Raw genomic sequence first — 57,671 nt, 5'->3', positions numbered from 1 at the left:
AGTCCCTGCGGCCCGTCGAAGGCCACGTCCACCGAGAAGCCCTCCGACTGGAGCCCCCGTTGCAGGGCAACGGCCAGTCGACGTTCGTCCTCCACCACCAGTACGCGCATCCCGACAGGGTCTCAGGCCCGGCGGCCGACTTGCTGAAGAGGTCTTCAGGCGCCTTCAGGTCAGCTTCAGGCGGTGCTCCGCAAGCTCTGGACCCAACGGGCGCGGTGCCCGGTCGTCATGAGGAGTCGCCGGTATGTCTCAGTCCTTCCCGCCGTCCGAGCAGCCCGAGAGCGCCCCGGAACCAGTCTCCGGCGCCCGCAAGGGACTGGTCCGCTTCGTGCCCCGGCGCACGGGTGCCCGCTGGGCGGCGCTCGGGGCCGCGGTGGTGGTCGTCGCCGCCGCAGCCGGCGCCGTCGGTGTTGCTGTGGCCGACAACGACCGGGACCGGGCCTTCGGCGGCCCGCGCGCCGCCCGGTTCGACCACGAGGGCGGTGAGCGCCGGGCCCTGAAGGGCCCGGGGGAGCCGCGCACCGGCGAGCGGCTCGCCGGGAAGGAGCGGACGGGCCCGCACCGCGAGGGACCCGCCGGCGGGGCCGCGCGCGGGATCGTCCCGAAGGGGGCCCCGGCGCCGCTGCCCTCGCTGGCGATCGCGGCGGCGGCCGAGAAGGCCGCGGGAGCCGTCAGCGGGGGCAAGGTGGAAAGCCTGCGGGTCGTCCCCCAGGACGGCGGGGGCAGCGCCTGGCTGGCCGTGGTCCTCGGACCCGACGGCGTCCGCCACGCGGTCACCGTCTCCGGCACGGACGGCGCGATCACCGGCAACACCACCGTCGGGGGCCGCTAGTGCTGTGACCCGTACCGCGGTGTCGCGCCCTGGCCGGGTGCCCGTACGCGGACACGCCCCGGGTGTCGGGGCACGGGCCCCGCGGCCCGGGCCCGTACCGTGCGGGAGCGCCGGTGGAACCCGGCTCCGCCGGGGAGGGAGGCCGGCCACGAGCGGGCGGCCGGGTGGCGGGGGCGGCCCCAGGGTGGGGCCCGGGCCGCCCCGCGGTCACGACTCAGCCGAGGCGGGTGATCCGCGAGCCGAACGACGGCTCGGCGAGGTCCCGCTGCACCGCGACCGGCACGCTCTTGGCGCCGGCCCCGTCGCCCACCGTCAGCACCCCGACCTCGGACCCCGCCTTCGCCGCGTGTGGCACGGTCTCGGCGGCGGCCGTGAGCGACAGGCGCAGCTGCTGCCCCGGGACGCCGATGACGTTCAGGTCCCTTGCGGCGACCAGCCGGGTGCGGCCGCCGAGCCCGTCGTCCACGTACCCCACCGGGTCGCCCTTGCGGACGGCCGGGACCGAGGCCAGTGCCGCCCGGACGGCCTCGATGATCTTCTTGCTGTTCGCCTTCACCAGGAGCAGGCTGTTCGCCCCGTCCGGGTCCGGCCCGCTCTCCACGTGCTGGTCCATCAGCGTGCCGAGGATCAGGGGGGTCTCGTCGCCCACCGACTTGTACGCCGCCCACATCAGGGCCCCGCCGGCAGCCGTGCTGGAGCCGGTCTTGATACCGCGGATGCTCAGACCGGCGGTGAGCAGACTGCCGTTGTTGTTGTAGATGGGTGTGGGGAGCCCCTTGATCTGAGCGTCGGGCAGGGCGACGACGGAGCGGAACGCCTCGTCCTTCATGATGGCCTCGGCCAGCTTCAGCTGGTCGGCGGCCGTGCTGACGGTGCTCGCCTCCAGGCCGCTGGGGTCGGTGTACGTGGTGTCGTTCATCCCCAGTTCCTTGGCGGCGGCGTTCATCTTGTCGACGAAGGCCGCCTCGGAATCGGTTCCGGTGTCCCAACGGGCCAGCAGCCGGGCGACGTTGTTGCCCGAGGGGATCATGAGCATCTTGAGCATGTCCAGCTGGCTGAACTTCGTACCGGCGGAGAGGCCCTCGATGCGGGACTCGCTCGTGGAGGTGCCGTCCGCCACGGTCTTCGCGTCGACGGTGATGTCGGGACCGGAATCGGCCTTGCGCAGCGGACGGTCCTTCAGGACGACGTACGCCGTCATCACCTTGGCGACGCTGGCGGTCGGCACGGGCTTCTGCTCGCCGAAGGTGCCGATGTCGCCGGAGCCGGAGACGCGGACGGCGCCCTGGCCCTTCGCGGGCCACGGGATCGTGAGCTGCCCGTCGAGTGTGTGCAGGGGGGCCGAGCCGACGAGCTTCGGCGCGGGCAGGGGGCGCAGGAGCTGGGCGCCGCAGACCGCGCCGGCCAGCAGGAGCAGGATCGGCGTCCAGATCTTGACGCGCCGCAGGGCGGTACGTCGGGGCGTCTCGGGCGGCGGAGCGGTGTTGGTGAGCTCGGCGAGCAGGTCGAGCGGAGCGGCCACGGCTTCGCGGGGCGCGTCGCCGACCGCGGTCGGCGGGGTGGGCGCGGCTGCGGGTGCGGGGTCGTCCAACGGCTCGAGCGCGACGAACCGGCTCGTCCGCTCGGCGTCGGACTCGGAACCCCGCGCCCAGGAGGGCCTTCTGGGCGCGGTGCGCGGGGACGAGCCGGGAGCCGGCTCCGGGGCCGCGACGTCCTCGTCCGCCGCGGTGGGTGGCGTACCGGCCTCGGGAGCTGGGTCGTTGTCGTCGTCGTGGGCGGGCTCGGTGGCCTCCGGGGCCTCCGGGTGGCCGGGTGCCGCGGTGCGGTCCGCGTCTGGCGGGCCGGCCGTTGCGGGGTCCGCCGCGGGCTGCTCGGCCCGGTCCGCGACCAGGGGACGGGCCGGGGCCGGGGTGGCGTCGTCCTCGTCCGCCGCGGCGGGTGGCGTACCGGCCTCGGGGGATTCGTCCTCGGCGTCCTCGGGCTCTGAGGCTGTCGAGGAGTCGGCTTCGCCGCCGGCGTCCTCGGCCTGCCCGATGCCGGATGGGGCGGCGGGAGAGGGAGCCGCGTCGGCTCCGTCCTCCCTATCGGTCCCGGCGGTCCCGGCGACGCCGGCGGACTCGTCGGCGCCGGCAGACTGGGGCGCGGGCTTCGCCTCCGTCTCGGCGGCGGCGTTCGGCGCGCGATCCTCCTCCGGCTCCCGGTCCGCGGGCTCGGCTGCCTCCGGGCCGTCAGGCTCGGCGGCCTCCGCCGTGGTTCCCGTCTCCGCCGTCGGGCTCGGGCCGGGCCCTCCGTCGGCGGACCGCACGGCGCCGTCCGGCTCCGCCGCGGAGCGCGCCCGCTCCCCGGTCGTCCCGATCTTCGGATCGTCCGAGGAGCCCGCCACCGATACCGCCTTCATCTCAGCCCCGCCCTGCCGTTCGCACCCCGGCGTCCCGCCGGTTCTCGCCGATGTCGCCCACATGGCGGGGCCCGGATCCGAGCCCCGCCGCATCCGTAGATGTCCCCGCCGCCGATCCCGTTCCCGCTGCAGCATCCTGTGACCGTTCGGTCATACTTCACCCCGCCCGACCAGCGGAAAGGGGCGCCCCGGACCTCACGGTCCGAGGAGCCCCACGCCCGCGTGCGACCGTCCCCGACTACGGGGCGTACACCTCCAGTTCGGACAGTTGTCCCGCCGGCCAGCCGCTGTTGGCGGTGAAGGACAGACGCAGGTAGTGCGTCCCCGTCGGGGTCAGCGGCACGGTGACGGTGTTGGCGCCCTCCACGAAGGCGTACCCGGCGGACGCCTTCAGCGTCGACCAGGTGGAGTTGTCCGCCGAGCCGAGCACCGAGAGCGTCTGCGTACGGGTCCCCCAGGCGGCGGGGAGCGTGAGCACCAGGCGCCCGACCGTCCGCTGCGCACCGAGGTCGACCGTCAGGGACTGGGGGAAGGCGTTGTCGGAGCTCTCCCAGTACGTGGCGGCGCTGCCGTCGGTCACGTGGCCGGCGACGTACCCCTGGCTGTGACCGGTGTCCGAGACGGGCCGTCCCTGCGCGAGGTTTCCGCCCGCGGGGGGAGTCGTGGGGGGAGCGGTCGTCGGCGGGGCCGTCGGGCCGGTGCCGGCGGCGTACACCTCGAACTCGGAGAGCTGCCCGGCGGGCCACCCGGTGTTGCCGGTGACGGCGACCCGGACGTAGCGCACCGGGGTGGTGTCGAAGGTCAGCGTCGCGCTGTTCCCGCTCGCCGGGTCGAAGGTGACCCCGGCGGAGGCCCTCAGGGTCGACCAGGCGGAGCTGTCGGCGGAGCCGAGCACCGAGAGCGTCTCGGTCCGGGTCGCCCAATCAGGGGAGGGCGGCAGCCTCAGGGTGACCTTGCCGACCGACCGGGCCTGGCCGAGGTCCACGGTCAGGGTCTGCGGGAAGGCGCCGTTGTTGCTCTCCCAGTACGTGGAGGCGTTGCCGTCGACCGCGTTCGAGGCGCTGTACGCCGGGGCCGCCGAGGAGGCGGTGGCGGGCCTGCCCTGCGCCAGGTTGCCGGTCGGCGGGGTAGTGGGCGGTTCGGTCGTCGGGGGAGTGGTGGGCGGTGTCGTGGGGGGTGTGGTGCCGCCACCCCCGCCCGGTACGCCGCCGTTCGTCCACACCGGGGCCGGCCATACGCCGGAGCAGGTCTGGCCGGTGTTCCAACCGGAGTTGCCGCCGCCGTCGGTGATCTGCAGCCCGGTCCCGATGCAGTTGTGCACGGGGGTCGCGGCCTGCGCGATGTTCTTCGCGGTCACACGGGTGAACCTCGCCGCGAGGTCGGCCTGTGCCTGGACGGCGTACGTGCCGGCTCCGTCGATGGTGACGTCGGTGAGGTTCACCCCGCTGACGGCGCCCTCGATCGAGTGGATCGCCGCGTACGAGGAGTCGAGGACATCGGTGTCGGAGATGTTGATCGTGGCGCCCCGCACCGGCTCGTTCAGCCCGGAGAACCAGATCGCTCCGACGCCGAAGTTCCAGTTGAAGTCGCTGTTCCCGGTCCGGATCAGGGTGTTGCGGGCCGCGGTGATGGTGCCGGCCACCGCAGTTCCCCTGCCGGAGCTGACTCCCGGATAGCGGTTGGCGATGTGCAGGCCGCCGCCGTTGCTGACGGTGTCGGACATGACGTTGTCCGAGATGGTGAAGTCCTTGCCGCCGTACGTGACGATGTTGTTCGCCAGGATGGGCAGCACCACCGTGTTGTGGTCGAAGCTGATGTTGACGTTCGGCTTGTCCTGCGGCCACGACGCGAGACCGTCGTCACCGGCGTTGCGCACGAACGTGTTGGTCACGCGGGAATTCGTGACACCCGTGTGGAAGTTCACGCCGTCGGCGGTCATGTCGAGGAAGCGGCTGTTCTTGATGGTGAAGCGGTCCATCGGACCGTCCATCCACGCGGCGACCTTGACGTGCTGGATCCACAGGTTGTCCACGGTGGAGTCCGACATCGCCCCGCCGATGGCGTTGACCTGGCCGTCGTCGATCCGCTCGCGGATGTCGCCGATGATCGCGAAGTCCTTCAGCGTGACGTTTCTGCTCGGCCCGTTCGCCTCGTGCGGCCGCACCGGCCCGGTGTAGCCGCCTCCGGGCACGTACTTGCCGTAGAACCCGGCGGCCCGGTTGCGGTACACGGGATCCCGCCCGCCGAAGACCGTGTGCCAGGGGCCGGCGCCCTGGACGGTGACTCCGTCCACCACGACGTGGTCGTAGAGCGTGTAGCTGCCCGGCGGGACGAAGACCGTCCTGCCCCGTGTGCGTCCCGCATCGACCGCGGCCTGCATCCTCGGGGTGGAGTCCGTCGCCCCCGTGGGGTCGGCGCCGAAGTCCGCCACGGCGTCGAGCGCACCGGCCGGCTTGGCGGTGGCCGGGCCGACCTGCTCGAAGTCGGCGAGGTCGATGGTGAAGGTCGGCGACTGGGCGGTCGAGGTCACCTGCACCCGGACCTTGGTGCCGCTCGGATAGGTGGTGCCCAGCAGGGTGCGGGACTCGTCGTAGAAGTGGTGCGGGTTGGTGTCCCCGGGGTTGTTGTTGAAGGGATAACCGCCGTAGTACCAGCTGAATTTGGAGGTGACGGCCAGCGTACGGACCGACTGGTCGGCGATCCGTACGTCCAGGGTGGCGTCCCGGCCCTTCCCGTCGGCGGTGTCCGGGAGGCTGTAGCGCAGGGACATCGCGTTCGCGGGCTTGGTGAGGGTGAATTCGATGTACTGGCCGGGGGCGTTCAGCGTTACGGCCTGGCGGCCGGAGGCCTCCGAGGGGAGGTGCCCGTAGTACCGGTCGGGGCCGATGAGCATGCCGTTCGTACCGGCGTACTCGGCCTCCAGCTCGGTGAACGGGACCGCCGCCCCGCGTCCCGGTATGCCGATCGGCGAGGGCGCGGGAACACCGGCGGCGTACGCGGGGGGCGCGCTGCCGAAGGTCAGGGCGGTCAGCGCCGCGGTGGCGCCCGCCAGGGCCGTGAAGACGGCGGCCCCCCGCTGTCTGATCCGGCGCAGGTGGTCAGGGCTCGGAGCACGGTCTTGCGGCATTCGGGGCACGGGCACGCACGTCCTTGCGGCTCGATCGGCGGGCAGGGGAGTCGGCTCAACGCAGGAGGCTACGACTCCGAAAGCAGGAAGTCTATGAATGCGTGCAAGAAAGCGACTCAGAGCTGCAATTAACGGTAATGCCGGGCCTGCGCCCTCGACGTCCGGCACGTCCTGCGCAATGCCCTCGAACCGACCGGGCCAGGCCCCCTGATGTGCGCGGCGGGCTCCCCGGGCCGACCCGCCCGGCGGGGCATGATGGGCCGTCGAGCGGGCGGGCGCACGTGCGCGCCCGCGAACGAACGAGGAGGCGGCCATGACGTCCGGGACGACGGCCACGGCGACCGTGCAGTACGAGGACGAACGGGTCCGGGTCACCCGCTGGGACTTCGAGCCGGGGACGAGCACGGGTCACCACGTGCACGCCCACGACTACCTGGTGGTGCCCGTGTCGGACGGTGACATCACCGCGATCGGAGCCGACGGTACGGCGGCCGGGTCGCGGCTGGCCGCGGGCGGGACGTACGCCCGCCGGGCGGGAGGCGCGCACGAGGTGGTCAACTCCGGCTCCGGCCCGCTGTCGTTCGTCGAGATCGAACTCAAGCAGCCGCCGGTGTCCTGACGGGGCTGACCGGGCGGGGGGCGCCACCCCGCCCCCCGCCACCCTGCCCCCCCGCCCGCTGCCCCGTCCGCCCCGGACCGCGCCCCCGCGCCCCGCCCGCCCCCGGCCGGCCCCGGGCAGCCGCCCCGGCCGCCCCCGCCGCCATGGTCGCGGTCGCGTCACCCGGGGCTTCCGGACGGCGTGCGGGGGCATCGCGGTGGCCCCCACGCCGGGTGAGTACGCCTACTCATGCCCCCGTCGACGAGCCGTCCGATCATGGTGGGACCAGCGCAGCGCACGCACAGCGCCACCCGATCGGGGCCGTCCATGCTCAGCCGATTCGCCGCCGCCGCCGTCCCCGTCTTCGGGCGGCTGACGGTCACCGCCGACCCCGCGGGGCCGCCCGCGGGGGGCGGGATCTTCGTCGCCAACCACACCTCGCTCGCCGACCCCGCCGTCGTGGTGGCCGCGCTCCGCCGGTACGGGATCGAGCCCGTGGTGCTGGCCACCGCGGGGCTGTGGCGCGTACCGCTGCTCGGCGCGGCACTCCGCCGCGAGGGCCACATCGCCGTGCGCCGGGGCACCTCCCGCGCCGCCGAGTCCCTGGAGGCCGCGGCCGCCGCCCTGTCCTGCGGGCGCAGCGTGCTGCTCTACGGGGAGGGGCGGCTGCCGGGCCGCAGGGACGCGGGGGAGTCCGCTCCGGGACCGTTCCGCAGCGGTGTGGCCCGGCTCGCCGGTGCGACCGGTGCCCCCGTCGTGCCGGTGGGCCAGGCCGGAGCCCGGCGCCTGTGCTCGGGCAGCGGCGCCAAGCAGCTCGCCGGTACCGTCACCGCCCCCGTGCGCCGGCCGGCCCTGCACGTCCACATCGGCGCCCCCGTGCGACTCCCCGCCGACGTGCCGGAGGCCACCGACCTGGCCCGCCGGGCCGTGACCGCGGCCTGGCGGACCGCGGTGCTGGCCCTCGGCGAGCACCCGGTGCGCGTGCGGGCGCAGGTGCGGGCCCAGGAGCAGGCGCATCTGCGGCCCCAGGCGCCGGCGCAGGTGCGCGCGCCGGATCACCGCCGGTGCGGTGTCTGCAGTGCCTCGACCAACACCGTGGGGTTGTGCTGCCCCTTGTAGACGGGCGGCGGCTGCCGGTCGAGTCCGAGCAGCGAGGCGACCGCCGTCCACGCGGTGCGCACGGAGTACTCGACGGTGAAGACCACGTCGTCGGGGACCTCCGCGTACTGCCCGATGGACGCGAGGTTGGTCGATCCCTCCGGCACCATCCGGGGTCTGTCACCCGCCGTCAGGCGAGCGGCTTCTCGAAGTTGAAGGCGGTCACGGCCATCCGCTCCCGGAAGTAGAAGCGGTGCGCGTCGGTCCGCTGGGTGCCGGAGTCAAGGGTGAGAGCGGTGCAGCCGGCGGTCCGGGCGTGCTCCTCCAGGTGGGCGAGGAGCGCGCGGCCCACGCCGGTGGAGCGCGCGGCGGCCTTGGTGACCAGGTCGTCGACGTACAACTTGCGCACCTGGTAGGTGTTGGCGACGACCCGCCAGCCCGCCGCGCCCACGCAGCGGCCGTCCGCGTCGTAGGCGCCGCTGAAGCGCAGCCCCTGGCCGTGGCCCTCGGCGAGGATCGAGCGGAACAGGTCCTCCGTCAGGTGGGTGCGCAGTTCGAGCAGCACGGGGAGCAGGTCCTCGGTGAGCCGCGGATCGCCCGGCTCGAAGTCGATGATCTTCATGAGGTCAGGGTATCGGGCCCCGTCCGACGGGCCGGAGCGCCCGGGGTCGCCCCTGCGCGCGGGCCGTTCGGGACCGCGGCCGCGGTACGGCCAATCGGTTGGCCCTCGCCCCGCTCCGGACGCGCCGCAGGACAGCGGATCGGCCCCTCTCTAGTTTGTGCTGTGCTGTTTGTCCCTTTCTGTCTCTCTCTGGAAGGTGGAACCATGCGTTCTGCGCGCACCCTGTTCTCCGTCCTTGCCGCCGGTGCCATCGTCCTCGGCGGTGCCTCCGCGGCCACGGCCGACGTGACGGTCGACGTCGCCCCGCAGAACTCCTACACGATCGTCTTCGGCGACTGGTTCCAGTTCGCCGCCGACGACGTCTTCAACGCGGGCCACGACAACACGGTCGGCTCCGACAACTGAGCACCCCGCTCCGGCGCTCCCCGGCCGCCGCGCCGTCGCGCGGCCGGCCGGGAGGTCGATCATCCGGGCCATCCGGATCACCTGGAGCCACCGGAAGCACCGGAATGGGCAGGATCAGCCAGCCGCATCCGGCGGACCGCGCCACCCCAGCGTCCGCATGACGGACACTCAGTACGGTTGTCGGACCCCCCGCCTACCCTTGATCAGGTGAGCCCGACCCCTGACCAGCCGGTCCCCGACCGCCCCCTCGCCGAGATCAACACCGACATCCGCGGCCTCTTCGCCCGCGCCGAGGGCCGCCTGTCCGACGCCGAACGCGTCCGGCACGCGGCGCTCCTGGAGGAGTGGGCCGCGGCCATAAAGGCCTCCGTCGTCACGGCCGCGTAGTCCGCCCCCCGCCCCTGTGGAACCTTTCCGGGGAGCCGGTCGTCTGACCCAAGGGAATGTGATGACCGGGCGAACGGGGGGAGCGGACATGGCGATCACGCTGGCCGAGGAGGTCATGCTGTTGTCCCTGGACGACGAGTCCGGTTCGGCAAAGCAGCGGCAGGCCGTCGGCTGGGCGGTGGCGGGCGGGGTCCTGCTCGAACTGGTGCTGGCCGGGAGGGTTTCCGTCACGGGTAAGGACCTCGAGCTGGTGGACACGACGTCGACCGGAGATGCACTGCTCGACAGTCGGTTGGCGCTGATGGAGACGTGGATGCGGGGTCGCGGCAAGCGCCGGGTGACGCAGTGGCTGACGAAGGACCAGTCCAAGGCCGTCGCCGCAGCGCTTGAGAGCCTGTGCACCCGCGGGGTGGTCGTGGAGGAGAAGCGCAAGGCACTCGGCGTGTTCCCCGTACGCCGCTTCCCCGAGGCAGACGGAGTGGTGGAACGGGAACTGCGGGAGCGGCTCCGGGCCGTGGTGCTGGACGGCGCCGAGCCGGACACACGGACAGCGGGCCTCATCGCACTGATCCACTCGGCCAGGCTGCACCGTCTGGCCTTCCCCGACGGCCACCGCAAGCAGGTTGTCTCGCGGATGGCGGAGGTCGCCACAGGACAATGGGCGGCCGAGAGCGTCCGCGCCGCCATCCGCGACATGCAGGCGGCGATGGTCGCAGCCACTGTGCTCACCGCGGCCGCGGCCGGCAGTTAGGCCCTTCCGTCGGTCAGCGCCCGACCCCCCGAGAACACGCGCGGGGTGGAGCGACCGGGGCACGCACCTCGGACTCGCCGCCCCGGGCCCCTCCACGGCCCCAGCACTAGCAGGGCGTCCACGATGCTGCAACGGGGCCGGGACCACCGGTGGGACGGCAGGTTGTGGGGTGCAGCGCCATTCTGCGGCGGTGGCTCCTGCTCCTACCTTTGCGGGCACCCCACTGTCCCGGCCGCCCACGCCGAAGGCCGGACTGGGGCCGCGTGATCCGATCCGGTCGCGCGTCACCCGTACCGGGAGCCGCCATGTCACCGCATGGAAGATGTCCTGAGCCGCTGTCCACCGAAGTGCCACCACGGCACCGGAAGGGGCGGGGGCGGCGGCGGTGGCGGCGCCCCAGACTCCGCTTCCCCTCGGAGGTATCCGTGTCCACAGCCCCCTCACCGCACAGGCCGAACCAAGCCGGGCCGACCCGCGGCGGGAGACCGGCCCGCGCGGGGAGGACGCTGCGGCGGGCAGCCGCGGCGGCGGCCGCCCTCGTGGTCCTCGCGGCCGTACCCGCCGCCGCCCGACCCCACGGCGAAAGCGACCGGACCGGCCGCTGCCCGACGACGGCCCCCCTGACGGTGCCCGGCGCCGAACACCAGGCCACGGCCTGCCTGGACGAGCTGACCACGGCGGGAACCGCGGCTTCGGGGCATACCGACCCGGCCGACTGGGCCGGGCTGACGCCGGCCGGACTGGCCGTGCCGAGCGGCGTGCCCGGCATCCAGATCGACGGGTACTTCCCGGACACCTCCCGCGGCAACACCAACCACGGCTGGGACCACGACGCGCAGTTCGTGATCCGCCTACCCGACCACTGGAACGGCGGCCTGGTCATCGCGGGCTCACCCGGCGTCCGCGAGCAGTACGCCAACGACCGGGCCATCGGCGACTGGGTCCTCTCCCGCGGGTTCGCGTTCGCGGCGACGGACAAAGGCAACACCGGAGCCGCCTTCCACCGGGACGGCGACGCGCCGGGCGCCGCCATCGCCGAGTGGAACGACCGCGTCACCGAACTCACCCGCGCCGCACGGGCCGTCGTCGCACAGCGCTATCACCGGCCCGCCGCCCGCACGCTGGTCACCGGCATGTCCAACGGCGGCTACCTCGTGCGGTGGCAGCTTGAGCACCATCCGGAGCTCTACGACGGGGGAGTGGACTGGGAGGGCACCCTCTGGCGGGCGCAGGGACCGCACCTGCTCACCTTCCTGCCGCCCGCACTGCGCGCCTACCCCGTGTACGCGGCGGGCGGCGCGGGCGCCGAACGCGCCCGGCGGGAGATGACCGCCGCGGGCTTCCCCACCGGATCGGAGTTCCTGTGGCCCTTCCACCACCAGTACTACTGGGACCTGACCCAGCGGATCTACCGCGAGGAGCTGGACCCGGACTACGACGGCGCCCTGGAGGCAGGGAACCCGTTCTGCGCACCGGGTACGCCCGCCTGTGACGCCGACTACGACTACGGCTCCCGGCCGCGGAGCGTCCGCGCCGCGGTATCGAAGATCGCCCTGACCGGGCGCATCGGCAAACCGCTGATCACCCTGCACGGAACCCTCGACGTACTCCTGCCCATCAGCCGTGGCTCCGACGTCTACGCCGCGATGGTGCGCGACGCGGGCCGCGGCCACCTGTTCCGGTACTACCGCATCGAAGGAGGGACGCACGTCGACTCCCTGTACGACGCCTTCCCTGACCGCCTCCGCCCGCTGGTGCCGTGCCACCGCTCCGCCTTCACCGCGCTGGAGGCCTGGGTGGACCGCGGTGTGCGACCGCCCTCCAGCCGCACCCTGCCCCGCCCCACGGCCCAGGACTCCGAAGCCCTGCTCACCGGATGCCGGCTCGACGCCCGGTGACGGCGCCCCGGGCAGGCGGCGCCGCGGGAGCCGCCTGCCGGAGGACGTACACACAAGTCGGCGCCCGACTGTGGTGGACCCACACATGGGAGGGACGCCCGAACGTCGCGCATGATTCCCGCCATGACAAGCGGAAGCACTCCCGCGTCGGACGGGACAGCGTCGCACGGGACAGCGTTCGACGGGACAGCAGGTGTCGACCTGGCCGGCCGCACCGCCATGGTGACGGGCGCGGGCAGCGGCATCGGGCGGGCCTGTGCCGTGGCACTCGCGGCCGCCGGGGCCCTCGTCCACGTGGTGGACCTCGACGGGGAGTCGGCCGCGGCCGCCGCCGAGGCGATCGGCGGCCGGGCCCACGTGGTGGATCTGGCCCGGGGCGAACTCATCGATGAACTCCCGGCGGAGGTCGACATCCTGGTCAACAACGCCGGATTCCAGCACGTGGCGCCGCTCACCGAATTCCCCCCGGATCGCTTCGAACTCATCCAGAAGGTCATGGTGCAGGCCCCTTTCCTCCTGCTCCGCCGGACCCTGCCCCACATGTACGCGCACGGCTGGGGCCGGATCGTCAACATCTCCAGCGTCCACGGCCTGCGGGCCAGCGCGTTCAAGGCCGGATACGTCACCGCGAAGCACGCCCTCGAAGGGCTGAGCAAGGTCGCGGCCCTGGAGGGCGCTCCGCACGGGGTGACCAGCAACTGCGTCAACCCCGGCTACGTACGCACCCCGTTGGTGGAGGCACAGATCGAGGCACAGGCCGCCGCACACGGGATCGACGCCGACCAAGTGGTCAGCGACGTGATGCTCGGCCGCTCCGCGATCAAGCGAATGATCCGGCCCGAAGAGGTCGCGGCCGTCACCGTGTGGCTCTGCGGCCCGCACACCGGGTACATCACCGGCGCCTCGATCCCCGTCGACGGCGGCTGGACCGCCGCCTGAACGGCCCCCCGCTCCCCTCCCCTTCACGCCCCCAGCCGAAAAGTGGTATCACGCCATGGCACACCAGCCTCCCAGAACCGGCATCGGCCGCGTCATCAGCGCCAGCCTCATCGGCACCACCATCGAGTGGTACGACTTCTTCCTCTACGGCTCCGCGGCCGCACTGGTCTTCAACAAGCTGTTCTTCCCCAGCAGCGAGCCCCTGGTCGGCACCCTCCTCGCCTTCCTCACCTACGCGATCGGCTTCGCCGCCCGGCCGCTCGGCGGCATGGTCTTCGGACACTACGGCGACAAGATCGGCCGCAAGAAGCTCCTGGTACTCAGCCTGCTCATGATGGGCGGCGCCACCTTCGCCATGGGTCTGCTGCCCACCCACGCGAGCATCGGCGTAGGAGCCCCGATCCTGCTCACCCTGCTGCGCCTGATCCAGGGCTTCGCCCTCGGCGGTGAGTGGGGCGGGGCCGTCCTGCTGGTCTCCGAACACGGGGACGACAAGAACCGCGGCTTCTGGGCCTCCTGGCCCCAGGCCGGCGCACCGGGAGGCAACCTGCTGGCCACCGGCGTCCTCGCGCTGCTCGCCGCGATCCAGTCGGACGAGGCCTTCCTCGCCTGGGGCTGGCGGATCCCGTTCCTGCTCTCCGGTCTGCTCGTCGGGATCGGCCTGTGGATCCGCGTCTCGGTGTCCGAGTCCCCGGTCTTCCTGGAAGCCCAGGCCAAGGCCAACGAGCAGGCCGCGTCCGGCCGCAAGGAGAAGCCCCCGGTGGCCGAGGTGTTCCGCACCCACCGGCGCGGCGTCCTGACGGCGATCGGCGTCCGCCTGGGCGAGAACATCTCCTACTACATCATCACCGCCTTCCTCCTCGTCTACGTCACCACCCATCTGGGACTGTCCAAGAGCGCGGGCCTGAACGCCGTCCTGATCGGCTCGGCCGTCCACTTCGTCACCATCCCGGCCTGGGGGGCGCTCTCCGACCGCATCGGCCGCCGCCCGGTGACCCTGATCGGCTCGGTCGGCATGACGGGATGGGCGTTCGCCTTCTTCGCGATGCTCGACACGAAGTCGTTCCCGGCCATCGCTGCCGCCGTCACCGTCGGGCTCCTCTTCCACGGCGCGATGTACGGGCCGCAGGCTGCCTTCATCTCGGAGATGTTCGACACCAGGGTCCGCTACTCCGGGGCCTCCATGGGCTCGCAGCTCGCCTCGATCATCGGCGGGGCCCTCGCCCCGATCATCGCCGTGGCACTGCTCGACGACCACGGCTCGTCCCTGCCGATCTCGATCTACCTCGCCGTCGCCGTGGTGATCACCAGTCTGACGGTCCTGCTGGCCAAGGAGACCCGCGGGCGTAACCTGGCACAGGACCACGCCCCGACCGAGGTCACCGTCCCCGGCAGCCGTCCCGCCCCGCACGACTCGATCCCCGCCGGGGGCTGAGCTCCTGCGGCCCGCCCGCCGGACCGCGCCGCCACCGGCGCCGGACGGCGGGCACCGCACCGCGCATCCGTCCGGCGGGGAGGCAACCGGTGCGCGCACCCGACCGCATCCACACCACGGAGACCCGCCCATGCCGAGCACGGCGAAGAACCCCGGCAAAGGGCAGGCGTTCACAGCCCTGCGGCAGCTCCTGGACCTGTTGGCGCAGGGCGCACCGCTCGACCGGTTCGGCGGACCGGCCGAGGCGGCCCGGGAAGCGAACGCCTCCGACGCGGACGCGGCGGCGATAGCCGACGCCACCGGGGTGGCGCTGCGCATCGGGCGCACGCTCAGCCAGCACCGGCGCCGCGAGGTGGAGCTCGCCGCCCTTTTCGACACCGCCGGAGACCTCGCGGCACTGAGGGACCTGGACGCGGTACTGAGAGCCATCACGCACCGCGCCAAACTGCTGCTGGGCACGGACGTGACGTACCTGTCCCTCAACGACGACGAGGCCGGCGACACCTACATGCGGGTGACCGACGGGTGCGTGTCGGCCGCGTTCCAACAGGTGCGGCTCGGCATGGGGGAGGGGCTCGGGGGCCTTGTCGCCGAGACGGCCCGCCCGTACACGACCGGCGACTACCGCGAAGACACGCGCTTCAAGCACACCACGCCGATCGACAGCGCGGTCACGGAGGAGGGACTGCGGGCCATCCTCGGCGTCCCGCTGCGCCTGGGCGCCCGGGTGATCGGCGTACTGTACGCGGCCGACCGGACGGCGCGGACCTTCACCCCCGACGAGGTGGCCCTGCTCTCCTCACTGGCCGACCACGCGGCCATCGCCATCGACAGCGCCCGGCTGCTGGAGGAGACGCGCTCCGCGCTCGTGGACCTCAACGAGGCCTCGCAGACCATCGAGGCGCACAGCCAGGCCATGCGGCGGGCCGAAGACGCGCACGACCGGCTGACCGACCTGGTCCTGCGCGGAGGGGACATCGCCGAGGTCGCGACCGCCATCGGCACCGTGCTCCAGGGCGGGACCCTCATCCACGACGCGGACGGAGCCGAACTCGCCCGGTCGGGCGCCGATCCCCAACCCCCCTCGGCGCAGGCCGTCGCGACCTCCCGGGCGGGCGGACGCGCGGTCCCCGTCCGGGGGACCTGGGTGTGCGCCGTCCTCGCCGGGCACGAACTCCTGGGCAGCATCGCCCTGACCGGGCGGGCCGACCTCGGGGAGGCGGACCGCCGCCTCTTCGAACGGGCCAGTGTGGTCACCGCCCTGCTCCTGCTCCTGCGCCGCTCCGTCGCGGAGGCCGAGGACCGCGTGCGCGGTGAGCTCCTCGGAGACCTGCTCACCCGGGCCGCGGACTCCACGAGCCTGTCGGCCCGCGCCCGCCGGCTCAAGGTGAACCTCGGCCATCCGCACTCGGTTTTCGTACTGCGCGCCGAAACGGCGCCACGGCAACGGCTGCTGGCCGCCGCCGCCCGCACCGCGCAGACCCGTAGGGGCCTGGCCGGACTGCACCACGACGACGTGGTCCTCGTCTGCCCGTCCGATACGCCCAGCGCGTGCGCGCGGGCCCTCGCGGAGGAACTGCGCCACACCGTGGGAGCCCCGGTCACCGTGGGAGCCGCCGGTCCGGTCACCGGCCCCCCGGGCTTCGCCGACGCGCACGCGGAAGCACGCCGCTGCCTGGCCGCGCTCCGCGCCCTGGGGCACGACGGCGCCGGATCCGCACTGGCCGACCTGGGCTTCCTCGGAGTGCTGCTGGGGGACCAGACGGACCTGGGCGGGTACGTCCGCCAGACCGTGGGCGCCGTCATGGAGTACGACGCGAGACGCGGCACCGAACTCGTGCACACCCTCCAGGTGTACTTCTCCGTCGGCATGAGCCAGTCCAGGGCGAGGGAGGCCCTGCACGTGCACATCAACACCGTGGTGCAGCGCCTGGACCGCGTCGGACAGCTCCTGGGCGCCGACTGGCAGACCCCGGAGAGGGTGCTGGAGATCCAACTGGCCCTCCGCATCGCCCGGGTGTCACCGGGCGGCACGGTCGGAACCGGGCGGGGGGACGGGCAGGGCCGCGGGGACTCCCGGCTCGGCGAGCCGACGTGAACCGTCGCCGCCGGGCGCGGGCTTGGACGCGGATGCGGACCGTTCAGGCCGGTTGCGGTGTGAGGCGCTTGTGGCCCTTGCGGTCGTAGTAGGCGGTCATCGCGAAGCCGAAGACGAGGGCGAGGACGGTGCTGATGGCGATCATGACCCAGGAGCGCGCCAGTCCGGCATCCCCGCGGGCATCGAAGTAGAGGATCGCGCGCACCCCGTCGCTGAGCTGGCGCATCGGCTCGAAGTGGGACAGGAAGCGGTAGAAGCCGGGAACGGCCTGGAGGGGGATGGTGGCCCCCGAGGACGGCAGGCCGAGGACGATGAACACGAACATCGACACGAGCTGGCCCAACCCGCCGAACGCGGCGTTGATGGCCTGCACGCCCAAGCCGACGGCGAGGGCCGCGCAGTAGGAGTAGACCCACAACAGGGGCAGGTGGGACGCGTCCATGCCGAGGACGCCGACGCACGCCAGGAGGACGAGGGCGGTGCTGACGAGGGTGATGCCCGCGGTCATCACCATCTTCAGCAGCAACGTCTGGGTGCGGTTGATCGGTACGGTCGGGCGGCGGGTGTGCCAGGGGCCGATCTCGTTGTCGGCGTAGCCGAGGGCGGTGTCGACGGCGTTGCTGATGACGTTGCCGCCCATGAACCCGGCCAACACGAGCAGCAGCGTGTAGTAGAAGGCGGTCAGACCGAGGCCGCTGCGCGGGCCGATCGGATGGCCGACCCGGGTGACGACCTCGACCGGGTCGGCGAGCAGCAACCCCGCCGTGGGGTCCGACCGGTCGCCCGCGGACGCGGTGAGCTGCCGGCCCACGGCCCGGGACGCCTCGTGGGCGGCCCGCGTCGTGATCTGGCCGGCCAGGGAGGACCCGAGGCTTCCCTTTCCGGGGTTGGTGAGCACGGTGATCGTCGGCCGCTGCGCGGCCCGGGGGGTGCTGAGTGCGGCGACGGAGTCCGTGAAACCGGCCGGGACCACGAGGGCGCCGTAGACCTTTCCGGAGTCGAGCTGGTCCTGGGCCCCGGCGCGGGTCAGCAGACGCCAGTCGGCCCTGCCGCCCGCGGTGTCGGAGGCGATCGCGGCCACGATCTGCGAGCCCAGGTTCTCCCGTTGCCCGGCCGGCGGCTTGCCCGTGTCGTCGTTGACGAGGGCGATGGGCAGGTCGCGCAGGTCCGCGTCCGGGTTGACGATGCCGCCCATGTAGAGCAGCGAGAGCAGCAGGGCGAGCAGTCCCGACAGGAGCGTGGGCACGAGCCACAGCCGGGGGCGGCGCAGCAGTGTTGCGGCTCTTGCTTCAGGGGCGGCGGGCACGGACATGAGTCTCCACGGGTTCCCGGCGGTGCGGGCGACCGGACAGTGGTCGAGGCCGGCGGGACGGACGTCCTGCCGAGCCCAGGAGACATCAGAAGAGGCCCGTGGGGGTGAATCCGGCCGCTCGCCCCGCCCTTCTTCCCCCCGCTGTACCAGTGCCGGCGGCCGTGGGACGCGCGGGAAGGCGATGCCCGGCGGGGAAGGCCGGGGTGCCGTGCGGACGATCGGCGTACCGCCGCCCCGGCGTACAGCGGGAGCGGTCCGGGACGGTCACAGGCTCGCCAGGAGGTCGTCGAGCGGGGCCGGCACCTGGTCGGGGGAGAGGGCGTCCACCAGAAGACTGCCGTAACGGATCTTGCGGCCCTTCTTCGTGCCGAGGAAGCGCCGCAACTGCCGCTCCCGGGGACGGCCGTGCTGTGCGGGCTGGCGCAGGAAGGTCTCCCAGGCCCGCTCGTCGCCCTCCGCCCGGATGATCCCCTCGACCCGCGGCGGGCCCAGGGCGCGGACGAGCTCGTCCTCCAGGTCCGCCGCGCACACGAAGACCCCTTCGCCCGGCGCCCCGGCCCGCTCCCAGCCGCGGTCGTAGAACGGCTGCTCGCGCGCGTCGCACAACCCCCTCAGGCGCAGGCCGAGACCGGTCGGTCCGAGGAGGCCGGCGTAGCGGCCGACGCTCATCGCGCCGCCCATCGACACCCCGCACACCCCTTCGGCGGCGAGGTCCCGGCCGCGCCGTGCGGCCAGCGCCTCGACGGCCGCGAGGTCACTCGGCCCCTCCAGCAACACCGCGGTACGCAAGCCCAGTTCAGCGGCCAGTTCCCCCGCCGGCGCGGCGGATCCGCCGGGTCCGCCGGCCGCCCGGCAGTGGACCGCGTCCCGGAACGCCCGCATGTTCGCCATGGAGCGAGTCTGCACGTTCTCCGGCCGGATCGGCGGGGATTTCTGCCCCGGGCGGGATGCGACCGGCGGTGCCCCGGGCCCGGCCGGCGGTGTGGGGCAACGGAACTCACGAAATTTGTTTCACGTAATGCTTGACGGGTGTGGGGGTGAGGGGCGATGCTCGTGCGCAGCCATACAGGACGCTGCGTCAGCGGAGCCCTCCGCGGTGCAGTCGAGTGTCTTCAGGGAGTTGAAAGTGAACATCCTCGCCACGCAGCGATCGGCCGCCACCACGCCCGACCACGTGGATGCGGCCGAGCCTGCGGCCGCCCTGCCGCAGGTCGTTCAGGCCCGCGAGGTTGCCCCGGGTGACGCCCGCGCCCTGTCGAAGGTCTTCTTCGAGAGGCTCCGCACCCTGGAGGAAGGCACTCCGGAGCGGCAGTACGTGCGCAACACGCTGATCGAGATGAACCTCTCCCTGGTCCAGTTCGCGGCGCGTCGGTTCCGCAACCGCACCGACGGCACCGAGATCGAGGACCTCATCCAGGTCGGCACGATCGGGCTCATCAAGGCCATCGACCGCTTCGACCCGGCCCTGGGCAACGAGTTCACCACCCTCGCCCTCCCCTACATCACCGGGGAGATCAAGCGTCACTTCCGCGACGCCACCTGGGCCGTCCACGTCCCGCGGCGCCTGCAGGAGCTGCGCATCCGGCTGGCCAGGGGCAAGGAGGAGCTGGGCGCCGACCTCGGCCGGGCACCGACGGTCAAGGAGCTGGCGGCCCACCTGGAGCTGAGTGAGGACGACGTGATCGAGGGGCTGGTCGCGGCCGCGGGCCACTCCAGCCAGTCCCTCGACAACGAGCAGGACGAGACCTCCGACAACGCCCCGCGCGCCCTGGCCGAGGTACTGGGAGCCGAGGACTCCGCGATGGAGCTCTTCGAAGACCTCCACACGCTCGCGCCGCTGCTGAACCGGCTCGAGGGACGCGAGAAGCTGATCATCCAGATGCGCTTCGGCCAGGAGATGACGCAGGCGGAGATCGGCGAGCGCCTGGGCATCTCCCAGATGCAGGTCTCCCGGCTCCTCGCCCGCATCCTCACCCGCCTCCGCGAAGGCATGCTCGCCGCCTGATCCGACGAGCCGCCCGGGCCCGTCGGCGAACCGCGCCCGGGCCCGCCGGTGGACCGCACAGGGGTCCGCCGCGCCGCGCCGGAGACGACGGAGTGTCATCCCTCTCCTCGCCGCCGACGTTTGCCGCGGGCCGACGGGGAAGACGGACCCGGTGAGGTGATTGCTTGTGCCCAGGTGGGGCGAGGTACTGAGAAGTGTCCGGACGGCCGCGGCGGAGAGAGGCGACTACCTGCGGCGCGCCGTACGAGGGCCGGGGAACGAGCGGGACGATCTGATCCTCGGTGCCAAGACGGTGGTGGCGGCGATGGTCGCCTGGGTGCTGGCGCGCTACCTGCTGCCGCCGACGGTGTCCACGTTCGCCCCGTTCACGGCGCTGGTCGCCTTGCAGGCCACTGTGTACCGCTCGGTGCGGGACTCCGCCCAGTACCTGCTCGCGATGGCGGTGGGAGCCGCGTTGGCCGCCGCGCTGGCATCGGCCGTGGGCATCCACGGCTGGACCTTCGGTCTGCTCACGCTGATCGCGCTCTGCGTCGGGAGGATCCGGCGCTTCGGGGAGCAGGGCACGCAGGTCGCCATCGTGGGCTTCTTCGCCTTCTCCTCCGGGCAGGGACGGATCGACTACATCGGCTACCTGGCCGCCTCCGTGGCCCTCGGCGCGCTCTGCGGCCTCGCGGCCCACCTCGTACTCGCGCCCGCCCGCCACGTCCACCGCCGGCAGCAGGCCGTCGCCGATCTCTACACCGCCATGAGCCGGCGCCTCGACGGCCTGGCCGAGATCCTCGAAGGGAACGACCCCGACGCGGAGCGCGTACGGCAATGGCGCCGCGACGGGCGCAGACTCTCCGCGGACTGCGAACGCATCCGGCACAGCATCGACACCGAGATCGAGAACAGCCGTCTCCACCCACGCCGCGGCCCGGACAGCGCCGACGCGGCCCTGCCCCGTGCCCGTGAGGCCGTCACCGTCGCCGAACGCTCCATGGACCACCTTCGTTCCATGACGCGCACCCTCGACTACGCCCTGGACAGCGAGGAGATCAAGAACCTGCCCGTTTCCTTCAGGGCGGGCTTCAGTTCGGTGCTCCGCAAGGGGGCCGCCGCGACGGAGGAGATAGGCCAGACGTCCCCCACCGATCCGGAACGGCTCGCCGACCGGATCGACGGCGCGGAAGCGGAACTGGAGCGCGTACAGGAGCAGGAACGGGCGCCGGCCGAAGCCCCGCCCCGCGTGCACACCCTGCAGGGCACGCTCCTCACGGACGCCGGCCGCCTGCTGTCCGAGCTCCGCGCCGGCCACCAGGCCCTCGCCCCCGCGTCCTGAGGGGTGGATCCGCCGGCGGAACGCGCCGTACCCTTCCGGAATCCGTGAGGACGGGAAGGGCCGAGCCGCTGACACGCCCCGGTCCGCGGTGCAGAATCGAGGGAGCTGACGTCGGGGGGCGCTGATGGGTCGGGCACTGAAGCTGGCAATACCCGTTCTCTTCGCGGGTCTGGTCCTGTGGTGGGCCTCGTACTACACCACGATCGTGCTGTGGGAGCTGCGGAAGCTGTTCTCCTGGCTCGCCCTGCCCTTGCTGGTCGCGGGCTTCGCCGCCCTGCTGTGGCTGGTGGTGAAACTGCTGCGCCGCACGGCGGGAAACCGGGGCGGGGACGCGGCGGTGGCCCTCGGGTGCTCCGGCGCGGTCGTCGGACTGGTCCTCGCAGTCGGGTGGCTGGTGTACGGCGCCTACCTCCAGGACCGCGCGTACATGGAGGACGTACGGATCGTGTCCGAACCGGTGCCCGAGCTGGCCGCCCGGGCGCCCTACCTGGTCGGCAAGGCGCAGGCCGCCCCGCACTTGGGTGACGTCACCGGGGAGATCGCCGACATCACGTACCTGCCGGACTCGGACCGCTTCTCCACCCTCGTCGAACGCCGAGGCTGGCTCGCCGGCTACGAGGTCGGCCTCGTCCAGGACATACCGCTCGGCGGCAACAGCCGCAACCAACAGCGCTGCGAATTCGACGTGGACGTCGCAGACGCGCGGATCGGCGGCTGGTTCAACCACAACCTCGGCCGGAAGATCTCCGCAGAGAAGCGCGGGCTCCGGTTCGACGCCGACGACGCCTACGTGGTGTGCGCGGGGGACACGCCGACCGTGGTCGTACCCCTCAAACGCCAGACCGGATTCCTGGTGGTGACCGAACGGCCCGCCGGCCTCGCCCTCTACGACGGGCGCACCGGAAAGCTCAGGATCACCACCGATACCGCCTCGGTCGCCGGCCCCTCCTACCCGATCAGCATCGCCGCCCGGCAGCGCGAGGCGACGGCCGCGGTCGGCGGCTTCGCCGACTGGTGGTTCGAGCGCAGTGGTTGGGACGCCTCCGAGGACGGCGCGAACGAGGGCAACGAATCGGAGCTCACCCTCCAGTACCGCGACGGGAGCGGGCGCAGTGCCTACGTCACGCCCCTCACGCCGCAGGGCGAGGCGAGCTCGGTCGTGGCGGTGTCGACGGTCCCGACCCGCCATCAGGGCCGCGGGCTCGCCCCCATGACGGTCCACCGGCTGGAACCGACGTGGTCGTCGCCGAAGGCGATCGTCGCGCTGATCAAGGCCGAGTACCGGGACGTCTGCTGCTACAACGACGACATGGTGTTCGAGGTCGTTCCCACCGGCGGCAGCACCTGGACGGCCACCGTCGGAAGCGAGCAGAACATCCGGTACCGGGTCGAGGGCAGGGGGCAGATCGCGGGCCGCGAGGCGACCTGTCTGAAGTCCGCCGACGGAGCGCTCATCCGGTGCGCGTACGCCGCTCCCGGATCTCCGGAAGAGGCGGAGCTCAAACGCAGGGAGCAAGAGAAACAGAAGGGCCAGCCCACCCCGGGCGGCACCCGGGACCCCGGGGACCTCGGAGCGTACAGCGCCGGGGAACTGGCGGAACTGCACCGCCGCGTTTCCGAGGAGGTCGTCCGCCGGCTCAAGGGCGCGTAGCGGGCGCGTGCCGGACGGGCAACGGCGTGCGGAGGGCGGGCAACGATGCACGCCGGGCGGCCGACGGTGCGTGCGGGGTGGCCGACGGTGCGTACGGGCCGGGCGAGCAGGCCGTGTGCTGCGGACGCGGCGCGCTTCGGTGTCCGCGCCCGCCGGGCGAACTGGACAATCCCCTACCGGTCAGACGACGATGCAGCGTACAGCAGTGCCGCGGGCAGGGCCGGGGGGCGGACCGCAAGACGCAGACTCCTCCGTGCGTATGCCGTGCGTCCCCGCACTTCCACGGAGGAACACCCCAAGATGAGCTTCGGCGACCCGAACAACCCGTACGGACAGCAGCCCCAGGCCCCGCAGGGCCCGCCCGGCTACGGCTACCCCCAGCAGGCCCCCCAGGGGGTCCCGCCGCAGCCCGGCTACGGCTACCCGCAGCAGCAGGGCTACCCGGGCGGGCCGGCCGGATACGCGGGCGCGCCCGTCGAGATGCCCGGCGGCGCGAAGGCCGCCCGCGTCATCCTCTTCGTCCTGGGCGGCCTCCAGTGCCTGATGGGCCTGGTCGTCATCCTCGGCGGCGCGGTCTTCGCCGCCGCCTTCTCCGGCTCCTCCAGCTCCTCGTCGGCGGAGGCGGGAGCCTTCGCCAGCGGACTCCTCGTCGCTCTGGGCGTGTTCTTCATCGCCGTGGCCCTGTGGCCCATCCTCACGGCCGCCAAGCTGGGCAAGGGCCGGACCGGCGTCCGCGTCTCCGGCATCGTCTACGGTTCGCTGCAGGCCCTGTTCTCCGGCCTCGGCGTGCTCGTCAACCTGGCCGGCCTCGGTGCCACCGAGCAGACGCCGGTCGGTGCCTCCGTCTTCTCCCTGTTCATGGGCGCGATCGGCATCGGCCTCGGCATCTGGGTCGTCGTCGGCCTCGCCAAGGCGGGCGACTACTTCCGGCGCCCGCGCTACTGAATCCCGTACGGGCCCCTCGCGAAGGCCGCGCTCCCGCACTGAGGGGGTGCGGCCTTCGCCGCACGCGGCGCCGTATGCGGACGAGCGGGGCGGGGTTGCCGCCGGAGCGGCCGGGTGGGCCGTCCCTCGCGCACGAAGACCCCGGGGGCCTGATGGGGCCTCCGGGGTCCTCGTGTGATGGCCTTCGCTTGACCGCCCGGTTCAACGACGAGGGCCCGCCGGTGTCACGCCCGACCGGCGGATATTTCGCGGCCGATGACATGATCTGGACGTGAGGGGCGAACTCATGGGCCCGGTGCCCTGCGCTCGGCCCCTCGGGACGCTGCTGACCTCGAACCACGAGCACCGGGTGCGCGGCCGCTCCGCGGGTGACCGATCCGCGGGGCGCGCGGGGGCCTACCGGAAGCCGCCGCCCGTCGCCCAAGGCGCCGGGGCGAGCACCCGCGCCAGTTCCCGCTGGATCTGCTCCGCCTCCCGGCGCACCTGGCCGGGTACGTCCCCGCGCTCTCGTATCAACTGGGCATAGATCGGAGCGTCATGTGCCGTGCTCAAGGTCTGGCGTCCCTTCTCGGTCCGGAGCCCGCTTCTGGGCTCAACGAGTGTAGGCGGGTTCGGGCGGTGTCCGGCCGGACGGCCCCGTCCGGTCCGCGCGGAGGCGCCGGTGCCGGTGCGCCGTCCCGGTCACGGCACCAGGTCCTGTCGTCAAAGTCCCGCTTGGCCCGCGGCGCTGCTTTGACGACAGGACCTAGGAAGCGGCGGCGGGTTCGGCGTCCGGCACCTGCGGCGGGTCGCTGAGCTGCTCGCGCAGGTAGTTCCAGACCACCGCGATCAACGCCGCCACTGGTACCGCGAGAAGACTGCCCACGACGCCGGCGAGGCTGCCGCCCAGCGTCACCGCCAGCAGGACCACCGCGGCATGGAGGCCGAGTCCGCGACTCTGGATCATGGGCTGGAACACGTTCCCCTCGAGCTGCTGCACCCCGACGATGATCGCCAGCACGATCAGCGCGTCCGTCAGGCCGTTCGACACCAGCGCGATGAGTACGGCGACCAGACCGGCGAACAGGGCGCCGACGATCGGTACGAACGCGGACACGAAGGTCAGCACCGCCAGCGGGAGCACCAGGGGCACGCCCACGATCCACAGGCCGAGGCCGATGAAGACGGCGTCGAGCAGGCCGACGAAGGCCTGGGACCGCACGAACGAGCCCAGGGTCTCCCAGCCGCGTGCGGCCACGACCGGAACGTCGGTGGCGAGCCGCCCGGGGAGTTGGCGGGTGAGCCACGGCAGGAACCGCGGGCCGTCCTTCAGGAAGAAGAACATGAGGAAGAGCGCCAGAATGGCGGTGACCAGGCCGTTGAAGACGGTGCTGACGCCGGTGACGACGGTGGAGACCGCGGTGCCGACGCTGTTCTGGATGCGTGCGACCGCGGCGTCGAAGGCCCCGGTGATCTGGTCGTCGCCTATGTTCAGAGGCGGCCCGGCGGCCCACCCGCGCAGTTTCTGGATGCCTTCGACCACGCCGTCGGCGAGTTCGCCGGACTGGGACGCCACCGGCACCGCGATGAGCGCCACGATCCCCGAGGCGAGGACGAGGAACAGCACGGTCACGAGGGACGCGGCCAAGGCGGGCCGCCACCCGCGCCGGCGCAGGAACGCGGCCAGGGGCCAGGTCAGGGTGGTGAGCAGCAGGGCCACTATGAGCGGCCAGACGATCGACCACATCCGCCCCAGGAGCCACAGTGCTGCTGCGGCCATCACGAGTACCAGCAACAACTCGACGGAGACGCGCGCCGACGTCCGGAGCGCGGCGGCGGTTTTCGTGGAACTCAACGTGGCAGGCATGGGGCCACCCTATGGGTAGCGCATCGGCGCTCCGGCACCCCCCGTCGCCCGCAAGAAAGCCCCGTGCGCAGCGGTACGGCCGACCGCGCCGGCCGGCGTGCGCGGCCGCCGCCCGGGCGCCGTTCGAGCCGTGTCCGGTGCATTGACAGGAGATGAACGCGGCTGGAGGCTGAGAGCGCTCTCAGGATTCAACGCATGCATCCGCCGCCTCTGCGCCGAGCCCCGAGGGCGCCCCCACCTCCCGCCGACGGGAGGTCCCCCCCACAAGGAGGACAAGCGTGTCTCGCTTATCCAGACTCCTGGCATTCGCGGTTTCGGCGCTGGTGCTCGGCACGGGCCTGACGGTCCTCGATCCGTCGACCCCGGCGACGGCCATACCAGCGACCATCCCCCTGACGATCAAGAACAACTCCGCACGCAGCGAACCGGTGTACATCTACAACCTCGGCACGCTGCTCTCCACGGGCCAGCAGGGCTGGGCCGACGCCAACGGGACGTTCCACCCCTGGCCCGCGGGCGGCAATCCCCCCACCAACGCGCCCGACGCCTCGATAGCGGGTCCGGCCGTCGGGCAGACCAAGACGATCCGGATGCCCAAGTTCTCGGGCCGCGTCTACTTCTCCATCGGTCAGAAGATCGTCTTCAAGCTCACCACGGGCGGCCTGGTGCAGCCCGCCGTGCAGAACCCGTCGGACCCCAACCGCAACGTCCTCTTCAACTGGTCCGAGTACACCCTCAACGACGCCGGCCTGTGGATCAACAGCACCCAGGTCGACCAGTTCTCGGTCCCGTACGCGGTGGGCGTGAAGGCGGCGGGCGGTACGGTCAGCACCACCGGCCGGCTCAAGCCGGGCGGGTACGGGGCCGTGTTCGCTCAGCTGCGCGCGGCCGGATGGGGCGGGCTCATCCAGAACCGTCCCGACGGTACGCCGCTGCGCGCCCTCGCGCCCGGGCACGGCATCGAGGCGGGCGCCCTCCCGGCCGGTGTCATGAACGACTACATCAACCGCGTCTGGAGCAAGTACAGCTCCTCCACGCTCACGGTGACGCCGTTCGCGAACCAGCCGCACACCCGCTACCACGGCCGGGTCTCGGGCAACGTCATGAACTTCACCAATGACGCGGGCGCCGTGGTCACCAGCTTCCAGAAGCCGGACTCCGACAGCGTCTTCGGCTGCTACAAGCTCCTGGACGCGCCCAACGACCTCGTCCGCGGCCCGATCTCCCGCACCCTGTGCGCGGGCTACAACCGCTCGACCCTCCTGACCAACCCCAACCAGCCGGACGCCGGCAGCGCCGACTTCTACAAGGACGCCGTCACCAACCACTTCTCCCGCGCCATCCACGCGCAGATGGTCGACGGCAAGGCCTACGGCTTCGCCTTCGACGACGTGGGCGCCCACGAGTCGCTGGTCCACTACGGCAATCCGCAGGAGGCCTTCATGACGCTGGAACCGTTCAACCCGTAGCACTCCGCCGAGGGTGCGGGGGTGCGGACCCGGCAACGGGCCCGCACCCCCGCACCGTGCCGCGCCATCGACCCGGACCGCCGTGCGAACTCCCGCTGCGCGCAGCCCCCTGGACGCCGGACACTCCGATTGGTTGAGCCACTCAGCCCACTCAGCCACTGACCGCTCACGTACGCGAACGCCACCGTGCCCGGGAGGGCCCACGGAGACGCTGCCCCGCGAGACCATCGTCGACGTCCTGGAGGGCAGGCTGCGTAACGGCGGTTGTCGTAGCGGGTAGCCACCGCCCGGTGCTGCCTCAGCCTGTTGATGGCGCGCTCGACGGTGTTGCGCTTCTTGTACCGCTCGTCGTCAAAACCGGGCGGCCGCCCGCCGCGTGAGCCCTTGCGTAGGCGGACGGCCTGGCTGTCGAGCTTCTCGGGGATCGTGTGCCGGATGCCCCGGCGCCGCAGGTAGTTCCGGATGGGCCCGTTGCTGTATGCCTTGTCGGCGGCGACGCTGTCGGACTTCCTGCGGGGCGTGCCCGGCCCAAGCTTCGGGACACGGATCTTCTCCAAGACCGGCTTGAACTGGGTGCAGTCCGCCCGCTGACCTGGTGGGACGATCAGAGACAGCGGGCGGCAGCGGCCATCCGCGCTCAGGTGGAGCTTGGTGGTGAACCCGCCCCGCGAGCGGCCCAGGCCCTCACCTCCCGCACCACCTCCACCAGGCGGGCGTGCAGGCTCTGCCACGGCGTTCGTCGTGGTGTTCGGGGACTTCGGCTCCCTTTCGAGCCGGGCGCCGGCGGTGGGCCGGTGCGGGCACCCGCCGCATGCTGATGCGCACGAACGATGGTTGAGTCGACCGAGACGTCCCAGTCGATCTCGCCTGCGGCGTCGGCTGCGGCCTGAACCTGCTGGAGCAAACGCTCCCATGTCCCGTCGGCAGACCACAGCCGGTGCCGTTCGTAAACCGTCTTCCACGGCCCGAAGCGTTCCGGCAGATCTCGCCAGTGAACACCGGTCCGCACCCGATGCAGAATCCCGTCGATCACCTGCCGGTGTTCCCGCCACCGGCCACAACGCCTGTTGCTGACCAGCAGAAACGGACGCAGACGTTCCCACTCGGCATCACTCAGATCACCCCGCCCCATGCCCGGAACAACGAGCAGCTCAGATGGGGAGTACCGGCGTCTACGATCGAGGAATGGACCACTACGAGAAGACGGCGCATCTGGAGTGGTGAGCCAACCCATCCACCTGCCTGGCTCGCATCCCGATCAGAGCGACGGCCACCGCCAGCATGGGTGCGTGGGAGGCAGTGTTCTCGCGCCCTCTCGACCACGGAGGCCGCGAGAATCTGAAACAGTTCATGGGCGCGGACCCCTGCTTTACCCTTCGCTTCGACGCCTCAGCCGTCGAAGACCAAACAGAGGACTTCGACGGCGTTGATCACCTTCGACTGACCGTCACCCCCGAGGCGTAAAAGCCGGGCAGCCCGACATGGACGGCCGGACGAGTTCTAGTCCTTCGGCTCACCTGGACGGGCCCCAGTCAAGAGGCGCGCGGGAGTGTTCAACCCCCTGCGGGAGGCTCCCACGCCCCTGCCGAAGGCCTCGTCGAAGTCGCACAGTTCAAGGAACACTTGGAAGGGCCAGGACGGGGTCCAATTTGGACCTACTGGTTCGAACGCCGGGGGGGGAGGACCATGCGCAAGGTCATCGGGTCGGGCGTCGTGCTCTGCACGGTTGTCGGGCTGGGCCTTTGGAAGGCCGACGCGGCTGAGATCGCTCCGGCTGCCGCGAATACTGACTGCCCGGCCGAGATCGGCCAGGGCAACGCCGGACCGTGTGTCACCGAGCTCCAGCACCAGCTCAACCAGCTCGGTACCCGGCCGCAGCTTGCGGTAGACGGGATCGCCGGCGTCAAGACGAAGCAGGCGATCATCCGCTTCCAGCATACGCCCAGCCTGAGGGCAGACGGAATCGCCGGACCGAAGACGAAACGCGCCATCCTGGACGCCCTCGCCACCCCTGCACCGCCTATCCAAGCACCGCCCCCTCCGGCACCGCCCGCACCTGCTCCACGGCCGGAGTGGAAGCTGGAGAGGGGCACATATGTCTTCAACCGCACCTTCACCCGTCAGATCGCCGACAACCCCGACGGGTACAAGCTGGAAAAGAGCAATCAGGAGCTCGTCCAGTGCAACATAGGCGGGTTGCTCGTCGGCAAGCTCCCCATTGCTGGGAAGTACATCGAACTGGTCAAGACGGACCTCTGTGATCACATGAGTGAATGGGCGGCCCACGACCTGGAGGCGACTGCGAAGGAGGCGGCAGCAGCGAATGCCTGCCTGTTGGGTACGACCGGGGACTACGCCGGCTCCCTCCAGGGCGGGGAAACCTTCCGCGTCGAGCGCGGCGGGAAATGCTGGGGGTAGAACTTCCCACTCCGCGCGGATGACAGCTTCGGCCTTTGGTGTGCGATCTACCCGTGCCGCCCGTCTAGTGGCAGAATCAGGTGCTCTTTCCGAATAGCTGCTGGGTTGATCAGGGGGTTGCTTATGGGGCCGTACGGAGCTTCGGGACGCTGCACCAAATGCGGGACTTGGCTGAGTGCGGAGCCCCAGGAACGCCTCCACTGCAGCAAGTGCAACTTGACCGCTGGGCGCCCCAGGAGGTACTTCGAGGAGCCTGAGTCGCGTGCCAGCCGAGCTGGCCTACCGCTCGTGTTAGGGGCGTTCATCGTTCTCCCGCTCGGCGGTGCCTGGCTCTTCGTGCAGAAGAAGTTCCCCATGTGGTCTGCGGACGACGAGCTCGGAGGGTTCCTCGAGCTGTTGATGATCATTGCGGGTAGCGCGGCAGTTCTTGTGGCGATAACACGTGCACTTGTGCCTTCTCAGGGCGGGTATCGCCACGAACATCTTCGTACCGAAGCGACGTGTTCCCATTGCAGGGGTGGTGGGCTGGTGCACGTCTGGATCCATAAGGGGACGCGTATCGGTGATCCGTGTCCCAAGTGCGAAGGGCGCGGAAGCACCATCACAACCTGGTGAGCGGCCGCCCGTTGTTCCGTACGCTCCCTCCCATTTCCATCACAGAGCTGTCTGGTCGCGGCCTGACGAACCTTCCTACGACCCCACACTCACCCGCAGCTCCTTCGCGATGACTGCGGTCTCCTCACCCGCGGCGACAGGGCTTCGGCGTAGTCGCGTGATGTCCGGTTCTTGATCATCCGAGGCTGAGGAGTACGAGGGGGCGGCGTAGTACAAGCTATGGATGACATCCGGTTGATCGGGCTGGACGCAGGCGTAGGGCGAAGCCACGAGGATTTTCGGACTAACAAGCGGGGCATCCTCGTGGAGATCACTTGCGAGTGGGAGGGCCCGCGGGACTGGCGGCGGCAGGGCCTCTTCTGTGGGTCGAATGTTTGGGGATCGAACAGGTGAAAGACGGGGGACACGGGGGGTGCTGTGAGCGCGACGCCGAACGAAGCCTTTGCTGATGTGCTGCTGGCTGAACTGAACGGCCGTACCACAGCGGACGGCAGACGCCGCATCGTGGAAACCGTCGACGATTCAGTGATGACGGCCGCGACGGTGGCCATTCTCCGAGACATTTTGGACCACATCACCGACTACGATTTCGAGAGAACGGACAACAGTACATTTTCTGAATCCCTCCATGCGGCGCGCCAGCGCCTGTTGGACGAACCAGACGGGCCCACAGCACCTGTCATCGGGTTCGTCTCGCTGATCAGCCTCAACGTAACTCTCCTGGCTCGGCGTTTCGAGTCACCCGATGCCGAGAAGCAGCGCCTTGCCGATCGCTATGCCGACTCGCTGTTCCCCGACCCGGCGATCGGCCGGGCGATCGAGCTGGTCTATGGCCCCCTCGGGCACCCAACCACCAGCCCCGGTGAAGCGGACTTCTGGTCGACCGTGGACTTTCCGAGCCTGCGGTACCACAAGGCGGGGACCACTTCATTTATCCTGCGGGGCAACAAACGAGTTCCGGACAACGAGGCCGGTGCTCGCAGCCCGTTGGCCGTCAAATGCGTTCTGTTTCCCTGGAACAAGCTGGCCGCCATTTCCCGGGCTACAGATCAATACGCTCAGCGCTACGGCGCCCAGTCCGTTTCGCCGCAAGTGGTCAAGCCCACCGCCTCCTCCGGGCAGTGGGTGCTGATGCCCTTCCAGGAGGGAGAAACCCTCGGAGAGATCCTCGCAGGGTTCGAGGCAGGGTCTCCGGTCATGGCCGCCAGGATCGCTATGGCGGAGGAAGTGGCGGGTAAAGTCACCACAGCCCTGCACGAACTCGCCTGCCGGACACCTGTCGTCGACGCCGATCCCCAGCGCCAGCATTTCGACCTGTCGCCCAACAACGTCATCATCGACGCGCAGGGCAACGCGATGCTCATCGACCTGGGCATCAATCACCTTTACAGCCGGCAAGTAGGAATCGCCGAACATGACGACGCCGTTTACGTCGCACCCGAGATCAAAAACAACAAGAAGGCGTCGCAGACCGCCGACGTCTACTCACTCGGCATCATCCTCATGCAGATCCTGGCTGGCGCACCGCCGCGCGACGGGCGGACACCAGAGATCATCTGGTCCACCAGCCCCAATCTGGGGCGTCTTCTGGAGGATCTGATAGAAGAACGCCCCGAGCGTCGACTGCTCGCCGTACCCCACGCACAGGGACTTGGGTATGACATCCTCCGCCAGCGGCTGGCTTTCTGTTTCGAACTCGTCCACCAAGAACCGGTAGCCGAGGCGAGCTTCCTCAGGTACCTGGCGTCCCGTGTGGCTCCTACCTCACGCGAGTTCTCAACCCAGTTCGAGCAGTGGCGGCAGTGTCGTGACGAATCCGAGTTCCGGGGGCCCTACGACAGGTACCTGCTGCTCTTCACCACCCTGTCCTCACTGGCGTGGTGGTTCATCGTATCCAAGACAGCCTTGGTCACTGTGCAGGCCATCGCCGTCGGTGAGGCAGAAGGGCTGCCCACCGGACCCGAGCTCTACGCCAAAGTCATCGCCCTTTCCCAAGGGCTGGTGGCGGCCAAGTTCTACCAGACGGTCTTAGCTCGGGTGACGACGCGTGGAATACCGGGTTTTCGCGCCCGTTGTACTGAGGTCGCGATGCGCTCCATGGCTCTGGTGGCGGTCCCGACGACCGTGCTCTCCACTTTCAGCTCCGATTGGTACTGGGTGTGGCCCTGGACATGTGCGGGAGGTGCCGTGGCCGTCGCCCTGAGCAATTGGGCCACGTGGTCGACAGCCAACGATCTCCTACGGAAGTCCGAGGACTTCCTGTCGACCACACCTGACGCGAGCCGTCGCTTCGCTCGTGGTTATGAGCAGTGGTGGTGGACGATGCTGCTCTACGCCGCGATTATCGCCACGATCGGGGCCGGAGTCCAGGCGGGGCAACTTAAGGACACGCCCGCGTACGTCTTCATCCTGGTTGTGATCACCGTCGGGGTGCACTACGGAACCAAATGCGCGGCTGCCGGCCCGGCGGTCTGCGGCAGTATCGCTCGTGCCTTCTCCGCCGGACAGCGACTGGAGATACTCCGGCGCCGAGGCATTAGCTAACTAGTTCTTGCATAGTGGGTGGTGAGACGTCGAGCGCCCCGCCGGGTGGTCTTTCAGCTCGATCGTGCCAAGTCAGGTTGGCTCTCTGCCGGTGGAGAGCAGGCCGACGACAGCCTGGACGGTGTCGCTCATGTACTCGCGGCGGCCGAGATGGCGGGCGAGGGCTTCGACGTACTCCGAAATCCGGTTCATGGCGGTTTGCCAGGTTGATCGGCCAGGGAGAGCGGAACAGGCACGGCTTCCAAGATCATGGAATTTTCGACGCCCCGTGACCTGCCTGAAAGTCCGTACCTGCCGAATCATCATCGCTGATCCCGTCTGCCCTTGACCAACTCCGTGAGCATCCAGACGTCGCGCCGGAAGAAGTGCCCCGGCTGCTGGACCGCCTCGCCCAGGTGCCCGATCCTCGTGATCCCCGTGGAGTGCGCCACGCTCTGGTCGGCGTCCTTGCCCTGGCCGCCTGCGCGGTGCTGGCGGGGGCAATGTCGCTGCTGGCGGTCGGCGAATGGATCGCCGACTGGCGCGAGCGCCTTCAGTTGCCGCAAAAGCCACACACCAGCCATCAGATCCGCGGCAACTGGCGCTAACTATTCGGCGATTCGTATGAAACGAGCGCCATTCTCAGGCTTGCGCCACATCCGGTTGGCGTGGGCCCCTGCTGGGATATTCGTACCGAAATGCACAGGTGACCGCGTGATTGGCTAGAAGTCGCCGGCCTTGGAACGTCGGCGCACCGCCCGCGAGCGGGTCCTGCGCCTCCACCACGGGCGTGCGTCGCGTTTCGCCGGGGCAGGGGCCGGCACGGTGCGGATCAGTGTCCGGCCGCGGTCTTCACCACCGCCACCGCCGTTCCGATCGCCGCATCGATCCCCCCGGCCAGCAGCGCGAACGCCGTTCCCCCGCCCATGCGGAGCCCTCCGTAGCAGCCCCATGCGAACAGGGTGGCGACATTGACCCCGGCGGCGGTGAGCAGGGCGGTGTCCAGGCCCATGACGCCCAGTGCGGACACGCCGATCAAGAGGAGGGGCCCCACCGCGGACAACAGCAGCGGGCTGCTGACGAAGAGCATCGAACGCAGCTCCCGTCCCGTGGCGAGAGCCCCGTGCGTCACCCGGTGGGCCTGCTGGTCGGCGACGAGCGCGGCGAGCCACAGACCCACGGAGGCCGTCACCACGGTCGCCGCCGCGCCGAACAGGTCCGTGTGGCCGCTGCCGGCCAGCCCGATGACGACCGAGATCATGGTGATCGTCGCGTAGAGCCGTTCCTTGAGTTGCGCCGCGGCCGCAGGCGGTGCCACCGCACGTTCCGTCACACGGGCCACCGTAGGGGACCGCTGCACCGGCAGACCGAAACCACACCGGCCCTGCGGCGGCACGCAGCCTATCTGATCAGGCAGTTGCCCCCGCAGCATCCTGGGGCGGCCCCCTCTTCTCGGAATGGCTGCGTCCGCCGCACCGCCTTCGAGACAATCCGTGGACGTCGGTCCGGCGGCCAGTCCGTCCCACCCCTAGGAGCAGCCGGTGTCGTCGCAGGAGATCGACTTCACGCTCACCCCCGAACAGGCCGCCTACGGCGTCATACTCAACGCCACCCTCCCGACGGGCCCCGCCCGCCTGCGCATCCCGTCCTGTCGCGACGGTGACCTCGTCCGGGCCCGGGTCGGTGACCAGGAGGTGCTGCTGCGCATCAGGGTGGCCGCCGCCCAGCCGTCGGGCCCCCAGCCGTCGGGCCCCCAGCCGTCGGGCCCCCAGCCGTCGGGCCCCCAGCCGTCGGGCCCCCAGCCGTCGGGCCCCCCGCCGACGGGCCCCCCGCCGACGGGCCCGCCCGCCCCGGCCCCGGCACCGGCGGCCTCGTCACGCACCGGATGCCTCGTCGCGGCCGGGGTCGTCGCGGCCGTGATCGTCGGCTTCTTCCTGATCGGCTCCGGCGACGACACCGACGGCAAGGCCTCCGCGTCCTCGACGCGCACCCCGTCGGCCGATTCCCCATCGCCGTACCCGTCGTACAGCCCGTCCTACAGTCCGTCATACGCCCCGGCCTACCCCACCGCCGACGCGGCGACCGAACCCGCGACCACGGCCCCGACCAGCGCGGCCCCCAGCCCGTACGACAAGGGCACCTGCCTCAACGGGACCCTGCCGGACTCGACGACGCCCCAGCGCGTCAACGACGTCGACGAGGTGCCCTGTTCGGCCTCCGACGCGCACTACCGCGTGATCGAAAGCATCCCCTTCACCTCCGACATGAACCGCTGCGACGCCTACCCCAAGACCGAGTACGCGTTCTCCTACCGCTACACCCTCAACGGCTCCGTGATCAACCAGTACGTGTACTGCCTCGTCGGCCTCGGCTCGTACGCCCGTTGAGGCCGGACCGGGCGGAAAATGCCCGGCGGAGCGGGCACGGGAGAGTGCTGCGTTCCGCCCGTCACCGCAGCCCGGATCGAGAAGCTCGACGCGGGCTTGGCGATATCGGCCCCCGCGATGGGCGGCCGGAGCTGCAACGTTCAGCCGACGCCGTTCGACTCGGCGGACCATGGCTCGTGCGACATGCCACAGTCTGGAGCCGGCGCGGGCACACATCCAGCACCGTCCGGCTGCCGCCGTATGCGCCCCATCTGAACCCCGTCGAGGCCGTCTGATCACTCGTGCGCGGAACGACGGCCAACGCCGCGTTCGCCACACCTGACGGCCTCCTCCTGTCGGGGAGGCACCGGTGTCCGTGGAGCGCTGTATGTCCCGCAGAGGGGCAGGGCTGTCATGAGATCGACGCCGAGCCGTGACCTCGCTCGATGATTCAACGATCATTCTCCTCCTAATCTGATCCTGTTCAAAACAGAGGGGGAACAGAGCAGTGAAGCTCAACAAGCGCCTGGCCGCGGTGGCCGCGGCCGCGGTGGTCGGCCCGACGGTCCTCATGTCCACGCCCGCCATGGCCGATGAGGCGGCGCAGCCCGCGGTGACCGTCCCGGACACCGAGCCGAAGGGCGACGCCGAGCCTGGAGGGACGCCCGAAGCGGCGCACGGGGCGGCGCCCGCGGTCACGGCCGGACCGGAGGCCGAGCAGACCGAGCCCCGGAAGGCGGAGAGCCGTAAGCCGGCGGGCCCCAAGTCCGAGCAGCGGACGCCCGCCGGCCAGCAGGCGTCCCCGGCGGCCGGGAAGACCTCGGACGACGACCTGTTCGACCAGCCCACCGGCATTCTGATGGGCCCCGAGGTCACCGTCCACGGCATACCCAAGGACGGGTTCAAGAAGGGCGGCAGCTGGACGAAGTTGACCGTGGAGGTCGACAACGCCGGTCACCGCGCCGTCCCGAACTACACGCCGACGATCCATGTCGTCGAGTGGGACGGGGCCTTCACCAGCTCCCAGGTCAAGGTCGAACGGCTGGTCGGCGGCGCCTGGCAGCCCGTCAAGGCCGTCACCGGTGAAGCCCTCGGACCCGGACTCCGGTACCCCCTGGGCGCCACCGCCTCCGTGGCCGCCGAGGCGAACTACACGGTGGACGTGCGGATCAGCTTCGCCGCCGACACCCCGGCCCTGCCCTTCGAGCTCTACGCCGACGGCGTCAGCCGGGACGGCTCACGTGTGAGCGCGTCCCCCGCAAGCTGGTACCAGACCAAGATCGAGGGCGCCGCTGACGGGGGCGAGGAACAGCCGACGGTCATCGAAGGGCCCGCTCTCACCGTGAGCGGGGTGCCCGCCTCCATCACGGCCGGTGGCGGCTGGGCCCAGGTCACCGTCCGCGTCGACAACGCCGGGAAGGACGCGCAGAAGGCTTTCGACCTGGGAATGACCGTGTCCCACCTGGACCGGTCCGGCATGAGCCGAGACCAGATCCAGGTCGAGGTGTACAGCAAGGACGAGAACGGCGTTCTCGGATGGCACCCGACGGAGGACCGGACCGGGGAGCGGGACGATTTCGCCTACCAACTCGCGTCCGGGCCCATCGGCAGCGGCAAGGCCTTCGATGTCCAGGTCCGGATCCGGGTGTCCGCCCAGGCGCCCACGGGCGACGTCAGCATCCGTGTCTGGGGCAGCGGGCCGTACGACGAGGAGTCCCACTCCCTGGTGCTGTCGCGCTCCAAGGCCCGACTGACCAAGATCGTCGCGCCCACGACGAACAACGGCGGCGGCACGGGAGGCAACGGCAGCGGCACCGGCACCGGCGAGAACACCGGCGGGACCGGCAACGAGCCGAAGCCCGACGGCGGCATGACCCCGATCGACACCGACACCGACACCAGCACGGGCGCCGGCACGGGGACTGGCACCGGCACTGGTGGGAGCACCGGCAACGGCTCCGCTCCCAGCGGTGGGGAACTCGCTGCCACCGGCACCGACCCCGCCACCTCATGGGCCCTCGGCGGCGCGGGCGTTGCGGTGGCCATGGGCGCCGCACTGATCGCCGGCACCGGCCGCCGGCGCCGCACCACGGCCTGAGACACCCCGATGCCGCCGCCCCTCCCGGAGTGCGGCGGCATCGACGCAGCGCGAGGAACGCGGTCAAGGCACGCTGCTACCTGTTGTCGTTACCTTGCTGGCGGTATTGGTCGTCGGCCTACCGATCACCGAGTGGTGTGTCTGCCGGACGTGGACGGGCTGCCCGGCTGGGCGGTGGTCGAGGCCGAGGTAGAGGCCGAGGACGGCGTCGACGGGTTCGAGGGCCGGGCCTCCCTGTGGTCCGTACGGTGGATGTTGTCGGCCCGTAGGCCCGCACTGTCCAGGGTGATGTTGAAGAAGACCTCCTCACCTGGGCGCAGATGGTCGTCCTTTCCCTGAATTGCCGAAGCTTCTGCATGTACATCAGGTCCGTCGCCTTCCTGGCTGATGAGACCGATTCCGCGGGCAGGGTCGAACCACTTCACGACACCGCATGGCGACACGCTTTCCCTCTCCGCTCGGGTCGGATCCGGAAGTCGACACTGTCCGCCTGATCCTTACCGGCGGGGAGGGCGTGAGCGGGGGCGTGAAGCAGCGGACCCCAGCGTGACTGCAGCCGACGGGCGCCCATGGTGGACAACGCGCCGCAGCCAGCCACCCGGACTGGCCGGAGCGGCGCTACGACGCTTCCTGAGGCTGCTCCGGCCCTTTCACCGTTGGTGCTGCAGGGCATCGGCGCCTGCGGCGATGACCGCGGCGAGCCGGTTGGCGAAGTCCGCGTTGCATCCGCCGAGCCGGACGAATCCGTGGCCTGCCACTGGCCCGTCGTTGCTCAGGGAGGGAAGGGTCATGTCCGCGCGCGCGAGCGCCGCTTGGAGGTTGGCGACGGCGTCTTCGCCGGCCTGGTAGGCGGCGTTCTGGCGCCGCCTGTACCGGATTCGTTCGGCGTGGGTCATCTCGTACGTCATGTTCCTGACCTTTCGCGGTAGAGGGACCCCGGTCTCGGGCAGGGCACGACCGCTGCCCGCGGCACGTCGTCGGGTGTGCCGCAGTGAGGGGACGCCCGGGGAGAAAAGGGGTGAGGTTCGGGCCGCAGCGCGGTGGGCGGGTCCAGGCGCGGCGCGGGAGGGGACAGGGTGGTAGGCCGTCGGGCTGAGTCTGCGTACGGCCCGTGACCATCGCTTTCGATCTTCGTTTCAAAGGTGCAGGCGACATCCGACGGTTTCAATTCCGGTGTGACGATCGAAGCAATCCCACGCCCGGCCGGCGGGACGCCACTCGTCATCGTGGCACTGCCTGGTACGACTGGCACGACTGGCACGACCCCGCATGCCTGGCGCGAGTGGCGCAGTCGTACACGCAGGGCCGTTGTGCGGTCTACCCGAATCCGTGACCGTGGGACGGAGACCGGACAGCTCTGCTGTCTGCTGCCGGGTAGCCGGGAGGAATCCTGTCCTGGCTGCGTCTGGCCCCGGCCGCCTGTCTGAGCTGGGCGGGCGCGGAGGCTGCCGGGTGGCGGTGTCGGGGCGCGGCCTGGCGTGGCGGCCGGGTGAGGGTGATTTGGCGGACCAGCTGCTGGAAGCATGCCAGTGCTGCGACGGCGGGTAGGGCGGACGCCGCCGCGGCGGTGATCGTTCTGGGCGCCTGGGCCACGCACAGCAGTGTGGCCAGGGTGGAGAACAGCAACACGATGGACCAGGAATGGAGTGCGCGGCGCTGGTGCAGAGCGGATCTGAGGATGGACAGGGAGGCGACCACCCAGGGACCGTAGATCAGCAGGGGCCACCAGATGATCACTTCGCGGGCCGTGTGGGGTGCGGCGCTGTGGCGCAGGGCGTCGCAGATGGCCAGCCCGCTGAGGATGCTCACCACGGCGGCGATGACGGCGACCAGCGCAGCCGTGAACAGACTTCCCGTTTGCAGCAGGGCCGCCACCGGCGGCCTCGACTGGCCACGACGACGGTGCCCGCTGGGGGCTGGTGAGGGCGGACGCTCGGCAGGGGGGTGCGGCGGCCCGGCAACGAATCCGATGGTGCCGGTCGTCTCGCTGATCCCGTCGAATCCGACTCGGGTGAAGGGCTCCGACAGCCCACCTGTGGTGTTCTGTTGGAGAAGGCCGGCGAGTTCTGCCGCGGGGTCCCACGGCGGATGCGCCTCGCCGGGCCCGCCCAGCGGTTGTTCGGGGGAGGGCTGCTGTAGGTGTTCTGGTCGGTCCCAGTAGGCGGAGACATCCGGCGGGAGGTGGAGGCCTTGGGTGCCCGGGTATCCGTACGGCTCATACACGGGCGCTGCCATCCGAGCACTCGCGGGCAGGCGTCGCTGACGGTGCCGCCTTCCCCGACCGTCTGCCGAAGTCAATTTGGATCATGCTCATCGTATGGAGGAAGTCCTCGAAGATCGACGAGGAGTATTGAAGATCGATTTCCAGACTCTCGTGTTCCAGCGTTGCGTTCCGGGTCTTGCCGCCGTCGGTTGAGAGCGGAGTGAACATCCACTTCCCGATCCGAGTGGTCCGGGAGGGAAAGCCGCCTCCCTGCCCGTCTTCCTGCGCAGTCTCGCAGGGGGTGACGGGGTGCTTTGCTGTTGTCATATTCCATAAACGCTCTCGGTGTTGGTCTGGGTGTGTGCCATTCGGGTGATGGTGGTGGACGAAAAGACGTTGACGCTGTCCTATCGGTTCTGCAAACCACCCCGGAGTCGCAGCCCCCGCGCCCTTTCGTGTCGGCCGTCGCCCCTCGCTGCGGCGCCGTCATCCCTCTGTGCCCATCGGCGTTGAGCCCCCTCGCCGGCTCCGCGAATCCGCTTCCCAGGCGTCGGGCGGCACACCATCGCCGACGGATCATCAGTAAGTAGACAAAGATGCCAAAGTCGGCGTATTGCTGCGCATGGCTGCAATCGGAGGAGAGGGCGCAACTCTGCATATGCCTCCGCGTTATGCCGAGGGATCGCACGGGGGCTTCGGTCCTGTGTGCGTACTTGGACCCCGGCCTTTGAAAGGACCAGTTGTGGGAGGCATCCTCCTGTGGATCATGCTGATCTTGGTCGCACTGGCGACCAGTTGCACGGCGTTGACGTCATCGGCGACCGGCCGACTCTGTCATCTGGACACCCTCGAACTGAGGCGTCGGCAACGTTTCAAGCACATCATCTCCCTCCATGTCGACGCCGTCCGGTCGTCTCATGCGGCGGCTGCGGCACCACCCGAGGGGGAGCCGATCGGTCTCTCGCCTCGTCCGAGCGGGGAGCCGCTGCGGGTCGTCGATGAGCCGTGTTGGCCTTGCTGTACCCCAGACCGTTAGGCAGGAGGGCGCCTCGTCGACAGCCGGCACCGCTCGCTGAACGGCTGCGACGCGGACGGCTCACCGGCCCCCGACTACTCCTCCCCGGCGCGATGGCGTATGGGATCGCCGGGTTATCACTTTGCGAGCCGGGCCCGAAGAGCCGGGTGCGGCAGGCTGATATGCCATCCAATTCCGTACGCCAGTAGGCCGTTCCGCCGACACCCCGGGTCAGACGCCCACCAGGTCGGAAAGGCGGTTGATGTCCTTGAAAAACCCCCGCATTCCGTACATTGCCGTGCGTGGTAAAACCCCGGCAATCCGGACACGGGTGAGGGAGTGCAGAAACCCCGGCAATCCGTCTAATGCCCGGTTTCGCCTGTCGTGCGGGGCATGCTGAAGCGGCTACCTTGTTCCAATTCCTGCTGATGAACCTCTGTTTTGGGAGCCGAAGGGAATGTCAGGACATGCGTGAACAGAAAGAATTATTATCTGCCTGTTGCTGTGAAATTCTCCCGAGGCAACGGGCGACGAGCCACCCCCCGCCCAGGGGTACCCCCTGCCGGTCTTACCCTCACCAGGAGGATCGTCTGTCGCTCCCCGATCGGCAGAAGGCCCAAGGTCCCCCGCAGGGGCGGGCGCAGTCAGGGGTGAGGGTTGCGTGAGGAGGGCCACCGGCACCAACCTGGCTGCTCGCAGCCTGCGCTCGGTGGTGACGCGGGTGGCACGCACGGTGCGGGTGGCACTGATGCGGGTCACCCGCCGCCTGGCTGACCGGGGCGGCGTCAGCGGAAACGCCCCGCCGTACACGAACGCGAGCTCGATTCGCGCACTTCAGGATGAGTACCGAGCGGGTTTCTCCCTACCCCAGCTTCCTCCTGCGAGGGCCGCGAGCGACTACCGGGAATGTCCCTGGTGCCGAGCCCTCGGCACTCCCGAGCCTCGTGGCCGGTCCGGGCCCCCGGACCATTCATGATGACGCCGCCGACCTCACGCACATCCGGGGTGCTCAGCTCCAGCGTGGTGCGCCTCCGGGCGCCCAAGTCGGGGTCCCGCACCGGCTCGGCCCGTTCGATCCAGGCGTCCACCTGCTCGGGCGTGGGGTCGTCGGGCAGCTCGAGCTGAAGGTGCGCAGGCGATCATGCACGGGGGTGTCGACGTCGCCCACGCCGGATGGTCCCGGGCTCGACGGCATGGCACGTCATCAACAGGCCCCCATTCGTGGCAATCTGCTGGCCAGGACAGTGACATGAGGCCGGAGGTAGCCCGCCCGTGGCGGCGATCAGCAATCCCACCGTCGCGCGACGGCGCTTGGGGGCCGAGCTGCGCCGGCTGCGTCAGGCCAGTGGGCTCAAGAGCACCGAGGTGGCCGAGCGGCTCATGGTCTCCCAGCCCAAGATCAGTCACCTGGAGAACGGCCGTCGCGCCATCAACCCCCGTGATGTGCGCGATCTGTGCGCGATGTACGGAGTGACGGACCAGAGGGTCGTCGAGTCGCTGATGGAGATGGCCAGGGACTCCGGCCGACAGGGCTGGTGGGACGTCTACGGCGAGCTCCCGGACAGCGTCTACATGTCCCTGGAGACCGGCGCCGCCTCGATCCACACCTACGAGCCCCTGATGGTCCCCGGTCTGCTGCAGACCCCCGCCTACGCCGAGGCCGTCATCGGGGAGGCGATTCCCCCGCTGACCGTGGAACAGGAGGGGGCGCGCTTGAAGGTGCGGCTGCGCCGTCAGCACCGGATCTACGACCCGGCGCGCCCGCTGCGTCTGTGGGTCGTCCTGGACGAGTCGGTTCTGCGTCGTGTCGTCGGTGGCCCGGACGTCATGCGCGAGCAACTGGAGCACCTGGAGGCGCTCGGCGGCGAGCCGCACATCACCGTGCAGGTCCTCCCCCACGCGATCGGGGCTCACCCGGGCCTGTCGGGGCAGTTCTCCCTGCTGAGGTCCGCCGACAGCCCGCAGGTGGAGGTGGTGTACCTGGAGCGGTTCACCAGCGATGTCCACCTGGAGAAGCCATCCGACGTGCAGCGCTACAGCGCGATGTACGACCGCCTCCAGACCCGGGCCCTCGACCCGGACCGCAGCGGCCGGTTCATCGCAGAGGCCGTCACGTCGTACATCGACGCGGACGGAGGGAGCCGCGGCCCGCGGGGCAGCCGAAGCGGAGGGGAGGAAGGCCGCGGCCTGTTCGGCGGCTGTCGATAGCCGCGGCCGGCCCGATGCCGGATGGTGGTCGTCCGGCCGGACAGGCGGCCTGCCCGTCGCGGGCGCTGGTGACGTGCTCCCGTGCGCCGGTGCGGTGCCACGGTTGAGTTTCGTACGATCAGTCAACACGCCTATGCGCAAGGCATGTTCGCCGCCGGCCCGGTCGCTGCGCACCCGCCCTGGACCTCTCTCGGCTTTCGCGCCCCGTGTTCCTCTGGAGGCTCGCCTATGCCCGGACCCCTCACTCCTCCCCTCCTCCGCCACCGAGGCCGACCCGTTCAGCGCGGCCTGCGCGCATTGCTGGCCGCCGCACTGGCCGCGACCGGGCTGGCCTCGCTCCTTCTCGCGCCCCCCGCCCAGGCGCTCGAGGCCGCACCGGGGTCCCCGGTCGTGGCCACCGCCGGGGACGGCACGACGACAGCCTTCGTCCGTGCCGGTGACAGCACCCTGTTCCGGCGTGACCGCGACCCCGCCACCGGCACGTGGAGCGACTGGACCAGCACCGGGGGCACCACCAACGGCGACCCGGCCGTCGGTCGCCGACTGGACGGCCGGCTGGAGGTCTTCGCCCACCGCCGCAACGGCGACCTGTGGCACCAGACCTGGGCCAAGGGCGGCTGGGGCCCCTGGAGCAACATGGGCACCCCGCCGGGCACCACCGTAGTGGGCACGCCGGTCGTCGTGACCAACGACAACACCGCGAGCTCCGCCAACTCCAGCGGACAGGTCCAGGGCAACACCGACGGCCGCCTGGAACTCTTCGTCCGCGGGGCGGACAACGCGATCTGGCACTGCGCCCAGCTGGCGCCCAATGGCCGGGTCTGGAGCGGCTGGGAGAAGCTGGACGGCGGCCCGTGGGCCGGCAAGCCCGCGGCCGTGGTCACCGGCTCCGGCCGCATCGCCCTGGTCGCCCGCACTCAGGACGGACACATGAAAGCGACCGCCCAGGCGGCGCCCGGCACCCAGCAGACCCCGCTGCCCGCCGGGAACTGGGCCGCCTGGACCGACCTCGGCGCCGGCTGGACCAGCGACCCCGCCCTGGTCGCCAACACGTACAGCGCCGTCGGCCAGCAACCCGGCGCCCCACGTACCGGCACCCTGCTGCAGGTCTTCGCCAACCGCGCCGGCAACCGCGCCTGGACCCTGGCCCAGTCCGAACCCGGCACCACCGCCAACCCGGCCGGGCACTGGGACACCGGCCACCCCTACGACCTCGCCCTGAACCTGATCGGCCCGCCCCAAGTGGCCAGCACCAACGACGGACGCCTCTCGGTCTTCGGCGTCAACGCCAACCACATGGTCAGCTTCCGCTCCCAGACCCACACCCTCACCCCGGGCAGCAACGCCACCGGCATCTGGAACGGCGAGAAGACCCCGCTCACCAACCTCAAGGCCCGCGGGTTCGCCGTCACCCGCACCGCCACGGGCGCGTTCACCGTCCTCGCCGTCCAGGCGGGCACCGCCAAGCTCTTCGCCCGCGACCAACTCGCCGCCGGCACCGAGAAGTCGCCTCCGGGCATCTGGCTCTCCTGGCAGGACCTCGCCAGGATCGGCTCCGGCCCGTGCGGCGGACCCGGCTCCCTGGCCTGCCTCAACATCACCAACGGGGACCTCAATCTGGCCCTCGACCTCCAGACCCCCACGGACAAGACAACCCGGCTCAGCCGCGCCACACCCGACACCACGTCCGCCACACAGCGCTGGTCGCTCCGACCGCTGCCCGACACCACCGACGGCACCTTCATGATCGCCAACAGGAACGGCAAGTGCGTGGCCGAGCAGACCGAGACCATCGGCCCCTGGCACCTGCGCCTGGGCGACTGCGCCACCGACGCCTACCTCACCAAGTGGTACCTCGAACCGGTGACCACCAGCACCACCGCGAAGCCCACGCTCTACCGCATCCACCAGGCCGGCAAGAACCCCGGCCAGGAGTACTGCCTGACCGCCCTGCAGAACAGCGAGACGGGGCACGACCCCACCCTGGTGGAACGGGTCAACTGCGGCGACGGCCAAGCCAACCACAAACAGAACTGGAGCCTCGGCCGGCACGGCGCCACCGCCCCGGGCGTGCTCGACCTCGCCCTCCAGCACGCCGCCGCCGCGTGCGCCAGCGACAAGACCAACAACACCTGCACCTTCCAGGACACCAGCACCCCGGCTCCCTACAACGCGCCCGGCTGCGTAGCCGGCGACGTCCTGTACAACCAGAGCCCCGACAGCAACGCCACCTACTCCGTCAGCTGGACCCACTGGATCGGCTCCCAGTGGTCGGTCGCCGGCGCCCTGACCATCAAGTTCTCGGACGTCCTCTCGACCCAGTTCACCACCACCCACACCTGGATCGAGCAGGACAGCACCGCCAGGACCGCCACGATCACCGTGCCGCCCGGCAAGTTCGGCTGGCTGGAGTACGCGCCGCTGGCCCGCGAGACCGTCGGCTACTGGAAGATCAGCCTCAACGGACACAGCTACACCGTCCCCGGCCACAACCTCTCCTACGCCAAGGACAACACCGAGGGCAAGAGCTCCCTGATCGTCACCCACACCGCCACCGAACCGCCCACCAACGCCACCTGCAGGCGATAGGCCGCCGCCCGACCGCTCCGGTGACACGGGCGGCTGGGCCGGCGGTGTGCGGGCGTCCACGCGGCCTCCCGGCCGGGCCCGCCCTGGCCCGGGCCCGGCCGGGTCTCAGGTGTTCAGCTGCCACAAGGCGAGGTTCAGGCAGGCGGCGAAGGCGACCCAGGCGGCGTACGGGAGGAGCAGCCAGGCCGCCGGCCGGTGGATCCGGCCGAAGAGCACGGCGGTCACCACGACGGACGCCAGGAGCAGGCAGATGTCGGCGAAGGCGAGGCCGTACTGCCGGGCAGCGAAGAACAGCGGCGTCCAGGCACAGTTGAGGGCGAGCTGGACCCCCCACCACAGCATCGCGGTCCGCACGGTCGCGCCCCCGCTCCGGCGCAGGACCAGCCAGGCCGCCACCGCGACGGTGACGTACAGGACCGTCCACACGGGGCCGAACACCCACGCGGGAGGTGCCCACGCAGGCCGCTCCAGCATGGCGTAGAAGGACCCGGCGCCACTGGCCGCGAGCCCGCCGATCCCGGCCACCGCGAAGACCGCGAGCAGCAGGAGGAGCAGCGCGGGCCACCGGCCGCCGGTGCTTCCGGGCTGCGGGGAGGGCTGCCGGGGCGCTGCACACATGATCGCTCCTCGTCGTCGACGCGGCTTGCCGTCGGGTCGATGCGTCCTGCCGTCCGCGGGCTACTTCGCGGCGCGGGGGCCGTTCGGATGCGCGCGCCCGCCTGTCCGCCCGCGCGCCCGGCAGCGTTGGGGCCGGGGCGCCGTCCGCGGCGGCCGCACGGCTTAACGCCCTCCGATCACTTCCTTAAGCGGAACCTAAGCTTCGCCCAGGCCGTCCGGGAACGAACGAATGTCCGTTTGCGGGCGGCTAGCGTGCTGCCCGCAATCCCAACTCCCCAGTAACACAGAGGTAGGCACGCGATGGGCAGCACAGTCGGTCACCGCCGCAGGGCCAGCGGCAAGGCGAAGGCCACGGGCGCGATCGTGGCGGCGGCGGTGATCGGCGGCGCCGCGTTCGCGTTCACGGGGACCGCGCAGGCCGCCGCGGTCGGAGCCGTGTACACCACCGGCAGCTCTTGGAGTGGCGGTTACACCGGCCAGTACGTCGTCACCAACAACACGGGCGGGGCGGAGTCGGACTGGACCCTCGCGTTCGACCTCCCCGCCGGTACGAAGATCGACTCCGTGTGGAACGGAACCCATACGGTCGAAGGCCGGCACGTCACCGTGAAGCCCGCGAGCTGGAACCGCATGCTGGCGCCGGGTGCCTCCGTCACCGTCGGCTTCGTCGCGAGCGGTTCCGGTACCCCCGGCAGTCCGACGGGATGCCTGATCAACGGGGTCAAGTGCTCCGTGGACCAGAGCGCGACCCCGCAGCCCGGCGGCCGGCCCACCACCCTGCCCACAACCGCCCCGACGGCCCCCGCCCCGACGGCCCCCACCACCGCGCCCACCCCGACCGCGAGCCCGGCCCCCACCAAGGGCTCCACGCCCACCGCCGCCCCGCCCGCGCCCGTCCCCGCGGCCGGGGGGCGCTTCGCCCCGTACGTCGACACCTCCCTCTATCCGGCCTACGACCTGCTGGACACGGTCACGCGTACCGGAGTGAAGGAGTTCCACCTCGCCTTCATCACCTCGGGCGGTGGATGCTCACCGCTGTGGGGCGGCGTCACCGACCTGGCGAGCGACAAGGTCGCCGCGCAGATCGGCGCGCTGCGCGCCAAGGGCGGCGACGTCCGCGTGTCGTTCGGCGGGGCCGCCGGCCGCGAACTGGCGCTGAACTGCGCGAGCGCCGACGACCTCGCGGCGGCGTACGGCAAGGTCGTCGACCAGTACCGGCTCACCAAGGTCGACTTCGACATCGAGGGCGCGGCCCTGCCGGACGCCGCCGCCAACACCCGCCGCGCCCAGGCCATCGCCCGGCTGCAGAAGGCCCACCCCGGCCTGGACGTGGCGTTCACCCTGCCCGTGATGCCGGAGGGGCTGACCCAGCCGGGCGTGGCCCTGCTGGCCGACGCGCGGAAGAACGGAGTGCGCGTCGACTCCGTCAACATCATGGCGATGGACTACGGCCCCGCGTACGCCGGAGACATGGGGCAGTACGCCACCGAGGCCGCGACGGCGACCCAGGCCCAGCTCAAGGGGGTCCTCGGGCTGTCCGACCAAGCGGCCTGGAAGGCGGTCGCCGTCACGCCGATGATCGGTGTCAACGACGTCGTCACCGAGGTCTTCTCGGTCTCCGACGCCACGCAGCTCGTGGAGTTCGCCGCGGCCAAGGGGATCGGCCGGCTGGCCATGTGGTCCGCGACCCGCGACAAGCAGTGCCCGGCCGGCGCCCTGAACCACGCCGACGCCACGTGCAGTTCCGTCCTCCAGCAACCCCTGGCGTTCACCAAGGCGTTCAGCGCCTTCCGCTAGCAGGAGGCCCGGAGCTGCGCAGTACCGCCACCACCTCCGCCGTGATCTCGCTCTCGTTGCGCTCGAAGTCCGCCCCGGTGAGCTGTGCCGGGTCCGACGGAAGACCGGTGAGCACCGGAGTGTGCAGGTGGCCGCCCGGGAGCCCGGGGCGGAGCTCCAGGCGCAGCCGGTTGGAGCGGTAGGCGACCTCGTTCGAGAGGTAGCCGCCGCCTCCGCCGGCCACGGCGCGCGAGCCGGGGGTGGGGCCGTCCGCCCGGTCCACCGGGCTCCGCCCGCCGGCCGGGATCTCCGTGACGGCCGTGTTCAGGCGTACGGGATACGGCGCTTGGACGGCGGTCATGGCGTCGGTGGGCAGGCTGGTCCGCAGGAACTCCGCTCCGGAACCGAGCCCGGGCGCCGTCACGGGGTGTTCGCGGGTTCCGCCCGAGAGGGCACGCGCGTTGTCCGGGTACGGGTCCGCCGAGCGGGCCCGTCCCGCCCACGCCTCCAGGGTGAAGAGGCCGGGGTAGCCCTGGCTGATGCTGGTGATCATGTCCGCGGAGCGCGGACCCGCGGCCAGCCGGGGGCCGTAGGCGCGCTCGACGACGCCCGCATCGAAATCGGCGTAGCGGACCGGGAGGACCACGGCCCGGAACTCCGCCGGCGAACCGTCGGCCAGGGTGGTGCGGCGGCCGTTGAGCTGGAGCGCGGCCGAGCCCGAGGGGTTGGCCCGGCGCAGCTCGGCGTCCAGCCCGAACGGATCGAATCCGCTGACGAAGATCCTTCGCACGCCCGGTGTGCCGCGGAACTCGTTGGCGGTGAGGCCGCGCGAAGCGTCCTCGAAGCCCGACCTCAGCGCCGCCCGGTCGACGGGGAACCCCGGCTGCCAGCGCCCCAGTTGCACGGTCATCGCGAGCCTGGCCCAATACAGCGGCCGGTCGTCCGCGGCCGGCAGGTCGCCGCCGGGCCGCAGCCCCTGCGCCCGGTTCACGGCGGCCATCCACAGCCCCTCGCCCCAGGCCTTCAGGAGCCGCTGCGCCTCGGCAGCGTCACGCGTGCCGCACAGGGCGGCCGGGAAGCGGCGTACGAAGGCATCGAGCCCGGCCCGCTCCGGGAAGGCGGCGGTCCGCGGATCCGCGAGGCGCTCCTGCTCCGGGTCCGTCGCGGCGGCGGACTCCGCGGCGAAGCCGCCGGGGCAGGCGGTGGCGGCGTCCGCGCGGGCGGCGGCGGGCGGGAGGACGGCGGTGACACCGATCAGGGCGGCGGCGAGTGCCGCTCGGCGTAAGAAGATCATGCGATGTGACATTACATAGGGCCTCACCTCCTGTCAGGAGGCGGAAAGCGCCGCGCAGTCCGGAACGAATCCGTCCGCCGGGGGTCGTGACCGACCGGAATTCAACGGCGGGCGCCGTGAGGTGCCGGCCGGGAAAGCTGTCGGTACGGGGGGCAACGCTGACATCATGGCCCGTCAGCGGTGGGCGCGATCACTGCGCCGGCCGGAAAGGTGCGGCATGGAACGGGAAATGGAGTCGCTGCGAGCCGGGGATCCCACTCAGGTGGGCCCCTACCGCATCGCGGCTCGGCTGGGCAGTGGAGGCATGGGTTCCGTCTACCTCGGGCGGTCCCGCGGCGGGCGGTCGGTCGCCGTCAAGGTGATCCGGCCGGAGCTGGCCGAGGACCCCGAGTTCCGGGGGCGGTTCGCCCGGGAGGTGGCAGCGGCGCGGCTGGTGAACGGCGCCTACACGGCCGGGGTGATCGACGCCGACCCGACCGGGGACCCGCCGTGGCTGGCCACGGCCTACGTCGCCGGTCCCGCTTTGAGCGAAGCGGTCCGGGATCACGGGCCCTGGCCCGAGGAATCCGTCCTGGCGCTGGCCGCAGGGGTCGCCGAGGCCCTGGAGGCCATTCACGTCCACGGCGTGGTCCACCGGGACCTGAAACCGTCCAACGTCCTCCTCTCCGCCGACGGCCCGCGCGTCATCGACTTCGGCATCTCCGCCGTCGCCGAGGCCGCCACCGAAATCACCCGGGCCGGAAGCCTGATCGGGACCCCCGGCTTCATGGCACCCGAGCAGCTGACGGGCGCCGGGGTCACCGCGGCCACCGACGTGTTCTCGCTCGGCGCCGTCCTCGCCTTCACGGCCTCCGGCGCCGGGCCCTTCGGAAGCGGAACCACCTCCGAGCTGATGTACCGCGTCGTCCACGGGCGGCCGGACCTCGGGGCGCTGCCCGGCCGGGTGCGCGACCTGGTGGCTTACTGCATGGAGAAGGACCCCGGCCGGCGCCCCACCGTCTCCGCCCTGCTCGACCTGCTGGACGGGGGTCCGGACGCCCACACCGGTGTCCAGTGGCTGCCGCCGCACGTGATCCGGCTGCTGTTCGCACCGCCGGGGCCGGGGCCGGAGCCGGGGCCGCAGGGGCGCACGCCGCCGGAGTCCGGGACACCGCCGCAAGGGCATGCGCCGGCGGAGCCCCCCGCCCCGCCGGGGGACCGGACGCCGTACGCGCCCGGAACGCCCCCCGACCCGCGCGCACCGGCCGGCCGGTCGACCCGCGCCACCCCCGGCATACCCGCCGACCCGCGGACCCCGACGACCGTCGACCCCGAGGCCCGGACCTGGACCGGGCCCCCGCCCGGGCGCGGCCCCGGCGGCGCGCGGCCACCCGTACCGCCGCCGCCCGCCGTCACGGACACGCGGCGGGAGTACGGGCCCGTGAGGCCGCCGGGACCGCGTCCCCGCAGGCGCGCCCTGGCGGTCGCCGGAGCCGCGACGGCCGTGGCCTGCCTGCTGGTCTGGCTGGTCCCCCGGGCGCTCGACGCCACCGGCGCGCGGGTATCCCCGGCGGCGGCCACCGCGGGCCAGGGCGGGGCCGGGAGCCCGGCCACCGGCGGCACGCGCCCCGAAGGAGCGGGCCCCGCGACCACGCGCCTGCCCGCACGCCCCCCGGCCACGCGGACTCCGGGGCCGCGCTCCCCGTCGGCGCAGCCGCTCCCGGTGGTCGGCTCGTGGCAGGGCACGTATCTGTGCGGGCAGGGCCTGACCCGGCTCGACCTGAGGATCACCTCACCGGGAGGACGCGCCCTGGCGGCGGTCTTCGCCTTCTCCGCGCACCCCGACAACCCGACCGTGCCCAACGGCTCCTTCACGATGGTGGGCTCGTTCGAGAACGGCCGGATGGTGCTGCGCGCGGACCGCTGGATCAACCAGCCGCCGGGCTACCTCGCCGTCGACCTCGCGGCCGTCGTGGTCGGGGAGCGCCCGGCGGTGCTGTCCGGAACGGTCGTCAGCTCGGCCGCCTCCTGCACGCAGTTCGTGGTCGGGCGCCAGGCGTGACCGGATGGCGCGTTCATCCGGCGAGTACCTGGGCACGCGGGAGAGACGATGCACACCGGCGGCGGGCCGAACTGCCGCCGGATCCGCTGGCCGAGGACGAGGAGACGAGGCTGTGAGCAGCATCTGGATGTACGGACAGGGCAGCGGCCACACGCCCCGGGAGCCGCTGCAGGGGTACACGGTGGAGGCCGCCGACGGCGTGATCGGGCACGTGGACCGTCAGCAGGACCAGCCCGGCATGCAGCACCTGGTGGTCGACACCGGCGTGTGGGTGTTCGGCAAGAGCGTGCTGATTCCGGCGGGTGCCGTCACCGGCATCGACACCGAAACCCGCACGGTGAAGGTCGTGGTGACCCAGGAGCAGGTCAAGGCCGCCCCCCGGTTCACCACCGACAGCGAGACGGCCGACCACGACTACCTCTCGGCCGTCGGGGACTACTACGTCTCCCTCCGGCCCGCCGCGGCGCACTGAACCGGGCCGATGCCGCCGGGTCGCCGATTCCGCCGGGCCGCCGGGCCGCCGCGCGGGGAGGCGGGCAGGCGCCCAGGCGGGCACCCGGGGCGCCGCCCGGTGTCAGTCGCCGCCCCACCACCCCTGCACGCCGGTGAGGGCGGCGACGTCCTGGCGTAGCTGCGGGAGGAGGGCGTAGAGGCGGTCGCCCGGACATGCGGTGCTGTTGAAGTCCCGGTGCCCGTGGATCTCGGAGGGCGGCAGCCCGTACTGCGCGCAGACGTGCGCACACAGCCCCACGAGTGCCTCGTACTGCCGGGCGGGCGGGTCCGTGCTGGTGTAGGTGCCCTCGTTCTCGATGCCCACGGCGACGTTGTTCTGGCCGACGCAGTGGGCCGAGCGGACCTGCCCCCGGCCCGCCGACAGCTCGGCGAGGCTTTCGTGACGGCCCTCGGTGACGAAGGCGCCGCGGCTGACGGTGAAGTGCTGGCCGGTGTCGATCCAGCCCAGGGTGTCCATGTGGTGCTTCTGGATCGCCCGCGCGAGGGCGAAGGCCCGCTGCCGGGAGTAGTCCTCCACGTTCGCGGTGGCCGTGTGGTGCACGATGATCCGCTGCGGCGGCGCGGCCAGGACCACGACCGGCTCCGAGGGCGGCCGGGCCCCCCACTCCTCACAGCCGAAGATCTCCGGGCCCGAGCCGGACGAAGCGCGAGCGGGCGCGGCGGCCGCTGCCCACGCGCTGACGGAGCCGAGGGCCAGGGCACCGGTCAGGACGGCCCGGCGGCCGGGCTGGTGCACGGGTGCCGGATGTCTCCGTGGCACGGCGGGCGCCGGGACGGGGGCACGAGCGGACATGGAGAACTCCTCTCACGGGACGGCGCGGGCACGGGCGCCGCCACCGGGTCTCCGCGCGGCTGCTGCCGCGCCCACCGCCCAACGACCGGGTGATCAAGAAGCAACGTCACTGCGGCCATTCCGGCGAAGCCCGTCGGATGCCGGCGTGGTGACACCCGCCGCGGCGGGTACGGGCGGGAGGGCACATGTGCGGATCGAGAGAGGACGGCAACATGACGGTGGAGTGGCCGGAACTGGTGGGACGAACGGCGGACGAGGCGGTCGCGGCCATCCGCAGCGCGTGTCCGGACGCGGAGGTCCCGGTCGTCGCGGAGGGTTGCATGGTGACGATGGACTTCCGGGAGGACCGGGTCCGCGTGTTCGTCGACGCCGACGGCAGGGTCGTACGGACGCCGCGCGTCGGCTGAGCCGCCGCGGAGGCCCGCGGCCGGAGGGGCAGTCCCGCGGGGGCCGCCGGCCGCCCGCCATGGCTACGCTTGCGCCGTGACCAACCCGCGGTGGAGCCGCCGACACGTGATGGGCGCCGCCCTCGGCGCCGTCGTGGGAGGGCTGTCCGGGTGTTCGGACACCTCGGGCCCCGTACACCGCCTGAACCTGGCGACCGGCCCGGAGGGCGGCCCGTACAACGCCTTCGGAAAGGCCCTGGCCCGGGCCGTCGCCGCGAGCGGCCTCCCCCTGGACGTCGTCGCGCAGAGCACCGCCGCGAGCGTGGACAACCTGCGCAGGCTCGACGAGGGCTCCGCGGACCTGGCGTTGGCCATGGCCGACGTGGCCGAGGCCGCCGTCTCGGGGCGCGAACCGTTCACCCGGCCGGCGGCCGTGACGGCCCTGGCCCGGGTCTACGTGAACCACACGCACCTCGCCGTCGCGGCGGACGGACCCGTGCGCACCGTCGGGGAGCTCGCCGGGCGCCCGGTCGCGACGGGCGCCCCCGGATCAGGGGTCCAGGTGGTGGCGGGGCGGCTCCTGCGGGTGGCCGGCCCGGGCGGCGCCCCCCTGCCGGCGGACGAACGGCAACTGGGTCTCGACGCGTCGGTGACGGCGCTGCGCGAGGGCTCGGTCGACGCCCTGTTCTGGTCCGGAGGCGTGCCCACTCCGGCGCTCACGGCACTGGCACGCGAACGGCCGTTGCGGATGCTGCCGCTGGACGGGTACGCGGGTGCGCTGCGCGAACTCCACGGCCCCGTGTACACGGCGGTCACCCTCCCGGCCGGGGCGTACGGGCTGACGGCGCCGGTGGGAACCGTCGGGGTCGGAAACTACCTCCTGGCCCGCCGGGACCTTCCGGCGGGCACCGCGCGGGAGCTGCTCCAGGTGGTGTTCGGCCGGTGGCGCGACCTGCTCCGCGAGGTGACGGCGGGCGCCCGGCTGGAGCCCCGCTTCGCGATCTCGACCGGGGGAGTGCCGCTCCACCCGGGCGCGGTCGCCCACTACCGGTCCGTGTACGGCTGAGAGCGTCAGCGGTTGGACCGTCAGCGGTCGTACCGACGGGCGAGAGCGGTCACGACGACGGGAGCCGCAGCTCCACGACCAGCCCGTGGGGTGTGTTGCCGCCGACGTCGAGCCGGCCGCCGCTGACCCGGGCGATCTCGTCGGCGATGGCCAGCCCCAGCCCGCTGCCCCGGACGTTCTGGTGCTCGGGCGAGCGCGTGAAGCGCCGCAGGAGGAGCGGCAGCTGCTCCTCGGGGACGCCCGGACCGTCATCGGCCACCCGTACGACGGTGCCCCCGTCGTCGGCGCGTCCCGCGGACACCTCGACACGGCCCCCGGCCGGCACGAACTTGACCGCGTTGTCGAGGAGTGCGTCCAGGATCCGACCGGCCGCGTCGGGAAGGGCGCGGGCCCGCAGCCCCTCCTGCGGCTCCGCGGCAGTGAGCTCCAGCCCCGCGCCGCGGAAGGCCGGCGCCCAGGCCGTCGTCCGCTCCCGGACCGCGCGCGACACGTCCTGGTCCCTCAGTCCCGCCGCGCCCGACTCCACCCGGGCCAGGGCCAGCAGGCCGTCGAGCAGCTCCGCCAGGCGCTCCGCCTCGTCCAGGGCCCGTACGTGCTCGGCCCGGCCGGGGCCCGGTGCGACGTGCGGTTCCACGTTCTCCAGTTGCAGCACCAGAGTGGCCAGCGGATTGCGCAGCTGGTGGGAGGCGTCCGCGACGAAGTCGCGCTGGCGGGCGAGGGATTCGGACACGGCCTCGGCCATGGTGTTGAAGTGCTGCCGCAGACGGCGCAGTTCCGGCGGCCCCGTCTCGGAGCCGGCCCGGGCCTGGAGACTGCCGGCGGTCAGCCCCTCCACGGCCCGGTCCAGATCCAGGACGGGGCGCATCAGCCAGCGCGAGATCCCGGCCGCCACCAGCGCGGCCGCCGCGAAGGCGGCCAACGCCGCGCCGCAGATGAGCGTCCAGCGGAGCGTCACGTCCCGACGCGCGGCGGCGGTGGGCACGTGCATCAGGACCGCGCCGCTGACCCGCTCGTCGCGGCCCACCGGCTCGGCCAGGACGACGGCCTCCGGCCCCCAGGGGCGGATGGTCGGCAACCGGTCGGTGGAGCGGCCGGTGAGGGCGCGGCGACGCGCTTCCGGCGCCGCCGCGGCGGAGTCCGGGGCGGCGCCGACCCCGCCCCCGGCAGAGCCCTCCGCAACCGCCTTCCCGATGCCCTCCGCACCCGCCCCGCCCGAACCCTCCGTACCCGCCCCGCCCAGGCCCTCCGCAACCGCCTCCCCGACGCCCTCCGCACCCGCCCCGGCACCCGCCCGAGCGATCGACCGGCCCTCCGTGTCGACCACGAGCACCGCGGCTCCGTACAGCTGTGCGTACCGGCCGATCTCGGCGGACAGCTCCCGCCGGTCGGCGTCGGTGCGCATCCGGTCGGCGAGATCGGCGAACCGGACCGCTTCCGAACGGCGCTGCAGGAGCAGATGCTCGGTCCGTCCCCGCGCGTAGGCGTCGGCCAGCGGGATGCAGAGCAGCAGTGCCGCGACCCCCATCAGCACCATCAGCACGGCAAGGAGCCGGCGCCTCACCGGTCGCCGTCCCTCTCCCCGTCCGCTCCCGGGGCCTCCTCGCCGTGCGCGGTCGCGGGGCCGAGCTGGTAGCCGAACCCCCGGACGGTCCGCACCAGGCCGGAGCGGCCGGTCTTGGCGCGGATGCCCGCCACGTGGACGTCCAGCGAGCGGGACGCGGCGAGGAGGACGTCGCCCCAGATCCGGTCCAGGATCTCCTCACGTGAATGCACCTGCTCCGGGCGCGCGGCGAGGAAGGCGAGCAGGTCGAACTCGCGGCGGGTCAACCGGATGCCGGCGCCCGCCACCGTGACCGTGCGGCCCGCCGGGTCGATCTCGACGTCGCCGGTGCGCACCGGCCCGCCGCCGGCGCCGACCGGGTCGCCGCCCCGCATCCCGGAGCGCGTGTCCGTCCGGCGGCGCACGCTGTCGATACGGGCCATCAGCTCGGCCGTGCGGAAGGGCTTGACGACGTAGTCGTCGGCGCCCGCCCGAAGCCCCTGCACGATGTCGCGTTCCTCGCAGCGCGCGGTCACCACGATCAGCGGCGCGTCGCAGAGGGTCCGCAGCCGCCGCAGGAGTTCGAGCCCGTCCAGATCGGGCAGGCCCAGGTCGAGGAGGACGAACTCGGCCTCCCGGGCGTACCGCAGGGCGTCCAGCGCACGGCCCACCCTGCGGACCGTGTGCCCGCGCTGGGCGAGGGCGGTACCCAGGGCACGGGCCATACGGTCGTCGTCCTCGACGAGGAGCGCGTGCATCCGGAAATCTCCCCCTCCGGGGCGCGGTTCAGCCGACGGGGTCGCCGGGTGTCACCGGTCGATCGTGCCCGTGCTCGGCACGTTTCATCCAGCGGCAGCATGGACCGGCCGCCCTCGGCGGAGAACTCGAACGCGCGGTACACGGGCTCGGCCGGCCCGTCGGGTCCGGAAACCCTCCCGCGGGGTCCGTCGTACCGGCCGCTCGCGCGCTGCCGTCAGCGCGCGGCCTCGGCGCCGGCCGGAGCCTCCCGGTCCCGGTCCGTGCCGTCCCCCCGGCCCGCTCCCGCCCCGGGCCCGGTCCCGTTGTCGGCCTCTGCCTCGGCGCGGCTCAGGGCGACGTTGCGGGTGTCCGGCATCAGGACGTAGGTCACGAGCGAGACCAGCGCGCACCCGGAGACGTACCAGAAGAACATCGACTCGCGACCGCTGCTCTTGAACCACAGGGCCACGTACTCCGCCGTACCGCCGAAGAGCGCGTTGGCGACCGCGTACGGCAGGGCCACGCCGAGGGCCCGGACCCGCGTCGGGAACAGCTCGGCCTTCACCGCCGCGTTGATCGAGGTGTAGCCCGTGACGATCACCAGGGCCAGCAGGGACAGGCCCAGCGCCGACCAGTACGAGGACACGGACCCGAGGGCGGTCATGATCGGGTACGTGCCGACGGTGCAGCCCACCGCGAAGGTGATCAGCAGGGGCCGGCGGCCGACCCGGTCCGACAGCATCCCGGCGAAGGGCTGCAGCACGGCGAAGAGCGCCAGCGCGGTGAAGCTGACCAGGGTGGCCGTCGTCTTCTCCATGCCCGCACTGCCGACCAGGTACTTGGTGAGGTAGGTGGTGTACGTGTAGTACGCGACGGTGCCGCCGAGGGTGAGCGCCATCACCAGGCCCGCCTGCCGCCGGTACAGCCACAGGGCCTTCAGCGTGCCGCGGGCGCTGTCGTCGCGGGAGTCCGCTCCCGACGCCTGCTCCTTGAACGCGTCGGTCTCCTGGAGCCGGCGCCGCAGCCAGAAGACGACCACCGCGAACAGCGCGCCGAGCACGAACGGGATCCGCCAGCCCCAGCTCTCCAACTGGGCCGTGGACAGCGTGTGCTGCATCGTGATCAGGATGCCCAGCCCGAGCAGCTGGCCGCAGGTCATCGACACGTACTGGAAGGACGAGCCCAGGCCCCGCCGGTTCCGGGCCGACGCCTCGGTGAGGTACGTGGCACTGGCGGCGTACTCGCCGCCGATGCTCATGCCCTGGAGGAGCCGGGCCAGCAGCAGGACCAGCGCGCCGAAGTACCCGGCCTGGCCGTACGTCGGAGCGACCGCGATCAGCAGAGCGGCCACCGACATCATGGAGACGGTGAGCGTCAGCGCGCTCTTGCGGCCGTGCCGGTCGGCGGCGCGGCCGAGGATCCACCCGCCCACGGGGCGCATCAGGAAGCCGACGGCGAAGATCCCCGCCGTGTTCATCAGCTGGGTGGTCGGATTGTCGCCGGGGAAGAAGGAGTCGGCGAAGTAGATGGCGAAGCTGGCGTAGACGAACCAGTCGTACCACTCGACGAGATTGCCGAGCGAGCCGCCGATCAGGGCCAGACGGCGCCTCTTGCGCTCTTCCGGGGACGGCGGCGGCGGGGCGGGCGTGACGGTGGACGAGGACATGGCGGCTCCGGAACGGGGAATCCCTCGGTGCGAGGCGGTGGAGTGCCCCGCACCGGACGGACGGGGAC

Annotated in this window: 44 protein-coding genes and 4 pseudogenes (1 of these 48 running past the window's edge); 27 read left to right on the top strand and 21 right to left on the bottom strand. The window is 71.7% G+C overall.

Annotated features, from left to right (window positions below):
• Nucleotides 1-110 carry the 5' portion of a response regulator transcription factor gene (locus ACFWU6_RS19760; protein WP_383801971.1) on the bottom strand. Its footprint begins 568 nt before the window's first position, so 110 of the gene's 678 nt are visible here — the first part of the coding sequence; the start codon lies at nucleotides 108-110; the stop codon falls past the left edge of the window.
• 134 nt (nucleotides 111-244) lie between these two features.
• Between ACFWU6_RS19760 and ACFWU6_RS19755 the strand changes: the two genes are divergently transcribed.
• Nucleotides 245-832, top strand: a complete 588-nt coding sequence (locus ACFWU6_RS19755) for a hypothetical protein (protein WP_383982184.1) — start codon at nucleotides 245-247, stop codon at nucleotides 830-832.
• Nucleotides 833-1,046: 214 nt separating this feature from the next.
• Here the strand turns inward: ACFWU6_RS19755 and ACFWU6_RS19750 are convergent, their stop codons facing one another.
• The 3 genes and pseudogenes from ACFWU6_RS19750 to ACFWU6_RS19740 form a co-directional block, all read right to left on the bottom strand.
• Complete coding sequence (locus tag ACFWU6_RS19750) at nucleotides 1,047-3,230, bottom strand: serine hydrolase (RefSeq protein ID WP_383982182.1); 2,184 nt, start codon at nucleotides 3,228-3,230, stop codon at nucleotides 1,047-1,049.
• Between the two features lie 238 nt (nucleotides 3,231-3,468).
• Nucleotides 3,469-3,945 (bottom strand): discoidin domain-containing protein, encoded by a 477-nt coding sequence (locus tag ACFWU6_RS19745; protein WP_383802124.1) that lies wholly within the window; start codon nucleotides 3,943-3,945, stop codon nucleotides 3,469-3,471.
• Nucleotides 3,934-6,357 (bottom strand): annotated as a pseudogene (locus ACFWU6_RS19740) (discoidin domain-containing protein); the annotation flags it as partial. The pseudogene ACFWU6_RS19740 and the gene ACFWU6_RS19745, both read right to left, overlap by 12 nt.
• 313 nt (nucleotides 6,358-6,670) lie before the next feature.
• Here ACFWU6_RS19740 and ACFWU6_RS19735 point away from each other — a divergent pair.
• A complete protein-coding gene (locus ACFWU6_RS19735) occupies nucleotides 6,671-6,976 on the top strand; it encodes a hypothetical protein (protein WP_383982180.1) in 306 nt (101 codons plus the stop codon).
• A gap of 306 nt (nucleotides 6,977-7,282) precedes the next feature.
• Nucleotides 7,283-7,924: pseudogene (locus ACFWU6_RS19730) on the top strand (lysophospholipid acyltransferase family protein); the annotation flags it as partial.
• 86 nt (nucleotides 7,925-8,010) lie between these two features.
• On the opposite strand, the pseudogene ACFWU6_RS19725 reads toward ACFWU6_RS19730, so the two are convergent.
• Both ACFWU6_RS19725 and ACFWU6_RS19720 read right to left on the bottom strand, forming a co-directional pair.
• Nucleotides 8,011-8,238: pseudogene (locus ACFWU6_RS19725) on the bottom strand (oleate hydratase); the annotation flags it as partial.
• A gap of 5 nt (nucleotides 8,239-8,243) precedes the next feature.
• On the bottom strand, nucleotides 8,244-8,675 hold the full coding sequence (locus ACFWU6_RS19720; protein ID WP_383801983.1) for a GNAT family N-acetyltransferase: 432 nt from the start codon (nucleotides 8,673-8,675) through the stop codon (nucleotides 8,244-8,246).
• 204 nt (nucleotides 8,676-8,879) lie between these two features.
• Here ACFWU6_RS19720 and ACFWU6_RS19715 point away from each other — a divergent pair, with 204 nt between their 5' ends.
• From ACFWU6_RS19715 to ACFWU6_RS19685, 7 genes are all read left to right on the top strand, one after another.
• Nucleotides 8,880-9,080, top strand: a complete 201-nt coding sequence (locus tag ACFWU6_RS19715) for a hypothetical protein (RefSeq protein WP_383801986.1) — start codon at nucleotides 8,880-8,882, stop codon at nucleotides 9,078-9,080.
• 207 nt (nucleotides 9,081-9,287) lie between these two features.
• Nucleotides 9,288-9,467, top strand: coding sequence for a hypothetical protein (locus ACFWU6_RS19710; protein WP_383801989.1), 180 nt, complete (start codon nucleotides 9,288-9,290; stop codon nucleotides 9,465-9,467).
• Nucleotides 9,468-9,555: 88 nt separating this feature from the next.
• On the top strand, nucleotides 9,556-10,218 hold the full coding sequence (locus tag ACFWU6_RS19705; RefSeq protein WP_383982178.1) for a GPP34 family phosphoprotein: 663 nt from the start codon (nucleotides 9,556-9,558) through the stop codon (nucleotides 10,216-10,218).
• Between the two features lie 425 nt (nucleotides 10,219-10,643).
• Entirely contained in the window at nucleotides 10,644-12,116 is a 1,473-nt protein-coding gene (locus ACFWU6_RS19700; RefSeq protein WP_383982176.1) for a 3-hydroxybutyrate oligomer hydrolase family protein, read from the top strand.
• A gap of 219 nt (nucleotides 12,117-12,335) precedes the next feature.
• Nucleotides 12,336-13,055, top strand: coding sequence for a 3-hydroxybutyrate dehydrogenase (locus tag ACFWU6_RS19695; protein ID WP_383982206.1), 720 nt, complete (start codon nucleotides 12,336-12,338; stop codon nucleotides 13,053-13,055).
• A gap of 55 nt (nucleotides 13,056-13,110) precedes the next feature.
• Entirely contained in the window at nucleotides 13,111-14,490 is a 1,380-nt protein-coding gene (locus ACFWU6_RS19690; RefSeq protein ID WP_383801997.1) for an MFS transporter, read from the top strand.
• Nucleotides 14,491-14,620: 130 nt separating this feature from the next.
• Nucleotides 14,621-16,588, top strand: a complete 1,968-nt coding sequence (locus ACFWU6_RS19685) for a helix-turn-helix domain-containing protein (protein ID WP_383982174.1) — start codon at nucleotides 14,621-14,623, stop codon at nucleotides 16,586-16,588.
• Nucleotides 16,589-16,631: 43 nt separating this feature from the next.
• On the opposite strand, the gene ACFWU6_RS19680 is transcribed toward ACFWU6_RS19685, so the two are convergent.
• Both ACFWU6_RS19680 and ACFWU6_RS19675 read right to left on the bottom strand, forming a co-directional pair.
• Nucleotides 16,632-17,900, bottom strand: coding sequence for a YhgE/Pip domain-containing protein (locus ACFWU6_RS19680; RefSeq protein WP_383982172.1), 1,269 nt, complete (start codon nucleotides 17,898-17,900; stop codon nucleotides 16,632-16,634).
• 264 nt (nucleotides 17,901-18,164) lie between these two features.
• A complete protein-coding gene (locus ACFWU6_RS19675; RefSeq protein ID WP_383802006.1) occupies nucleotides 18,165-18,791 on the bottom strand; it encodes a TOPRIM nucleotidyl transferase/hydrolase domain-containing protein in 627 nt (208 codons plus the stop codon).
• A 235-nt stretch (nucleotides 18,792-19,026) separates the two neighbouring features.
• Between ACFWU6_RS19675 and ACFWU6_RS19670 the strand changes: the two genes are divergently transcribed.
• The 4 genes from ACFWU6_RS19670 (at nucleotide 19,027) to ACFWU6_RS19655 (ending at nucleotide 23,822) form a co-directional block, all read left to right on the top strand.
• Complete coding sequence (locus ACFWU6_RS19670; RefSeq protein WP_383802009.1) at nucleotides 19,027-19,905, top strand: SigB/SigF/SigG family RNA polymerase sigma factor; 879 nt, start codon at nucleotides 19,027-19,029, stop codon at nucleotides 19,903-19,905.
• A 166-nt stretch (nucleotides 19,906-20,071) separates the two neighbouring features.
• Nucleotides 20,072-21,226, top strand: coding sequence for an aromatic acid exporter family protein (locus ACFWU6_RS19665; protein ID WP_383982170.1), 1,155 nt, complete (start codon nucleotides 20,072-20,074; stop codon nucleotides 21,224-21,226).
• 124 nt (nucleotides 21,227-21,350) lie between these two features.
• Nucleotides 21,351-22,877 carry a hypothetical protein gene (locus tag ACFWU6_RS19660; protein WP_383982168.1) on the top strand — a complete coding sequence of 509 codons (1,527 nt, stop codon included), beginning with the start codon at nucleotides 21,351-21,353 and terminating at the stop codon, nucleotides 22,875-22,877.
• Nucleotides 22,878-23,177: 300 nt separating this feature from the next.
• On the top strand, nucleotides 23,178-23,822 hold the full coding sequence (locus ACFWU6_RS19655; RefSeq protein ID WP_383982166.1) for a hypothetical protein: 645 nt from the start codon (nucleotides 23,178-23,180) through the stop codon (nucleotides 23,820-23,822).
• A 396-nt stretch (nucleotides 23,823-24,218) separates the two neighbouring features.
• Here the strand turns inward: ACFWU6_RS19655 and ACFWU6_RS19650 are convergent, their stop codons facing one another.
• Both ACFWU6_RS19650 and ACFWU6_RS19645 read right to left on the bottom strand, forming a co-directional pair.
• Nucleotides 24,219-24,374, bottom strand: a complete 156-nt coding sequence (locus tag ACFWU6_RS19650) for a hypothetical protein (protein ID WP_383802018.1) — start codon at nucleotides 24,372-24,374, stop codon at nucleotides 24,219-24,221.
• A gap of 193 nt (nucleotides 24,375-24,567) precedes the next feature.
• Nucleotides 24,568-25,668: an AI-2E family transporter gene (locus tag ACFWU6_RS19645; RefSeq protein WP_383802021.1), complete on the bottom strand. Its 1,101-nt coding sequence runs from the start codon at nucleotides 25,666-25,668 to the stop codon at nucleotides 24,568-24,570.
• A 278-nt stretch (nucleotides 25,669-25,946) separates the two neighbouring features.
• Here ACFWU6_RS19645 and ACFWU6_RS19640 point away from each other — a divergent pair, with 278 nt between their 5' ends.
• Nucleotides 25,947-27,137, top strand: a complete 1,191-nt coding sequence (locus ACFWU6_RS19640) for a glycoside hydrolase family 64 protein (RefSeq protein ID WP_383982164.1) — start codon at nucleotides 25,947-25,949, stop codon at nucleotides 27,135-27,137.
• 248 nt (nucleotides 27,138-27,385) lie between these two features.
• Here the strand turns inward: ACFWU6_RS19640 and ACFWU6_RS19635 are convergent.
• Nucleotides 27,386-28,269 (bottom strand): annotated as a pseudogene (locus ACFWU6_RS19635) (IS5 family transposase); the annotation flags it as partial.
• A gap of 554 nt (nucleotides 28,270-28,823) precedes the next feature.
• Between ACFWU6_RS19635 and ACFWU6_RS19630 the strand changes: the two are divergent.
• From ACFWU6_RS19630 to ACFWU6_RS19620, 3 genes are all read left to right on the top strand, one after another.
• Complete coding sequence (locus tag ACFWU6_RS19630; protein WP_383982162.1) at nucleotides 28,824-29,555, top strand: peptidoglycan-binding protein; 732 nt, start codon at nucleotides 28,824-28,826, stop codon at nucleotides 29,553-29,555.
• Nucleotides 29,556-30,587: 1,032 nt separating this feature from the next.
• A complete protein-coding gene (locus ACFWU6_RS19625; protein WP_383982160.1) occupies nucleotides 30,588-32,714 on the top strand; it encodes a protein kinase in 2,127 nt (708 codons plus the stop codon).
• Nucleotides 32,715-33,136: 422 nt separating this feature from the next.
• Nucleotides 33,137-33,301: a hypothetical protein gene (locus ACFWU6_RS19620; RefSeq protein WP_383982158.1), complete on the top strand. Its 165-nt coding sequence runs from the start codon at nucleotides 33,137-33,139 to the stop codon at nucleotides 33,299-33,301.
• Between the two features lie 224 nt (nucleotides 33,302-33,525).
• Here ACFWU6_RS19620 and ACFWU6_RS19615 read toward each other — a convergent pair whose 3' ends face one another.
• Entirely contained in the window at nucleotides 33,526-34,026 is a 501-nt protein-coding gene (locus ACFWU6_RS19615; RefSeq protein WP_383982156.1) for a hypothetical protein, read from the bottom strand.
• 208 nt (nucleotides 34,027-34,234) lie between these two features.
• Between ACFWU6_RS19615 and ACFWU6_RS19610 the strand changes: the two genes are divergently transcribed.
• Together ACFWU6_RS19610 and ACFWU6_RS19605 are read left to right on the top strand one after the other, a co-directional pair.
• Complete coding sequence (locus tag ACFWU6_RS19610; protein WP_383982154.1) at nucleotides 34,235-35,080, top strand: hypothetical protein; 846 nt, start codon at nucleotides 34,235-34,237, stop codon at nucleotides 35,078-35,080.
• Nucleotides 35,081-35,567: 487 nt separating this feature from the next.
• Nucleotides 35,568-37,157, top strand: a complete 1,590-nt coding sequence (locus tag ACFWU6_RS19605; RefSeq protein ID WP_383982152.1) for a hypothetical protein — start codon at nucleotides 35,568-35,570, stop codon at nucleotides 37,155-37,157.
• Between the two features lie 125 nt (nucleotides 37,158-37,282).
• Here the strand turns inward: ACFWU6_RS19605 and ACFWU6_RS19600 are convergent, their stop codons facing one another.
• The 3 genes from ACFWU6_RS19600 to ACFWU6_RS19590 form a co-directional block, all read right to left on the bottom strand.
• Nucleotides 37,283-37,582 carry a cold-shock protein gene (locus ACFWU6_RS19600; protein WP_383982150.1) on the bottom strand — a complete coding sequence of 100 codons (300 nt, stop codon included), beginning with the start codon at nucleotides 37,580-37,582 and terminating at the stop codon, nucleotides 37,283-37,285.
• 225 nt (nucleotides 37,583-37,807) lie between these two features.
• Nucleotides 37,808-38,065, bottom strand: a complete 258-nt coding sequence (locus ACFWU6_RS19595; RefSeq protein ID WP_383802043.1) for a hypothetical protein — start codon at nucleotides 38,063-38,065, stop codon at nucleotides 37,808-37,810.
• A gap of 409 nt (nucleotides 38,066-38,474) precedes the next feature.
• A complete protein-coding gene (locus tag ACFWU6_RS19590; protein WP_383802046.1) occupies nucleotides 38,475-39,032 on the bottom strand; it encodes a hypothetical protein in 558 nt (185 codons plus the stop codon).
• 2,615 nt (nucleotides 39,033-41,647) lie between these two features.
• Here ACFWU6_RS19590 and ACFWU6_RS19585 point away from each other — a divergent pair.
• Together ACFWU6_RS19585 and ACFWU6_RS19580 are read left to right on the top strand one after the other, a co-directional pair.
• The gene (locus ACFWU6_RS19585) at nucleotides 41,648-42,583 is read left to right on the top strand and encodes a helix-turn-helix domain-containing protein (RefSeq protein WP_383802052.1); all 936 of its coding nucleotides are present in this window, start codon (nucleotides 41,648-41,650) and stop codon (nucleotides 42,581-42,583) included.
• 228 nt (nucleotides 42,584-42,811) lie between these two features.
• On the top strand, nucleotides 42,812-45,172 hold the full coding sequence (locus ACFWU6_RS19580) for a hypothetical protein (RefSeq protein ID WP_383982148.1): 2,361 nt from the start codon (nucleotides 42,812-42,814) through the stop codon (nucleotides 45,170-45,172).
• A 105-nt stretch (nucleotides 45,173-45,277) separates the two neighbouring features.
• On the opposite strand, the gene ACFWU6_RS19575 is transcribed toward ACFWU6_RS19580, so the two are convergent.
• Complete coding sequence (locus tag ACFWU6_RS19575; RefSeq protein ID WP_383982146.1) at nucleotides 45,278-45,790, bottom strand: TspO/MBR family protein; 513 nt, start codon at nucleotides 45,788-45,790, stop codon at nucleotides 45,278-45,280.
• Nucleotides 45,791-46,090: 300 nt separating this feature from the next.
• Between ACFWU6_RS19575 and ACFWU6_RS19570 the strand changes: the two genes are divergently transcribed.
• Entirely contained in the window at nucleotides 46,091-47,587 is a 1,497-nt protein-coding gene (locus ACFWU6_RS19570; protein ID WP_383982144.1) for a cellulose binding domain-containing protein, read from the top strand.
• Here the strand turns inward: ACFWU6_RS19570 and ACFWU6_RS19565 are convergent.
• Nucleotides 47,571-48,860: a pyroglutamyl peptidase gene (locus ACFWU6_RS19565; protein ID WP_383982142.1), complete on the bottom strand. Its 1,290-nt coding sequence runs from the start codon at nucleotides 48,858-48,860 to the stop codon at nucleotides 47,571-47,573. The two genes, ACFWU6_RS19570 and ACFWU6_RS19565, sit on opposite strands and share 17 nt — an antisense overlap.
• A gap of 217 nt (nucleotides 48,861-49,077) precedes the next feature.
• Between ACFWU6_RS19565 and ACFWU6_RS19560 the strand changes: the two genes are divergently transcribed.
• Together ACFWU6_RS19560 and ACFWU6_RS19555 are read left to right on the top strand one after the other, a co-directional pair.
• Entirely contained in the window at nucleotides 49,078-50,901 is a 1,824-nt protein-coding gene (locus ACFWU6_RS19560) for a protein kinase (RefSeq protein WP_383982140.1), read from the top strand.
• 112 nt (nucleotides 50,902-51,013) lie between these two features.
• Nucleotides 51,014-51,373, top strand: coding sequence for a PRC-barrel domain containing protein (locus ACFWU6_RS19555; RefSeq protein WP_383982138.1), 360 nt, complete (start codon nucleotides 51,014-51,016; stop codon nucleotides 51,371-51,373).
• A 102-nt stretch (nucleotides 51,374-51,475) separates the two neighbouring features.
• Here the strand turns inward: ACFWU6_RS19555 and ACFWU6_RS19550 are convergent, their stop codons facing one another.
• On the bottom strand, nucleotides 51,476-52,207 hold the full coding sequence (locus ACFWU6_RS19550) for a peptidoglycan recognition family protein (protein ID WP_383982136.1): 732 nt from the start codon (nucleotides 52,205-52,207) through the stop codon (nucleotides 51,476-51,478).
• A gap of 185 nt (nucleotides 52,208-52,392) precedes the next feature.
• On the opposite strand from ACFWU6_RS19550, the gene ACFWU6_RS19545 reads away from it, so the two are divergent.
• Both ACFWU6_RS19545 and ACFWU6_RS19540 read left to right on the top strand, forming a co-directional pair.
• Nucleotides 52,393-52,614 (top strand): serine protease inhibitor, encoded by a 222-nt coding sequence (locus ACFWU6_RS19545; RefSeq protein WP_383982134.1) that lies wholly within the window; start codon nucleotides 52,393-52,395, stop codon nucleotides 52,612-52,614.
• 76 nt (nucleotides 52,615-52,690) lie between these two features.
• Entirely contained in the window at nucleotides 52,691-53,659 is a 969-nt protein-coding gene (locus ACFWU6_RS19540; RefSeq protein WP_383982132.1) for a TAXI family TRAP transporter solute-binding subunit, read from the top strand.
• Between the two features lie 49 nt (nucleotides 53,660-53,708).
• Here ACFWU6_RS19540 and ACFWU6_RS19535 read toward each other — a convergent pair whose 3' ends face one another.
• From ACFWU6_RS19535 to ACFWU6_RS19525, 3 genes are all read right to left on the bottom strand, one after another.
• The gene (locus ACFWU6_RS19535) at nucleotides 53,709-55,220 is read right to left on the bottom strand and encodes an ATP-binding protein (protein WP_383982130.1); all 1,512 of its coding nucleotides are present in this window, start codon (nucleotides 55,218-55,220) and stop codon (nucleotides 53,709-53,711) included.
• The gene (locus ACFWU6_RS19530) at nucleotides 55,217-55,957 is read right to left on the bottom strand and encodes a response regulator transcription factor (protein ID WP_383982128.1); all 741 of its coding nucleotides are present in this window, start codon (nucleotides 55,955-55,957) and stop codon (nucleotides 55,217-55,219) included. Before ACFWU6_RS19530 ends, ACFWU6_RS19535 begins: the two co-directional genes overlap by 4 nt.
• Before the next feature lie 215 nt (nucleotides 55,958-56,172).
• On the bottom strand, nucleotides 56,173-57,603 hold the full coding sequence (locus ACFWU6_RS19525) for an MFS transporter (protein ID WP_383982126.1): 1,431 nt from the start codon (nucleotides 57,601-57,603) through the stop codon (nucleotides 56,173-56,175).
• Between the last annotated feature and the right edge of the window lie 68 nt (nucleotides 57,604-57,671).

The organism is Streptomyces sp. NPDC058674, from assembly GCF_042716505.1.
Classification (GTDB): Bacteria; Actinomycetota; Actinomycetes; order Streptomycetales; family Streptomycetaceae; genus Streptomyces.
This window is presented reverse-complemented; position numbering and strand designations above follow the sequence as displayed.

Bases quoted from the DNA above. Each gene is read 5' to 3' on its own strand.
- ACFWU6_RS19755 (WP_383982184.1), top strand. From the start codon at position 245: ATGTCTCAGTCCTTCCCGCCGTCCGAGCAGCCCGAGAGCGCCCCGGAA.
- ACFWU6_RS19750 (WP_383982182.1), bottom strand. From the start codon at position 3,230: ATGAAGGCGGTATCGGTGGCGGGCTCCTCGGACGATCCGAAGATCGGG.
- ACFWU6_RS19735 (WP_383982180.1), top strand. From the start codon at position 6,671: ATGACGTCCGGGACGACGGCCACGGCGACCGTGCAGTACGAGGACGAA.
- ACFWU6_RS19720 (WP_383801983.1), bottom strand. From the start codon at position 8,675: ATGAAGATCATCGACTTCGAGCCGGGCGATCCGCGGCTCACCGAGGAC.
- ACFWU6_RS19715 (WP_383801986.1), top strand. From the start codon at position 8,880: ATGCGTTCTGCGCGCACCCTGTTCTCCGTCCTTGCCGCCGGTGCCATC.
- ACFWU6_RS19705 (WP_383982178.1), top strand. From the start codon at position 9,556: ATGGCGATCACGCTGGCCGAGGAGGTCATGCTGTTGTCCCTGGACGAC.
- ACFWU6_RS19695 (WP_383982206.1), top strand. From the start codon at position 12,336: ATGGTGACGGGCGCGGGCAGCGGCATCGGGCGGGCCTGTGCCGTGGCA.
- ACFWU6_RS19690 (WP_383801997.1), top strand. From the start codon at position 13,111: ATGGCACACCAGCCTCCCAGAACCGGCATCGGCCGCGTCATCAGCGCC.
- ACFWU6_RS19685 (WP_383982174.1), top strand. From the start codon at position 14,621: ATGCCGAGCACGGCGAAGAACCCCGGCAAAGGGCAGGCGTTCACAGCC.
- ACFWU6_RS19680 (WP_383982172.1), bottom strand. From the start codon at position 17,900: ATGTCCGTGCCCGCCGCCCCTGAAGCAAGAGCCGCAACACTGCTGCGC.
- ACFWU6_RS19675 (WP_383802006.1), bottom strand. From the start codon at position 18,791: ATGGCGAACATGCGGGCGTTCCGGGACGCGGTCCACTGCCGGGCGGCC.
- ACFWU6_RS19660 (WP_383982168.1), top strand. From the start codon at position 21,351: ATGGGTCGGGCACTGAAGCTGGCAATACCCGTTCTCTTCGCGGGTCTG.
- ACFWU6_RS19655 (WP_383982166.1), top strand. From the start codon at position 23,178: ATGAGCTTCGGCGACCCGAACAACCCGTACGGACAGCAGCCCCAGGCC.
- ACFWU6_RS19645 (WP_383802021.1), bottom strand. From the start codon at position 25,668: ATGCCTGCCACGTTGAGTTCCACGAAAACCGCCGCCGCGCTCCGGACG.
- ACFWU6_RS19630 (WP_383982162.1), top strand. From the start codon at position 28,824: ATGCGCAAGGTCATCGGGTCGGGCGTCGTGCTCTGCACGGTTGTCGGG.
- ACFWU6_RS19595 (WP_383802043.1), bottom strand. From the start codon at position 38,065: ATGACGTACGAGATGACCCACGCCGAACGAATCCGGTACAGGCGGCGC.
- ACFWU6_RS19580 (WP_383982148.1), top strand. From the start codon at position 42,812: ATGCCCGGACCCCTCACTCCTCCCCTCCTCCGCCACCGAGGCCGACCC.
- ACFWU6_RS19575 (WP_383982146.1), bottom strand. From the start codon at position 45,790: ATGTGTGCAGCGCCCCGGCAGCCCTCCCCGCAGCCCGGAAGCACCGGC.
- ACFWU6_RS19570 (WP_383982144.1), top strand. From the start codon at position 46,091: ATGGGCAGCACAGTCGGTCACCGCCGCAGGGCCAGCGGCAAGGCGAAG.
- ACFWU6_RS19565 (WP_383982142.1), bottom strand. From the start codon at position 48,860: ATGATCTTCTTACGCCGAGCGGCACTCGCCGCCGCCCTGATCGGTGTC.
- ACFWU6_RS19560 (WP_383982140.1), top strand. From the start codon at position 49,078: ATGGAACGGGAAATGGAGTCGCTGCGAGCCGGGGATCCCACTCAGGTG.
- ACFWU6_RS19550 (WP_383982136.1), bottom strand. From the start codon at position 52,207: ATGTCCGCTCGTGCCCCCGTCCCGGCGCCCGCCGTGCCACGGAGACAT.
- ACFWU6_RS19545 (WP_383982134.1), top strand. From the start codon at position 52,393: ATGTGCGGATCGAGAGAGGACGGCAACATGACGGTGGAGTGGCCGGAA.
- ACFWU6_RS19530 (WP_383982128.1), bottom strand. From the start codon at position 55,957: ATGCACGCGCTCCTCGTCGAGGACGACGACCGTATGGCCCGTGCCCTG.
- ACFWU6_RS19525 (WP_383982126.1), bottom strand. From the start codon at position 57,603: ATGTCCTCGTCCACCGTCACGCCCGCCCCGCCGCCGCCGTCCCCGGAA.